This window comes from Streptomyces sp. SID13726 (assembly GCF_010548375.1).
GTDB lineage: Bacteria > Actinomycetota > Actinomycetes > Streptomycetales > Streptomycetaceae > Streptomyces.
Window position 1 is genome coordinate 1 of record NZ_JAAGLY010000022.1, and the last position, 57671, is coordinate 57671.

General features: G+C 70.7%; 49 protein-coding genes, 1 tRNA gene and 2 pseudogenes. 29 read left to right on the forward strand and 23 right to left on the reverse strand.

The genetic code is table 11. From position 1 onward, the window contains the following. Positions 1 to 325 (forward strand): helix-turn-helix domain-containing protein (locus G3I78_RS37330; RefSeq protein WP_164433112.1); only part of this gene is annotated, 325 nt, incomplete at its 5' end. A gap of 70 nt (positions 326 to 395) precedes the next feature. After that, positions 396 to 1184: a phosphatase gene (locus tag G3I78_RS37335; RefSeq protein WP_164433114.1), complete on the forward strand. Its 789-nt coding sequence runs from the start codon at positions 396 to 398 to the stop codon at positions 1182 to 1184. 229 nt (positions 1185 to 1413) lie between these two features. Here the strand turns inward: G3I78_RS37335 and G3I78_RS37340 are convergent, their stop codons facing one another. The 3 genes from G3I78_RS37340 to G3I78_RS37350 all read right to left on the reverse strand — a co-directional run bounded on the left by G3I78_RS37340 (position 1414) and on the right by G3I78_RS37350 (position 4197). Continuing rightward, complete coding sequence (locus G3I78_RS37340) at positions 1414 to 2286, reverse strand: acyl-CoA thioesterase II (protein WP_164433116.1); 873 nt, start codon at positions 2284 to 2286, stop codon at positions 1414 to 1416. Positions 2287 to 2320: 34 nt separating this feature from the next. Then, entirely contained in the window at positions 2321 to 3478 is a 1158-nt protein-coding gene (locus G3I78_RS37345) for an acyl-CoA dehydrogenase family protein (RefSeq protein ID WP_164433314.1), read from the reverse strand. A gap of 113 nt (positions 3479 to 3591) precedes the next feature. Further along, positions 3592 to 4197, reverse strand: a complete 606-nt coding sequence (locus tag G3I78_RS37350; RefSeq protein WP_164433118.1) for a TetR/AcrR family transcriptional regulator — start codon at positions 4195 to 4197, stop codon at positions 3592 to 3594. A gap of 97 nt (positions 4198 to 4294) precedes the next feature. Between G3I78_RS37350 and G3I78_RS37355 the strand changes: the two genes are divergently transcribed. From G3I78_RS37355 to G3I78_RS37410, 12 genes are all read left to right on the forward strand, one after another. Continuing rightward, positions 4295 to 5911 (forward strand): carboxyl transferase domain-containing protein, encoded by a 1617-nt coding sequence (locus G3I78_RS37355; RefSeq protein WP_164433119.1) that lies wholly within the window; start codon positions 4295 to 4297, stop codon positions 5909 to 5911. Between the two features lie 6 nt (positions 5912 to 5917). Beyond that, positions 5918 to 7840, forward strand: a complete 1923-nt coding sequence (locus G3I78_RS37360; protein ID WP_164433121.1) for a biotin carboxylase N-terminal domain-containing protein — start codon at positions 5918 to 5920, stop codon at positions 7838 to 7840. Continuing rightward, positions 7837 to 8757 (forward strand): hydroxymethylglutaryl-CoA lyase, encoded by a 921-nt coding sequence (locus G3I78_RS37365; RefSeq protein ID WP_164433123.1) that lies wholly within the window; start codon positions 7837 to 7839, stop codon positions 8755 to 8757. The genes G3I78_RS37360 and G3I78_RS37365 overlap by 4 nt, the downstream gene beginning before the upstream one ends. A gap of 6 nt (positions 8758 to 8763) precedes the next feature. Next, complete coding sequence (locus G3I78_RS37370; protein ID WP_164433125.1) at positions 8764 to 9924, forward strand: acyl-CoA dehydrogenase family protein; 1161 nt, start codon at positions 8764 to 8766, stop codon at positions 9922 to 9924. A gap of 132 nt (positions 9925 to 10056) precedes the next feature. Continuing rightward, the gene (locus G3I78_RS37375; protein ID WP_164433127.1) at positions 10057 to 11106 is read left to right on the forward strand and encodes an ABC transporter substrate-binding protein; all 1050 of its coding nucleotides are present in this window, start codon (positions 10057 to 10059) and stop codon (positions 11104 to 11106) included. Between the two features lie 4 nt (positions 11107 to 11110). Further along, positions 11111 to 11971: a siderophore-interacting protein gene (locus tag G3I78_RS37380; protein ID WP_164433129.1), complete on the forward strand. Its 861-nt coding sequence runs from the start codon at positions 11111 to 11113 to the stop codon at positions 11969 to 11971. A 457-nt stretch (positions 11972 to 12428) separates the two neighbouring features. Next, entirely contained in the window at positions 12429 to 13871 is a 1443-nt protein-coding gene (desA, locus tag G3I78_RS37385; protein WP_164433131.1) for a lysine decarboxylase DesA, read from the forward strand. After that, positions 13855 to 15132, forward strand: coding sequence for a lysine N(6)-hydroxylase/L-ornithine N(5)-oxygenase family protein (locus G3I78_RS37390; protein ID WP_164433133.1), 1278 nt, complete (start codon positions 13855 to 13857; stop codon positions 15130 to 15132). The genes desA and G3I78_RS37390 overlap by 17 nt, the downstream gene beginning before the upstream one ends. Next, a complete protein-coding gene (locus G3I78_RS37395; protein ID WP_164433135.1) occupies positions 15129 to 15662 on the forward strand; it encodes a GNAT family N-acetyltransferase in 534 nt (177 codons plus the stop codon). Before G3I78_RS37390 ends, G3I78_RS37395 begins: the two co-directional genes overlap by 4 nt. Beyond that, complete coding sequence (locus G3I78_RS37400; protein ID WP_164433137.1) at positions 15659 to 17431, forward strand: IucA/IucC family siderophore biosynthesis protein; 1773 nt, start codon at positions 15659 to 15661, stop codon at positions 17429 to 17431. Before G3I78_RS37395 ends, G3I78_RS37400 begins: the two co-directional genes overlap by 4 nt. A 172-nt stretch (positions 17432 to 17603) precedes the next feature. Next, positions 17604 to 19337 (forward strand): RICIN domain-containing protein, encoded by a 1734-nt coding sequence (locus G3I78_RS37405; protein WP_164433139.1) that lies wholly within the window; start codon positions 17604 to 17606, stop codon positions 19335 to 19337. 23 nt (positions 19338 to 19360) lie between these two features. After that, positions 19361 to 20266, forward strand: a complete 906-nt coding sequence (locus tag G3I78_RS37410) for a DUF4429 domain-containing protein (RefSeq protein WP_164433141.1) — start codon at positions 19361 to 19363, stop codon at positions 20264 to 20266. A 17-nt stretch (positions 20267 to 20283) separates the two neighbouring features. On the opposite strand, the gene G3I78_RS37415 is transcribed toward G3I78_RS37410, so the two are convergent. Next, on the reverse strand, positions 20284 to 21846 hold the full coding sequence (locus G3I78_RS37415; protein WP_164433143.1) for a metallophosphoesterase family protein: 1563 nt from the start codon (positions 21844 to 21846) through the stop codon (positions 20284 to 20286). A 186-nt stretch (positions 21847 to 22032) separates the two neighbouring features. On the opposite strand from G3I78_RS37415, the gene G3I78_RS37420 reads away from it, so the two are divergent. Both G3I78_RS37420 and glmS read left to right on the forward strand, forming a co-directional pair. Further along, positions 22033 to 22290: a hypothetical protein gene (locus G3I78_RS37420; RefSeq protein WP_164433316.1), complete on the forward strand. Its 258-nt coding sequence runs from the start codon at positions 22033 to 22035 to the stop codon at positions 22288 to 22290. Positions 22291 to 22302: 12 nt separating this feature from the next. Then, on the forward strand, positions 22303 to 24120 hold the full coding sequence (gene glmS, locus G3I78_RS37425) for a glutamine--fructose-6-phosphate transaminase (isomerizing) (protein WP_164433145.1): 1818 nt from the start codon (positions 22303 to 22305) through the stop codon (positions 24118 to 24120). Between the two features lie 109 nt (positions 24121 to 24229). Here the strand turns inward: glmS and G3I78_RS37430 are convergent, their stop codons facing one another. Together G3I78_RS37430 and G3I78_RS37435 are read right to left on the reverse strand one after the other, a co-directional pair. Next, positions 24230 to 24790 carry a GPR1/FUN34/YaaH family transporter gene (locus G3I78_RS37430; RefSeq protein ID WP_164433147.1) on the reverse strand — a complete coding sequence of 187 codons (561 nt, stop codon included), beginning with the start codon at positions 24788 to 24790 and terminating at the stop codon, positions 24230 to 24232. A 116-nt stretch (positions 24791 to 24906) separates the two neighbouring features. Further along, positions 24907 to 25434, reverse strand: a complete 528-nt coding sequence (locus tag G3I78_RS37435) for a universal stress protein (protein ID WP_164433149.1) — start codon at positions 25432 to 25434, stop codon at positions 24907 to 24909. 363 nt (positions 25435 to 25797) lie between these two features. Between G3I78_RS37435 and G3I78_RS37440 the strand changes: the two genes are divergently transcribed. From G3I78_RS37440 to G3I78_RS37455, 4 genes are all read left to right on the forward strand, one after another. Then, positions 25798 to 26103, forward strand: a complete 306-nt coding sequence (locus G3I78_RS37440) for a hypothetical protein (RefSeq protein ID WP_164433151.1) — start codon at positions 25798 to 25800, stop codon at positions 26101 to 26103. A gap of 387 nt (positions 26104 to 26490) precedes the next feature. Next, a complete protein-coding gene (locus G3I78_RS37445) occupies positions 26491 to 27717 on the forward strand; it encodes a helix-turn-helix domain-containing protein (protein ID WP_164433153.1) in 1227 nt (408 codons plus the stop codon). A 157-nt stretch (positions 27718 to 27874) separates the two neighbouring features. Continuing rightward, the gene (gene orn / locus G3I78_RS37450) at positions 27875 to 28477 is read left to right on the forward strand and encodes an oligoribonuclease (protein WP_164433155.1); all 603 of its coding nucleotides are present in this window, start codon (positions 27875 to 27877) and stop codon (positions 28475 to 28477) included. Positions 28478 to 28553: 76 nt separating this feature from the next. Beyond that, a tRNA-His gene (locus G3I78_RS37455) sits at positions 28554 to 28629 on the forward strand. Positions 28630 to 28678: 49 nt separating this feature from the next. On the opposite strand, the gene G3I78_RS37460 is transcribed toward G3I78_RS37455, so the two are convergent. Continuing rightward, positions 28679 to 29554 (reverse strand): LysR family transcriptional regulator, encoded by an 876-nt coding sequence (locus G3I78_RS37460; protein ID WP_164433158.1) that lies wholly within the window; start codon positions 29552 to 29554, stop codon positions 28679 to 28681. 168 nt (positions 29555 to 29722) lie between these two features. Here G3I78_RS37460 and G3I78_RS37465 point away from each other — a divergent pair, with 168 nt between their 5' ends. Beyond that, positions 29723 to 30619, forward strand: coding sequence for an SDR family oxidoreductase (locus G3I78_RS37465; RefSeq protein WP_164433160.1), 897 nt, complete (start codon positions 29723 to 29725; stop codon positions 30617 to 30619). Positions 30620 to 30628: 9 nt separating this feature from the next. On the opposite strand, the gene G3I78_RS37470 is transcribed toward G3I78_RS37465, so the two are convergent. Both G3I78_RS37470 and G3I78_RS37475 read right to left on the reverse strand, forming a co-directional pair. After that, a complete protein-coding gene (locus tag G3I78_RS37470; protein ID WP_164433162.1) occupies positions 30629 to 31408 on the reverse strand; it encodes a serine/threonine protein kinase in 780 nt (259 codons plus the stop codon). Between the two features lie 66 nt (positions 31409 to 31474). Further along, positions 31475 to 32530, reverse strand: coding sequence for a LacI family DNA-binding transcriptional regulator (locus G3I78_RS37475; RefSeq protein WP_164433164.1), 1056 nt, complete (start codon positions 32528 to 32530; stop codon positions 31475 to 31477). A 370-nt stretch (positions 32531 to 32900) separates the two neighbouring features. Between G3I78_RS37475 and G3I78_RS37480 the strand changes: the two genes are divergently transcribed. From G3I78_RS37480 to G3I78_RS37495, 4 genes are all read left to right on the forward strand, one after another. Then, positions 32901 to 34226 carry an ABC transporter substrate-binding protein gene (locus G3I78_RS37480; RefSeq protein WP_164433166.1) on the forward strand — a complete coding sequence of 442 codons (1326 nt, stop codon included), beginning with the start codon at positions 32901 to 32903 and terminating at the stop codon, positions 34224 to 34226. Continuing rightward, a complete protein-coding gene (locus G3I78_RS37485) occupies positions 34223 to 35251 on the forward strand; it encodes a sugar ABC transporter permease (protein ID WP_164433168.1) in 1029 nt (342 codons plus the stop codon). Before G3I78_RS37480 ends, G3I78_RS37485 begins: the two co-directional genes overlap by 4 nt. Continuing rightward, positions 35248 to 36132 carry a carbohydrate ABC transporter permease gene (locus G3I78_RS37490; RefSeq protein ID WP_164433170.1) on the forward strand — a complete coding sequence of 295 codons (885 nt, stop codon included), beginning with the start codon at positions 35248 to 35250 and terminating at the stop codon, positions 36130 to 36132. Before G3I78_RS37485 ends, G3I78_RS37490 begins: the two co-directional genes overlap by 4 nt. Before the next feature lie 152 nt (positions 36133 to 36284). Beyond that, positions 36285 to 37724, forward strand: coding sequence for a GH1 family beta-glucosidase (locus tag G3I78_RS37495; protein WP_164433171.1), 1440 nt, complete (start codon positions 36285 to 36287; stop codon positions 37722 to 37724). A 52-nt stretch (positions 37725 to 37776) separates the two neighbouring features. On the opposite strand, the pseudogene dnaK reads toward G3I78_RS37495, so the two are convergent. From dnaK to G3I78_RS37545, 11 genes and pseudogenes are all read right to left on the reverse strand, one after another. Beyond that, positions 37777 to 39186, reverse strand: a pseudogene (dnaK, locus tag G3I78_RS37500) (molecular chaperone DnaK); the annotation flags it as partial. Between the two features lie 348 nt (positions 39187 to 39534). Then, a pseudogene (locus G3I78_RS52380) lies at positions 39535 to 40176 on the reverse strand (caspase family protein); the annotation flags it as partial. Then, entirely contained in the window at positions 40163 to 40549 is a 387-nt protein-coding gene (locus G3I78_RS37505; protein ID WP_164433173.1) for a hypothetical protein, read from the reverse strand. The pseudogene G3I78_RS52380 and the gene G3I78_RS37505, both read right to left, overlap by 14 nt. A gap of 97 nt (positions 40550 to 40646) precedes the next feature. Continuing rightward, entirely contained in the window at positions 40647 to 42638 is a 1992-nt protein-coding gene (locus G3I78_RS37510; RefSeq protein WP_164433175.1) for a beta-galactosidase, read from the reverse strand. Beyond that, positions 42635 to 43984 carry a glycoside hydrolase family 36 protein gene (locus tag G3I78_RS37515; protein WP_164433177.1) on the reverse strand — a complete coding sequence of 450 codons (1350 nt, stop codon included), beginning with the start codon at positions 43982 to 43984 and terminating at the stop codon, positions 42635 to 42637. Before G3I78_RS37515 ends, G3I78_RS37510 begins: the two co-directional genes overlap by 4 nt. A gap of 27 nt (positions 43985 to 44011) precedes the next feature. Continuing rightward, positions 44012 to 44908, reverse strand: coding sequence for a carbohydrate ABC transporter permease (locus G3I78_RS37520; protein WP_164433179.1), 897 nt, complete (start codon positions 44906 to 44908; stop codon positions 44012 to 44014). Further along, complete coding sequence (locus G3I78_RS37525) at positions 44905 to 45882, reverse strand: sugar ABC transporter permease (protein ID WP_164433181.1); 978 nt, start codon at positions 45880 to 45882, stop codon at positions 44905 to 44907. Before G3I78_RS37525 ends, G3I78_RS37520 begins: the two co-directional genes overlap by 4 nt. A gap of 13 nt (positions 45883 to 45895) precedes the next feature. Continuing rightward, on the reverse strand, positions 45896 to 47200 hold the full coding sequence (locus G3I78_RS37530) for an extracellular solute-binding protein (RefSeq protein ID WP_164433183.1): 1305 nt from the start codon (positions 47198 to 47200) through the stop codon (positions 45896 to 45898). 212 nt (positions 47201 to 47412) lie between these two features. After that, a complete protein-coding gene (locus tag G3I78_RS37535) occupies positions 47413 to 48885 on the reverse strand; it encodes a cellulose binding domain-containing protein (protein ID WP_164433185.1) in 1473 nt (490 codons plus the stop codon). 74 nt (positions 48886 to 48959) lie between these two features. After that, the gene (locus G3I78_RS37540) at positions 48960 to 50357 is read right to left on the reverse strand and encodes a HAMP domain-containing sensor histidine kinase (protein WP_164433187.1); all 1398 of its coding nucleotides are present in this window, start codon (positions 50355 to 50357) and stop codon (positions 48960 to 48962) included. Next, positions 50354 to 51043, reverse strand: coding sequence for a response regulator transcription factor (locus tag G3I78_RS37545; RefSeq protein ID WP_164433189.1), 690 nt, complete (start codon positions 51041 to 51043; stop codon positions 50354 to 50356). Before G3I78_RS37545 ends, G3I78_RS37540 begins: the two co-directional genes overlap by 4 nt. 98 nt (positions 51044 to 51141) lie before the next feature. On the opposite strand from G3I78_RS37545, the gene G3I78_RS37550 reads away from it, so the two are divergent. Next, on the forward strand, positions 51142 to 51648 hold the full coding sequence (locus G3I78_RS37550; RefSeq protein ID WP_164433191.1) for a hypothetical protein: 507 nt from the start codon (positions 51142 to 51144) through the stop codon (positions 51646 to 51648). 6 nt (positions 51649 to 51654) lie between these two features. Here G3I78_RS37550 and G3I78_RS37555 read toward each other — a convergent pair whose 3' ends face one another. Both G3I78_RS37555 and G3I78_RS37560 read right to left on the reverse strand, forming a co-directional pair. After that, positions 51655 to 52506 (reverse strand): fused MFS/spermidine synthase, encoded by an 852-nt coding sequence (locus G3I78_RS37555; RefSeq protein WP_164433193.1) that lies wholly within the window; start codon positions 52504 to 52506, stop codon positions 51655 to 51657. A gap of 69 nt (positions 52507 to 52575) precedes the next feature. Further along, complete coding sequence (locus G3I78_RS37560; RefSeq protein ID WP_203616040.1) at positions 52576 to 52926, reverse strand: hypothetical protein; 351 nt, start codon at positions 52924 to 52926, stop codon at positions 52576 to 52578. Positions 52927 to 53191: 265 nt separating this feature from the next. On the opposite strand from G3I78_RS37560, the gene G3I78_RS37565 reads away from it, so the two are divergent. After that, positions 53192 to 54598: a tetratricopeptide repeat protein gene (locus G3I78_RS37565; RefSeq protein WP_164433197.1), complete on the forward strand. Its 1407-nt coding sequence runs from the start codon at positions 53192 to 53194 to the stop codon at positions 54596 to 54598. A gap of 35 nt (positions 54599 to 54633) precedes the next feature. On the opposite strand, the gene G3I78_RS37570 is transcribed toward G3I78_RS37565, so the two are convergent. Beyond that, on the reverse strand, positions 54634 to 55227 hold the full coding sequence (locus G3I78_RS37570) for a histidine phosphatase family protein (protein ID WP_164433199.1): 594 nt from the start codon (positions 55225 to 55227) through the stop codon (positions 54634 to 54636). A 208-nt stretch (positions 55228 to 55435) separates the two neighbouring features. Here G3I78_RS37570 and G3I78_RS37575 point away from each other — a divergent pair, with 208 nt between their 5' ends. Further along, on the forward strand, positions 55436 to 56389 hold the full coding sequence (locus G3I78_RS37575; protein ID WP_164433201.1) for a phosphatase PAP2 family protein: 954 nt from the start codon (positions 55436 to 55438) through the stop codon (positions 56387 to 56389). Then, on the forward strand, positions 56340 to 57494 hold the full coding sequence (locus G3I78_RS37580) for a hypothetical protein (RefSeq protein WP_164433320.1): 1155 nt from the start codon (positions 56340 to 56342) through the stop codon (positions 57492 to 57494). The genes G3I78_RS37575 and G3I78_RS37580 overlap by 50 nt, the downstream gene beginning before the upstream one ends. Positions 57495 to 57671: the final 177 nt, after the last annotated feature.

A 57671-nucleotide genomic window follows, 5' to 3' on the forward strand; every position in this document is an offset into this window, starting at 1 on the left:
GCGCGCCCTGGCCCGCGCCCGCGCCGCCGGCGCCGAACTGGTCCGGCACGGCGCCCGCCCGGCCCTCGCCGACCTGGTGCCGCGCGCGGACGCCGAGGCCCACGCACAGGCACTGCTGTCCCGTTTCGAGGACACCCCCGCCCTCACCGAGACCCTCCGCACCTGGCTCTCCCTGCACGGCAGCTGGGACCGCACGGCGGTCGCCCTCGACGTCCACCGCAACACCGTGCGCCAGCGGATCGCGAAGTGCGCGACCCTGCTCGACCTGGATCTGGACGACCCGGACGTACGGATGGAGCTGTGGTTCGCGCTGCGGTCGGCATGATCGCGTGACCCGTGTCCCAGCGTGCGGGATGCGCGGTGATCCCGTGAAGGCGTGCATCAGAATGGGAGGCATGCCGATACCCGGGACACCCAGCCGCGCCGAGCTCGTCGACCACCTTGTGAAGACCCGTATCGCGGGCGAGGTCGCCACCCCGCGTGAGAACAACCTCTCCCACTACCGCCAGCTGGCGAACGGCAACCGCCATTACTGGCTCGGCCTGGAGCTGGGTGACCGGTGGACCGACGAGCAGGACGTGCTCGCGGTGATGGCGGAGCGGGTGGGGGTCAACGACGATCCGGAGTACCGGTACGGACAGGACACCATCGACCCGGAGCTGACGGTGGACGCCCTGGAGCGGATGGCGGCGCGGCTGCGCAAGGCGGCGGACGGCACGCAGCGGGTGCTGTTCGCGACCGGTCACCCCGGCGGCATGCTGGACGTCCACCACGCCACGGCCGCCGCGCTGCGCTCGGCGGGCTGCGAGATCGTGGTGATCCCGGACGGGCTTCAGACGGACGAGGGGTACGTCATGCAGTTCGCGGACGTGGCGGTCCTGGAGCACGGCGCCACGCTCTGGCACACCCACTCCGGCGAGCCGATGAAGGCGATCCTGACCGCCCTGGAGCGCGAGGGACGCCCGCTGCCGGACCTGGTCGTCGCCGACCACGGCTGGGCGGGCTACGCGGGCCAGCACGGCGTGGACTCCGTCGGGTACGCCGACTGCAACGACCCGGCGCTCTTCGTGGGCGAGTCGGAGGGCACCGTCCAGGTGACGGTCCCACTGGACGACCACGTGGTCAGCCCGCGCTACTACGACCCGATGACGGCGTATCTGCTGGGCGAGGCGGGGCTGAAGTAGCCCGATCCCGGCGCAGCGGCCCGCCGCGGGGGCGGTGACCGGCCGGGGCACGGGCCGCGGGGCGGAGGCGGTGACCGACGGCGGCGCGCGCTTCGTCACGGCGAGCCGCGCGTCCGGGACGAGGGCACACGCCCCGGCGGCGCACCACGAGAACAGCTCCCCGGCTCCGCACACACGCGGACCCCCGCCCCGGAGGGCGTGCGGCGGAGCCCTGGTTCTCCCGGGCCGCTCAGGGGCGGCGCGGCGCCCGGACCACGCCTTCCTGGATCACCGAGATGGCCAGCCGCCCGTCCCGGGTGTAGATGCGGGCCTGGCCGAGGCCGCGGCCCGCTGAGGCGGACGGGGACTCCTGGTCGTACAGGAGCCATTCGTCGGCGCGGAAGGGGCGGTGGAACCACATCGCGTGGTCCAGCGAGGCCCCGACGACGTCGCCGACGGCCCAGCCGCCCCGGCCGTGGGCGAGGAGCACCGAGTCGAGGAGGGTCATGTCGGAGACGTAGGTGGCGAGGACGACGTGCAGCAGGGGGTCGTCGGCCAGCTTGCCGTTGGTGCGGAACCAGACCTGGGAGTGCGGTTCGCGCGGCTCGCCGAAGGTGCCGTACGGCGGGTCGTCGACGTAGCGCAGGTCGATCGCCTCGCGGGTCTCCAGGAACCGCTCGACGACGGCCGCGTCCAGGTGGTCGTAGCCGCGCAGCCGGTCCGCGGAGGTGGGGAGCGTGGCCGGGTCTGGGGCGGCCGGCATGGCGGCCTGGTGGTCGAAGCCGTCCTCGTACCGCTGGAAGGAGGCGGAGAGGGCGAAGATCGGCTGGCCGTGCTGGACCGCGATGACCCGGCGGGCGGTGAAGGAGCGGCCGTCGTTCATGCGGTCGACGGTGTAGACGATCGGCGCGCCGGGGTCGCCGGGGCGCAGGAAGTACGCGTGCAGGGAGTGGGCGAGCCGGTCCTCGGGGACCGTGCGCCCGGCGGCGACCAGCGCCTGGGCCGCGACCTGCCCGCCGAAGACCCGGGGGACGACGGCGGGGCGGGAGTGGCCGCGGAAGATGTCCTCCTCGATCTGCTCGAGGTCGAGCAGATCGAGGAGGTCCTGGAGTGCCTGGCTCATGGTGCTGTTGTACCGGCCGGTGGTTTCCCGGGGCCTACAGGCCCATGTCCTTCGCGATGATCGACTTCATGATCTCGTTGGTGCCGCCGTAGATGCGGTTGACGCGGTTGTCCGCGTACAGGCGGGCGATCGGGTACTCGTTCATGAAGCCGTAGCCGCCGTGCAGCTGGAGGCAGCGGTCGATGACGCGGTGGGCGACCTCGGTGGCGAACAGCTTGGCGCTGGCGGCCTCGGCGGGGGTCAGCTCACCGGCGTCGAGGGCCTCCAGGGCGCGGTCCACGACGGCCTCGGCGGCGTCGACCTCGGCCTGGCAGGCGGCCAGCTCGAACTTGGTGTTCTGGAAGGAGGCGACCGGCTTGCCGAAGACGGTGCGCTCCTGGACGTACTGCTTGGCGAACCGCACGGCGGCCTTGGCCTGCGCGTAGGCGCCGTAGGCGATGCCCCAGCGCTCGGAGGCGAGGTTGTGGCCGAGGTAGTAGAAGCCCTTGTTCTCCTCGCCGAGGAGGTCCTCGACGGGCACCTTGACGTCGACGAACGCCAGCTCGGCGGTGTCGGAGGTCTTCAGGCCGAGCTTGTCGAGCTTGCGGCCGACGGAGTAGCCCTCGGACTTGGTGTCCACGGCGAACAGGGAGATGCCGAAGCGGCGGTCCTCGGCGGAGGACGGGGAGGTGCGGGCGGCCACGATCACGCGGTCGGCGTGGACGCCGCCGGTGATGAAGGTCTTGGCGCCGTTGAGGACGTAGTGCGTGCCGTCCTCGGAGAGCTTGGCGGTGGTCTTCATGCCCGCGAGGTCGGAGCCGGTGCCCGGCTCGGTCATCGCGAGGGCCCACATCTCCTCGGCGGAGACGAACTTCGGCAGGAAGCGCTTCTTCTGCTCGTCGGTGGCGAGCATCTTGAGGTACGGCAGGCCCAGCAGGACGTGCACACCGGAGCCGCCGAACTGCACGCCCGCGCGCGCGGTCTCCTCGTACATGACGGCCTCGAACTTGTACGAGTCGATGCCGGCGCCGCCGAACTCCTCGTCCACGCGGATGCCGAAGATGCCGAGCTCGGCGAGCTTGTAGTAGAAGTCGCGCGGCGCCTGGCCGGCCGCGAACCACTCGTCGTAGACGGGGACGACCTCGGCCTCAATGAAGGCCCGCAGGGTCTCCCGGAACGCCTCGTGATCCTCGTTGAACACCGTACGGCGCACCGCGCCCACCTCCACCGGACTCACAGTTCTCTGTCTAAGCGCTTGCTCAGAACATCACCGTACCGGCGGGTAGGGAGAGCGTCCAGAGGAACCGGCCCGTAACGCTCGTCACGTCACCCCCGAGGGTCACCGGCCGCCGCCGCGAACGCCCCGCACGCCATCCGGTGCAGCAGCTCCGCCGTCCCGCCCCGCCCCGGCAGCGAGCCCGGGCGGCCGAGGTGCGGGGTGGAGTTCAGCAGCCCGAAGACCGAGTGGACGGCGGAGCGGGCCGTGGGTTCGGCCAGGCCCGGGTAGACCTCGCGCACGACCTCCACCCACAGCTCGACGTACTGCCGCTGGAGCTGGCGCACGAGCTTGCGGTCGCTGTCGCGCAGGCGGTCCAGCTCGCGGTCATGCAGGGTGATCAGCGGGCGGTCGTCCAGCGCGAAGTCGATGTGCCCCTCGATCAGCGAGTCCAGCAGCGCCTCCGGGTCCCCGCCGTCCGCCTCGGCGACCCGGCGCTTGCCGCCCGTCAGCAGCTGGCCGCTGATCCCGACCAGCAGCTCCGCGAGCATCGCGTCCTTGCCGGCGAAGTGGCGGTAGAGCCCGGGGCCGCTGATGCCGACCGCGGCGCCTATCTCGTCCACTCCCACGCCGTGGAACCCGCGCTCGGCGAACAGCCGCGCGGCCTCCTTGAGGATCTGCTCGCGCCGGGTGGGGGCGTCGGTTCTGGTGGCCATGGAAGCAATTCTAGACAGGGAGGTTAGCGGTCGTTAACCTGAAGGAAATGGTTAACGCTCATTAACAGCCGATCACTGGCCGAGGGGACCGCGGGACATGGATCAGGCACCCGAGCTGACGAGCGCGGCGGACCCCGCGTCGGAGGCCTGGAAGGCCAACGAAGAGGCCCACCGGGTACTGGTGGACGAGCTGCGGGACAAGCTCGCCGCGGCCCGCCTCGGCGGTGGGCAGCGGGCCCGCGAGCGGCACACCGCGCGCGGGAAGCTGCTGCCCCGGGACCGGGTGGACGGCCTGCTCGACCCCGGCTCGCCCTTCCTGGAGCTGGCCCCGCTCGCCGCCGACGGGCTGTACGACGGCCAGGCCCCGGCCGCCGGGGTCATCGCCGGGATCGGGCGGGTGAGCGGGCGCGAGTGCGTGGTCGTCGCCAACGACGCCACCGTCAAGGGCGGCACGTACTACCCGATGACGGTGAAGAAGCACCTGCGCGCGCAGGAGGTCGCCCTCGACAACCGGCTGCCCTGCATCTACCTCGTGGACTCCGGCGGCGCGTTCCTGCCGATGCAGGACGAGGTCTTCCCGGACCGCAAGCACTTCGGGCGGATCTTCTACAACCAGGCCCGGATGTCCGGCGCGGGCATCCCGCAGATCGCGGCCGTCCTGGGATCGTGCACGGCCGGTGGGGCGTACGTCCCGGCCATGAGCGACGAGGCCGTCATCGTGCGCGACCAGGGCACGATCTTCCTCGGCGGGCCCCCGCTGGTGAAGGCCGCCACCGGTGAGGTCGTCACCGCGGAGGAGCTCGGCGGCGGCGAGGTGCACTCCCGGGTCTCGGGCGTCACCGACCACCTCGCGGAGGACGACGCCCACGCACTGAGGATCGTGCGGAACATCGCCGCCACGCTTCCCGCGCGCGGGCCGCTGCCCTGGTCCGTCGAGCCCTCGGTGGAGCCCAAGGTGGACCCCTACGGCCTCTACGGCGCGGTGCCGGTGGACTCCCGCACCCCCTACGACGTCCGCGAGATCATCGCGCGCATCGCGGACGGCTCCCGGTTCGCCGAGTTCAAGGCCGAGTTCGGGCAGACCCTGGTCACCGGCTTCGCCCGGATCCACGGCCACCCGGTCGGGATCATCGGCAACAACGGCATCCTGTTCTCCGAATCCGCCCAGAAGGGCGCCCACTTCATCGAGCTGTGCGACCAGCGCGGCATCCCGCTGCTGTTCCTCCAGAACATCTCCGGGTTCATGGTCGGCCGGGACTACGAGGCGGGCGGCATCGCCAAGCACGGCGCCAAGATGGTGACCGCGGTCGCCTGCACGCGCGTGCCCAAGCTGACCGTGGTGGTGGGCGGTTCGTACGGCGCCGGGAACTACTCGATGTGCGGCCGGGCCTACTCCCCCCGCTTCCTGTGGATGTGGCCCAACGCCAAGATCTCCGTCATGGGCGGCGAGCAGGCCGCCTCCGTCCTCGCGACCGTCAAGCGGGACCAGCTGGAGTCCCGCGGGGAGACCTGGCCCGCCGAGGACGAGGAGTCCTTCAAGGACCCGATCCGCGCCCAGTACGAGCGCCAGGGCAACGCCTACTACGCCACCGCCCGCCTCTGGGACGACGGGGTCATCGACCCGCTGGACACCCGTCAGGTGCTCGGCCTGGCCCTGACCGCATGCGCCAACGCGCCGCTGGGAGAGCCCCGGTTCGGCGTCTTCCGGATGTGAGGACCCATGTTTGACACAGTGCTGGTCGCCAACCGCGGGGAGATCGCGGTCCGCGTCATCCGCACGCTCCGGGCGCTGGGCGTGCGTTCGGTCGCCGTCTTCTCCGACGCGGACGCCGACGCCCGGCACGTCCGGGAGGCCGACACGGCCGTACGACTGGGCCCGGCGCCGGCCTCGGAGAGCTATCTGTCCGCCGAGCGGCTCCTTGAGGCCGCCGCCCGCACCGGCGCCCAGGCCGTCCACCCCGGCTACGGCTTCCTCGCGGAGAACGCGGCCTTCGCGCGCGCGTGCGCCAACGCGGGGCTGGTCTTCATCGGGCCCCCGGCGGAGTCCATCGCGTTGATGGGCGACAAAATCCGCGCCAAGGAGACCGTGGAGGCGGCCGGAGTACCGGTCGTGCCCGGCGGCCGGGACCCCGAACTCGCCGAGGCCGCACACGCGTTGGGCGCACCGGTCCTGCTGAAGCCCAGCGCGGGCGGCGGCGGCAAGGGCATGCGGCTGGTCCGGGACCTCACCGTCCTGGAGGAGGAGATCGCCGCGGCCCGCCGTGAGGCCCGCACCTCCTTCGGCGACGACACGCTGCTCGTCGAGCGGTGGGTGGACCGGCCCCGGCACATCGAGATCCAGGTCCTCGCGGACGGCCACGGCAACGTGATCCATCTCGGCGAGCGCGAGTGCTCGCTCCAGCGGCGGCACCAGAAGGTCGTCGAGGAGGCGCCCAGCGTCCTGCTGGACGAGGCCACGCGCGCGTCCATGGGCGAGGCGGCGGTCGAGGCGGCCCGCTCCTGCGGCTACCGGGGCGCGGGCACGGTGGAGTTCATCGTGCCGGGCGACGATCCGTCGTCGTACTACTTCATGGAGATGAACACCCGCCTCCAGGTGGAGCACCCGGTCACCGAACTCGTCACCGGCCTCGACCTGGTGGAGTGGCAGCTGCGGGTCGCGGCGGGCGAGCGGCTGCCGTACGGGCAGGAGGACGTCCGGCTGACCGGGCACGCGATCGAGGCCCGCGTCTGCGCCGAGGACCCCGCGCGCGGGTTCCTCCCGTCCGGCGGCACCGTGTTGAGGCTGCGCGAGCCCCAGGGCGACGGCGTCCGCACCGACTCCGGGCTCAGCGAGGGCACGGAGGTCGGCAGCCTGTACGACCCGATGCTGTCCAAGGTCATCGCGTACGGCCCCGACCGCGCGACCGCGCTCAGGAAGCTGAGGGCGGCTCTCGCGGAGACGGTCACGCTGGGCGTGCAGACGAACGCGGGGTTCCTGCGGCGGCTCCTCGCCCATCCGGCGGTCGTCGCGGGCGAGTTGGACACCGGGCTCGTCGAGCGGGTGGTGGACGACCTGGTCTCCACGGACGTACCGGAGGAGGTGTACGAGGCGGCGGCGGCCGTACGGCTCGACGCGCTACGGCCGCGAGGGGAGGGCTGGACCGATCCGTTCTCGGTGCCGAGCGGCTGGCGGATGGGGGGCTCCGGGTTCACGAAGGCCGTCGGGTTCCCGCTGCGGGTGCAGGACCCCGTGGAGTACGTCCCGCGCGGCACGGCCACCGTCGCCGACGAACACGTCACCGTCACCCTCGACGGCGCCCGTCACACCTTCCACCGCGCAGGCGACTGGGTCGGCCGCGACGGCGATGCCTGGCAGGTGCGGGACCACGACCCGGTGGCCGCCGCGCTCACCGGCGCGGCCCGCTCCGGTGCCGGCTCGCTCACCGCGCCCATGCCGGGCACGGTGACCGTGGTGAAGGTCGCCGTGGGGGACGAAGTCACCGCGGGGCAGAGCCTGTTGGTGGTGGAGGCGATGAAGATGGAGCACGTCGTCTCCGCCCCGCACACCGGCACCGTCGCCGAGCTGGACGTCTCGCCGGGCACCACGGTCGCGATGGACCAGGTGCTGGCCGTGATCGCACCGCACGAGGAGGTGGCGCAGTGAGTCTGCCCATGACGGTCCCCGAAGCGGGCCTGCCCGCCCGTGTCCGCATCCACGAGGTCGGCGCCCGCGACGGCCTCCAGAACGAGAAGTCGACCGTGCCGACGGAGGTCAAGGCGGAGTTCGTGCGCCGCCTGGCCGACGCGGGGCTCACGACGATCGAGGCCACGAGCTTCGTCCACCCCAGGTGGGTGCCCCAACTCGCCGACGCGGAGCGGCTGTTCCCCCTGGTGAGCGAGTTGCCGGTGGACCTCCCGGTGCTCGTCCCGAACGACCGCGGCCTGGACCGTGCCCTCGCGCTGGGCGCGACCCGCGTGGCCGTCTTCGCCAGCGCCACCGAGTCCTTCGCCAAGGCCAACCTCAACCGCACGGTGGACGAGGCCCTGGCGATGTTCGAGCCGGTCGTCGGCCGGGCGAAGGCGGCGGGCGGGCACGTGCGCGGCTACCTCTCGATGTGCTTCGGCGACCCCTGGGAGGGCGCGGTCCCCGTCCCGCAGGTGGTGCGCGTGTGCCGCGCCCTGCTCGACATGGGCTGCGACGAACTGAGCCTCGGCGACACCATCGGGGTGGCGACCCCGGGCCACGTGCGCGCGCTGCTCACCGAACTCGACGTGCCCGTCGAGAAGTTGGGTGTGCACTTCCACGACACGTACGGCCAGGCGCTCGCCAACACCTACGCCGCCCTCCAGCACGGCGTCACCACCGTGGACGCCTCCGCGGGCGGCCTCGGCGGCTGCCCGTACGCCAAGTCCGCCACCGGCAACCTCGCCACCGAAGACCTCGTGTGGATGCTTCAGGGCCTCGGCATCGACACCGGTGTCGACCTCGGCCGTCTCGTCGCCACCAGCGTGTGGATGGCCGAACACCTGGGCCGACCCAGCCCGTCCCGCACCGTCCGTGCCCTCTCCCACCAGGAGTGATCCGAGATGGACCACCGCCTCTCCCCCGAGCTCGAAGAACTCCGCCGTACGGTCGAGCAGTTCGCCCACGACGTCGTGGCGCCGAAGATCGGCGAGTACTACGAGCACCACGAGTTCCCGTACGAGATCGTCCGCGAGATGGGCCGCATGGGCCTGTTCGGACTGCCGTTCCCCGAGGAGTACGGCGGTATGGGCGGCGACTACCTGGCCCTCGGCCTCGTGCTTGAGGAACTCGCGCGCGTGGACTCGTCGGTGGCGATCACCCTGGAGGCCGGCGTCTCCCTGGGCGCGATGCCGCTGCACCTCTTCGGCACCGAGGAGCAGAAGCGCGAGTGGCTGCCGCGGCTGTGCTCGGGCGAGATCCTGGGCGCCTTCGGCCTGACCGAGCCGGACGGCGGCAGCGACGCGGGGGCGACCCGGACGACGGCCCGCCTCGACCCCGACACGGACGAGTGGGTCATCAACGGCACCAAGTGCTTCATCACCAACTCCGGTACCGACATCACGGGGTTGGTGACCGTCACCGCCGTCACCGGGCGCAAGCCGGACGGCAGGCCGCTGATCTCCTCGATCATCGTCCCGTCCGGGACGCCGGGCTTCACGGTCGCGGCGCCGTACTCCAAGGTCGGCTGGAACGCCTCCGACACCCGTGAGCTGTCCTTCGCGGACGTCCGGGTCCCGGCGGCGAACCTGCTGGGCGAACAGGGGCGCGGCTACGCCCAGTTCCTGCGCATCCTCGACGAGGGCCGGGTCGCCATCGCCGCCCTCGCGACCGGGCTCGCGCAGGGGTGTGTGGACGAGTCGGTGAAGTACGCGAAGGAGCGCGAGGCGTTCGGCCGGCCCATCGGCGCCAACCAGGCGATCCAGTTCAAGATCGCCGACATGGAGATGAAGGCCCACACGGCCCGCCTCGCCTGGCGGGACGCGGCCTCGCGGCTGGTCTCCGGCGAGTCCTTCAAGAAGGAGGCGGCCCTCGCCAAGCTGTACTCCTCGACCATCGCGGTGGACAACGCCCGCGACGCCACCCAGGTCCACGGCGGCTACGGCTTCATGAACGAGTACCCGGTGGCCCGTATGTGGCGCGACTCCAAGATCCTGGAGATCGGCGAGGGCACGAGCGAGGTGCAGCGGATGCTGATCGCCCGGGAGTTGGGGCTGGCGGGTTAAACCGCAGATCACAGGGCACGCACAGCCTCGACGGGACGGCACCCCGCCCGCTGGACAATTGGTGAGGTTAGGCTAACCTACCTTCGAACTTTGTCCCGGCGGGCGCTCCGCCCCGTTCGAAAGCAGCCACACATGCCCAACGCCAGAGCCTCCCATCTCACCCGCCGTGGCATCCTCGCCGCGGGCGGCGCACTCGGCCTCGGCGGTGTGCTCGCGGCCTGCGGTGACGACGACTCCAGCGGCGGGAGCGCGGCCGAGGAGACGGCGGCTGCCGGCAAGTCCGGTTCCTGGACCTTCAAGGACGACCGCGGCACCACCGTGAAGCTCGACGAGGCCCCCACGAAGATCGTCGCGTTCGTCGGCGTCGCCGCCGCGCTCCACGACTACGGCATCGAGGTCAAGGGCGTCTTCGGCCCGACCAAGACCAAGGACGGCAAGGCCGACGTCCAGGCCGGCGACATGGACGTCAGCAAGCTGACGGTCTTCGGCAACGTCTGGGACCAGTTCAACGTCGAGCAGTACGCGGCGTTCGCCCCCCAGGTCCTCATCACCACGATGTTCGACTCCGCCGGCACCCTCTGGTACGTCCCCGAGGCGTCCAAGGACAAGATCGCCAAGCTGGCCCCGAGCGTCGGCATCTCCGTCTACGACCGTCAGATCACCGCGCCGCTCCAGCGGGTGTGGGAGCTGGCCGAGTCGCTCGGCGCGGACATGAAGGCCGACAAGGTCACCGACGCCAAGAAGCGCTTCGAGACGGCCTCGGAGCGACTGCGGACGGCCGCCAAGGCGCACCCCGACATCAAGGTGCTCGCCGGGTCCGCGGCGCAGGACGTCTTCTACGTCTCCGGCACCAACCTCTCCGTCGACCTCGAGTACTTCAAGGCGCTCGGCGTGAACTTCGTGGAGCCCTCGGCGTCCGTCCTCAAGGCGAGCGGCGGCTGGTACGAGTCGCTGAGCTGGGAGAACGTCGACAAGTACGCGGCGGACATCATCATGATGGACGACCGCACCGCGACCATCCAGCCGGCCGACATCACCGAGGCCACCTGGAAGAAGTTGCCCGCCGTGAAGGCCGGCCAGGTCATCTCCCGCTCCCCGGAGCCGATCCCGTCGTACGACAAGTGCGTGGCGATGGTGGAGAACCTGGCGAAGGCGATCGAGACCGCGAAGAAGGTCAGCTGATTCCATGAGTACGGCCGTAGCCGCCCCGTTCCGTTTCTTCTCCCTCCGGGTCGTACGGACGAGGCGGCTCGGGCCGTCTCTCGTCCGGATCGCCTTCGCCGGGGACGACCTCCGGCACTTCCTCTCCGACGGCCACGACCAGTCGCTGTCGCTGTTCGTCCCCGCCGCCGGGCGGAGCGAGCCCCATGTCCCCGTGGAACTCGGCGACGACTGGTGGCAGGCCTGGCGCGACCTCCCCGACGACGTCCGGGCGGTGATGCGGTCGTACACACTGCGGTCGCTGCGACGGAACCCCGACGAGATCGACATCGACTTCGTGCTGCACGAGCCCGCAGGACCCGCCTCCGCGTGGGCCGCCCAAGCGGACCCCGGCGACCCGGTGTTCCTGCTCGGACCCGCCGTCGCCGACAACCGGGCGATCCGGTTCCGGCCGCCCGAGGACACCGACCTGGTGCTGCTGTGGGGAGACGCGACGGCCCTGCCCGCCGTCGCCGCGATCCTCGAAGCCCTCCCCGCCGGGCAGCGCGCCCGGGTCTGGCTGGAGGTGGCGGACGCCGGGGACGTCCAGGACCTGGCCACCGAGGCGGACACCGAGATCACCTGGCTGGTCCGGGACGAGCACGGCACCGGCCCACTGGCGCCCGACGGCCTCCGCACCGGCCCACTGGCGCTCGACGCCCTCCGCACCGCCCAACTGCCGCCCGCCGAGCGGCCGTACGTCTGGATCGCCGGCGAGTCCGGGTGCGTGAAGGAGCTGCGACGGCACTTCGTGCGGGAGCGGGGGATCGACCGGCGCCGGGTGACGTTCGTGGGGTACTGGCGGCTCGGGCTGTCGGAGGAGCAGCTCAGGGAGTCCGGGGGCTAGGGGGTGCCGTTCGGATCGGGCCGGCGTCGCGGGGTCTGGCACGCACTCCCCCACAACCTCAAGGGCGCGGGGGACCCCCAGCGGCGTTGTCGTCACTCGCCGACTCCCACGCCCGAACAACCTCGCGCGGGAGGGGCCCCCATCGCGTCGCCCGCCGCGGCAGCGGCCGATCGACAAGGCCCCTCCGCCTCGCAGCCGCACGCACCAGACCCCGCCCAGGCCCGCCAGGGCACACCGCTCCTCACAGCGGGCCTGATCCAAACGACACCCGCCAGGGCCCGTTGCGAACGCCTCTCGCGCAACAGGCCCTGGTCCGGGGCGAGTGACGGCAGTCACGGATGGGGCGCGGTTTCGCTGTCGTTAATTAGGTTAGGCTTACCTAAGTTTAAGCCGGGGTTCCGCCCCCGCTCCTGCCCTGCCCGCCCCGCACGGACCGTCCCCACCGGAGGACCCCCACATGCGCTCGCACCTGCTCAATGACACGACCGCGGAGAGCTACCGCCGCTCCGTGACCGAAGGAGTCGAGCGGGTGGCAGCCAAACTCGCCACCGCCAAAAGCCCGTTCACCGGCATCACCGTCGACGCCCTCACCCCCCGCATCGACGAGATCGACCTCGACAAGCCCCTGCTGGACACGGCGGCGGTGCTCGACGAGCTGGAGGACGTCTACCTCCGCGACGCGATCTACTTCCACCACCCCCGCTACCTCGCCCACCTCAACTGCCCGGTCGTCATCCCGGCCGTGCTCGGCGAGGCGATCCTCTCCGCCGTCAACTCCTCCCTGGACACCTGGGACCAGTCGGCCGGCGGCACGCTCATCGAACGCAAGCTGATCGACTGGACGACCGCGCGCATCGGTCTCGGTCCCGCCGCCGACGGCGTGTTCACCTCGGGCGGCACCCAGTCCAACCTCCAGGCCCTGCTGCTCGCCCGCGAGGAGGCCAAGGCCGACAGCCTGGCCGAACTGCGGATCTTCGCCTCCGAGGTCAGCCACTTCAGCGTCAAGAAGTCGGCCAAACTCCTTGGTCTCAGCGCCGATTCGGTCGTGTCGATCCCCGTCGACCACGACAAGCGGATGCAGACCGTCGCCCTCGCCCGCGAGCTGGAGCGCTGCAAGCGGGACGGCCTGGTCCCCATGGCCGTCGTCGCCACCGGCGGCACCACCGACTTCGGCTCCATCGACCCGCTGCCCGAGATCGCCGAGCTGTGCGAGCAGTTCGGGGTGTGGATGCACGTCGACGCGGCCTACGGCTGCGGACTGCTCGCCTCGGTCAAGTACCGGCACCGCATCGACGGCATCGAGCGCGCCGACTCGGTCACCGTGGACTACCACAAGTCCTTCTTCCAGCCGGTGAGTTCGTCCGCCGTGCTGGTTCGCGACGCGGCCACCCTGCGACACGCCACCTACCACGCGGAGTACCTCAACCCGCGCCGGATGGTGCAGGAGCGCATCCCCAACCAGGTGGACAAGTCCCTCCAGACCACCCGCCGCTTCGACGCCCTCAAGCTGTGGATGACCCTGCGCGTGATGGGCGCCGACGGCATCGGCCGGCTCTTCGACGAGGTCTGCGACCTGGCCGTCGAGGGCTGGCGGTTGCTCGCCGCCGACCCGCGCTTCGACGTGGTCGTGGAGCCCTCGCTCTCCACCCTCGTCTTCCGCTACATCCCGGCCGCCGTCACCGACCCGGCCGAGATCGACCGCGCCAACCTCTACGCCCGCAAGGCCCTGTTCGCCTCCGGCGACGCGGTGGTCGCGGGCACCAAGGTGGGCGCCCGCCACTACCTGAAGTTCACCCTGCTCAACCCCGAGACCACGGCCGACGACATGGCCGCCGTCCTCGATCTGATCGCCGGCCACGCCGAGCAGTACCTGGGAGAGTCCCTTGACCGCGCGTCCTGAAGTCCCGAACAAAACCTACGATTTCGTGGGGATCGGGCTCGGCCCGTTCAACCTCGGCCTCGCCTGCCTCACCGAACCCATCGACGAACTCGACGGGATCTTCCTGGACTCGAAGCCCGACTTCGAGTGGCACGCCGGCATGTTCCTGGACGGCGCCCACCTCCAGACCCCGTTCATGTCGGACCTGGTCACCCTCGCCGACCCGACCTCGCCGTACTCCTTCCTCAACTACCTGAAGGAGAAGGGCAGGCTGTACCCGTTCTACATCCGCGAGAACTTCTATCCGCTGCGGGTGGAGTACGACGACTACTGCCGCTGGGCCGCGAACAGGCTGAGCAACGTCCGCTTCGGCACGACGGTCACCGAGGTGACGTACGAGGACGGCGTCTACTCCGTCGCGACCGCCGACGGTGTGGTGTTCCACGCCCGGCGACTCGTCCTCGGCACCGGCACCTCCCCGCACCACCCGGAGGCCGTCCGCGGTCTGGGCGGCGACTTCTTCCACAACTCCCGCTACGTGCAGCACAAGGCGGAGCTCCAGAAGAAGGAGTCGATCACGATCGTCGGCTCCGGTCAGTCCGCCGCGGAGATCTACTACGACCTCCTCAGCGAGATCGACGTGCACGGCTACCGGCTGAACTGGGTGACCCGCTCCCCGCGCTTCTTCCCCCTCGAATACACCAAGCTCACGCTGGAGATGACCTCCCCGGAGTACATCGACTACTACCGCGCGCTGCCCGAGGCCACCCGCTACCGGCTCACCGCCGAGCAGAAGGGCCTGTTCAAGGGGATCGACGGCGACCTCGTCAACGAGATCTTCGACCTGCTCTACCAGAAGAACCTCGGCGGTCCGGTCCCCACCCGGCTGCTCACCAACTCCGCGCTGAACAGCGCGCGTCACGAGAACGGCACGTACACGCTCGGCTTCCGCCAGGAGGAGCAGGAGAAGGACTTCGAGCTGGAGTCCCAGGGCCTGGTGCTGGCCACCGGCTACAAGTACACCGAGCCGGAGTTCCTCGCCCCGGTCAAGGACCGCCTGGTCTACGACTCCCACGGCAACTTCGACGTGTCCCGCGACTACGCGATCGACGTGACGGGCCGAGGCGTCTTCCTCCAGAACGCCGGCGTCCACACCCACAGCATCACCAGCCCCGACCTGGGCATGGGCGCCTACCGCAACAGCTGCATCATCCGAGAGCTGCTCGGCACCGAGTACTACCCGGTCGAGAAGACGATCGCGTTCCAGGAGTTTTCCGTATGACCTTCACCTTCCGCCCGCTGGACCCGCTCAGGGACGCCGAGCTGCTGCACGGTTGGCTCACGCACCCCAAGGCCGCGTTCTGGATGATGCAGGACGCGAAGCTGGAGGACGTCGAGCGCGCCTACATGGAGGTCGCGGCCGACGCACACCAGGAGGCTCTGCTGGGGCTCGACGAGGACGGCGTGCCGGTCTTCCTGATGGAGAGGTACGACCCGGCCCACCGCGAACTCGTCGGCCTGTACGAGCCGTTGGCGGGTGATGTCGGCATGCACTTCCTCACCCCGGCGACCGACAGGCTCGTGCACGGCTTCACCCGGGCCGTCATCACCGCCGTGATGGCCCACCTCTTCGAGGACCCGGCCGTCGAGCGAGTGGTCGTCGAGCCGGACGTCACCAACAAGGCCGTCCACGCCCTGAACGAGGCGGTCGGGTTCGTGCCCGAGCGCGAGATACAGAAGCCGGAGAAAATGGCCCTGTTGAGCTTCTGCACCCGGGAACAGTTCCTCCTCGCGACGGGGGTGTCCGCATGAGCCTCGCCGACGCCGTGGCCCATCTCTCCCCCGAGCGCTGGGAGACGGCCAACCGCCTGCTGATCCGCAAGGGGCTCGCCGAGTTCGCGCACGAGCGGCTGATCGAGCCCGAGGAGACGGACAAGGACCAGTACGTCGTCCGCAGCGACGACGGCAAGACCCGCTACGACTTCACGGCCGTCCGCCGCGCCCTCGACCACTGGCAGGTCGACGCCGACTCCATCACCCGCCACCGCGACGGCGCCGAACTCCCGCTCGCCGCCCTGGACTTCTTCATCGAGCTGAAGAACACCCTGGGCCTGACCGACGAGATCCTGCCGATCTACCTGGAGGAGATCTCCTCCACCCTCTCCGGCACCTGCTACAAGCTCACCAAGCCGCAGATCCCGGTCGCCGAGCTGATCCGCTCGGGCTTCCAGGAGATCGAGACCGGCATGACCGAGGGCCACCCCTGCTTCGTGGCCAACAACGGCCGGCTCGGCTTCGGCATCCACGAGTACCTCTCGTACGCCCCCGAGACCGCGAGCCCGGTCCGCCTGGTCTGGCTCGCCGCGCACCGCTCCCGCGCCGCGTTCACGGCCGGGGTCGGCATCGAGTACGAGTCCTTCGTACGCCAGGAGCTGGGCGAGGAGACCGTCGAGCGCTTCCACGGCGTCCTGCGCGACGGGGGTCACGACCCCGCCGAGTACCTCTTCATCCCGGTCCACCCCTGGCAGTGGTGGAACAAGCTCACCGTCACCTTCGCCGCCGAGGTCGCCCGCGGCCTGCTGGTCTGCCTCGGCGAGGGCGACGACGAGTACCTGGCCCAGCAGTCCATCCGGACCTTCTTCAACAGGTCGCACCCCGAGAAGCACTATGTGAAGACGGCCCTGTCCGTCCTCAACATGGGCTTCATGCGCGGACTCTCGGCCGCGTACATGGAGGCGACCCCGGCGATCAACGACTGGCTGGCCGGCCTCATCGAGGGCGACCCGGTCCTGAAGTCGACGGGCCTCACGATCATCCGCGAGCGGGCCGCCGTCGGCTACCGGCACCTGGAGTACGAGGCCGCCACCGACCGCTACTCGGCATACCGCAAGATGCTCGCCGCACTGTGGCGCGAGAGCCCGGTCGCGTCCCTCCAGGACGGAGAGTCGCTCGCCACGATGGCCTCCCTGGTCCATGTCGACCACGAGGGCCGGTCCTTCGCGGGTGCGCTGATCGAGCGGTCCGGGCTCACCCCGGCGGACTGGCTGCGCCGCTACCTCAAGGCGTACTACACCCCTCTGCTGCACAGCTTCTACGCCTACGACCTGGTGTTCATGCCGCACGGCGAGAACGTCATCCTGGCGCTCAAGGACGGCGTGGTGGAGCGGGCGATCTACAAGGACATCGCCGAGGAGATCGCCGTCATGGACCCGGACGCGGTGCTGCCGCCGACGGTCGAGCGGCTGCGCGTCGAGGTCCCCGACGACATGAAACTCCTGTCGATCTTCACGGACGTCTTCGACTGCTTCTTCCGCTTCCTCGCGGCCAACCTCGCCGCCGAAGGAGTCCTGGAGGAGGAGGACTTCTGGCGCACGGTCGCCGAGGTCACCCGCGACTACCAGCACTCGGTGCCCGAACTCGCCGACAAGTTCAAGCAGTACGACCTGTTCGCGCCCGAGTTCGCCCGCTCCTGCCTCAACCGCCTCCAGCTGCGCGACAACAAGCAGATGGTGGACCTGGCCGACCCGTCCGGCGCACTCCAGCTGGTCGGCACCCTGAACAACCCCATCGCGGGCCTGTAGGACGGCCCAACGACCAGGCGGGGCACGGGAGTACGGTCCTCCTGTGCCCCGTCTTTTTCTGGCTCTTCTTGCGTCTCTTGAGCACATGGTGAGCACAGCATCGTCATAGTGAGTGCCACTACGGTCCACATCTTGCCGTGACCGCGCTCCTTTGGGGGGAGACGAGACGATGATGTCCGAGCACACGCCACAGCAAGTCCTGCGCACCCCCGACGCCGGGTTCGCGGCGGAGGACGTCGCGGCCGTCCACGCCTACGCGAGCGCGTTCTGCGGCAGACCGGCCACGGCGGCGGACCTCGCCACGGCGGTGCTGACGGCCCAGCAGGGGCCCGCCACCCGTCCGGCCCTCCTCGCCGACGTCCGCCGGACCGCGTTCGGCTGGCTGCGGGACGGCCGCTCCGCCGTCCTGCGCCCCGGCTTCCGGGACTGGGCCCAGCGGGCCGGCGAGTCCTTCGGTACGACGGACACCCTGCGGCACGTGGAGCACGACTCCCTGCTGCTGCGGGCGTTCGGGGAGCTGGCCGAGCAGTCCCGGGCGGCGCTGTGGCTGTGCCAGGCGGAGGCCGAACCGGCTTTCGCAGCAAGGGTGTTGAACACCTCGGAGGAGTTCGCCGAGTCGATGGCCGAGGCGGCCCGCGCCCGGCTCGCCGACACCTTCCTGCGGCTGCGCGCCGAGCACACGACCGACGCCCGCTGCGTCCACTACGGCGGCATGCTCGGCGCCATCGCCCGCGGCACCCATCGCGAGACCCCGCCGGACCTCGAACGGCATCTGGAGTCCTGCGAGTTCTGCGCCCACGACATCGCGCTGCTGCGCACGCTGACCTCGGGAGACGCGGCGGAGCTACGGCCCCTGCTGGTCGACCGGCTCCTGGTGTGGGGCGGCCCGGCGTACCGCTCGGCACGGCCGCCGACGCCCACGCCGCTGACGGTGCCCGGGCTCGGACTCGGGCGGACCGACGGCGGCCACGCCAAGCCCGGGGGCCCGAGGATGGGCTCGTGGGCCAAGGCGGCCTTACGGGGCAGGGGCAAGGGCAAGGGCAGCGCGGGGTCGGCCTCGGGGGCGGAGCCCCGGCCGACGTCCGGCACGGCACAGCCCCCGCGGACCGAGCCCGAACAGCCCGTACCCGACACCACCGCCTCCCCCTCCCCCTCCCCCACCGCCCCCGAAACCCCCACAGCCCCCACCACCCCCGCTCCCCCCGCCTTCCTCACCACCCCCACCCCACCGGGCACCACCCCCACCCCGCCCCGCACCACCACCCCCGCCCCACGCCGTCCCGTCCTCCCCCTGGCCGCCGCCGTCGTCGTCACCGCCGTCGCCAGCGCCGTCACCCTGAACCTGCTGTCCGACACCGGGACCGGGACGGCCGTGGACTCCTACGGACCGCCGCCCTCCGCCTCCCGGCCCTCCTCGGCGGCGCCCTCGCCGACCACGGCACCCGGCACCGTGCTCGCGACCGTCGCCCTGAAGAGCGCGGCCGATCCCGGGAGTTGTGTCACCGCCACCCCGGGGAGCTCCCCGGACAACGCCCCCGTACCGGCCGCGTGCGCCGGCGGGGCCACCCAGCAGTGGCGGGTCGTCGCCGTCGGGCAGGGGGCCGTCGACCTCCAGCACGTGGCCTCGACGTTCTGTCTGGACATCGCGGGCTACCGGGCCCCGGGCGACCCCATGCAGATGCGGCCCTGCGCCTACCAGCAGGGCGACAGCGCCCCCTACCCGGAGGACCAGGCGTTCGTCGTCGAGACCCACCGGGACAAGACCTTCACGCTGGTCTGCCAGGACAACCCGGACATCGCCGTGGGGATCCGCGACGGCGAGATCCGGATGCTGTCGGCCGGGACCGGGAGCAAGGCGATCCGCTTCGCGCTCGACGACGCCCTGTCCGAGGCACTGGGCAACTGAGCCCCGGATGCCAGAATTTCCCCATGGCGGAAATCCTCCAGAAGGACGGCACATGGGTCTTCGACGGCGACGCGCTGCGCCTGACTCCGGGAAGGGACAAGAACGTCGGACTGCTCCGCAAGACGCTCGGTGAACTCGTCGTACCGCTCGGTGCGTTGGCGGGCGTCTCCTTCGAACAGGGCAAGAAGACCGGCCGGTTGAGGCTGCGGCTGCGCGACGGCGCCGACCCGCTGCTGCACGCGACCGGCGGCCGGCTGGCCGAGCCGCACGACCCCTACCAGCTGATCGTCGAGTCGGACCGCTACGGCGTCGCCGAGTACTTCGTGGACGAGGTGCGCAACGCGCTGCTCCTGGACCAGGTCCCCACCGACCCGGTGGACGGGTATCTGCTGCCCGGCCCCGCCGTGCCCCTGTCGGTGTCGGCCGGCGACGGCACCGCGGCCTTCGACGGGGAGCACATCCGGCTGGAGTGGAACTGGAAGACCGAGGACGCCAAGGCGTCCGCCGGCGCCCGCAGCCTGGCCATGGCCGACATCATCGCCGTGGAGTGGCAGCCCGCGGTCGGCCTGGAGAACGGCCATCTGCGCTTCACCGTGCGGCACGCGCCGACCAAGGCGCCGCCGAAGTACGACCCCAACGCGGTGGAGCTGTGGGGCTTCAAGAAGGACCCGCTGATGGCGTTGGTCGCGGCGGCGGTCCAGGCCAGGCTTCCGCACCCGGCCCGGGCCGCCGCCACGGACGTACAGAAAAGCGGTGTACTGACAAGCAAGGAGCCACGACCGGAAACGCCTTCTTCTCCGGTCGCCGCCGAGGACGGTCATGACGCGCTCCTGCGCCGGCTGCGCGAGCTCGGTGAGCTGCACCGCACGGGTGTCCTGACGGACGAGGAGTTCACCATGGCCAAGCAGGCGATCCTCAAGCGGATGTAACGGCCCCTTCGTGACCGCTACTTGGCCCTGCGCGCCACCGTGAAGTGGTCGATGCGGTCGCCGGTCTCGGCGATGCCCGACACCTTCAGCTTGGCGTAGCGGCCCTTCGACGCGGGCTCGACGTCCACGCGCAGGAAGGAGTAGTTGAGGTAGCGCACCCGGGACCAGGCGACGGTCTCGTTGACCTTGCCGTCCTTGGTGTTGATGAAGGAGGCGACGGACTCCTGCTCGTTGAGGTGGCCCTCGTAGGAGTCCGGCGCGGTGAACGCGTACAGGCTGCGGCCCGCGGCGCCCGCCGTGACGTAGACGACGCCCTCGGTCTCGGGGTACGCGGTCTCGCCGATCGGGAGCTTCTTGGTGACCTTGTTGCCCTTGATGACGTCGGTGCGCTCGTACTGGTGGTTGTGGCCGTTGATGACCAGGTCCACCGTGTACTTCTCGAACAGCGGCACCCACTCCTGGCGCACGCCCCCCTCCGAGGCGTGCGCGGTGGAGGTGCAGTACGCACAGTGGTGGAAGAACACGACGATGAAGTCGACGTCCTTCGCGGCGCGGTACTTCTTCAGCTGCGCCTCGAACCACTTGGTCTGGGTGCCGCCGGAGATGCCGAGGTTGGCCGGGATCTCGAAGGAGACGTCGTTCGGGTCGAGCGAGATGACCGCGGTGTTGCCGTAGACGAAGGAGTAGACGCCCGGCAGGTGCTTCTTGTCCGGCCCGTTGTCGGGGAGCGTGAAGCGGGCCTCCTCGCCGCCGTAGCCGTTGGGCGAGTACCAGGCCTCCATGTCGTGGTTGCCGTAACTGACCATCCACGGCACGGACTTGGCGACCGACTCGGTCTGGGCGAGGAACTGGTCCCAGACCCGGGAGTCGAAGCCGGTGTCGGCGGCCTGGCCCTGGCCGGTCGGGTCGGCGTAGGCGATGTCACCGGCGTGCAGGTGGAAGGCCGGGTTCTGGCCGAGCAGCAGGCTGTCGTTGGCCAGGCCGTGGTAGCTGACGCCCTGGTCGCCGAAGGCGGTGAAGGTGAACGCCTTCTTGTGGGCGGGCGCGGTGGTGAAGGTGCCCAGGGTGCCGGTCAGGTGCGGCTCGGCCGGGTCGAAGCCCTGGTGGCCGACGCCGTAGTAGTAGGTCTGGCCGGGGCGCAGGTGGCTCAGCTTGGCGTGCAGGTAGTACTGGGTGTGGTCGGCGCTCGCGCCGACGCCGGTCGGGGTGTACAGGGTGCGCACCTCGGCCTCGATCTTGCGCGAGAGGTCCCAGGGGCGGGCGCCGATGCGGATGAAGGGCTTCTTCACCGCGACCGGGACCTGCCAGGAGACGGTGACCTCGGTGCGCGGGTCGTTGCCCCACGCGAGGTGCCGGCCGAAGGGGGCGACGAGGGAGCCGTCGACGCTCGCGGCACTGGCGAAGGTCTGGGTGGGAACGGCGGCCTGGGCGGTGGCGCCCGGAACGAACGCGCCACCGGCGACGGCGCCGAGCGTGACGGCTCCGCCTCTGATCATCGTGCGCCGGGAGAATCTGGCGCGCAGGTACTCGTGCTGCTCGGCCATGCTCATGCGCTCGGCGAGCTTCTCGGGTACTCCCATGCGAGGAATGTCCATGGCGTCTGAAACTCGTCTCCCCGGGCGACGGACCGCAAGACGCAGGATGGACAGCTCGCGAACAGGGACTCATGAGAGATTCAATGTTCTTCCAAGGATTTCCAACAGCCGCTTGCCCGATATCGGGCAGGATTCTTGCGAAAGCCGTTCCGGTCCCCCAGGATCTACCGGGTGCACGACGAACTCGTTGATCATCTGACGCGGTCCACGCCCCTGAGCCGGGGCGAGGCGCTGCGGGTGGTCCAGGACGTGCTCGCCTACTTCGACGAGACGACCGTGGAGTACGTCCGTCGCCGCCACCGTGAGCTTCAGGCCCAGGGCCTGGTCAACGCGGAGATCTTCGGTCGGATCGAGGCGGACCTGAAATACCGGGCGGTCGCGCCGCCGGAGCTTACGCTCAGGCAGCTGCGCCGCATCGTCTACGGCTAGGAATACCCATATATGTGCGGAATCGTCGGTTACATCGGCAAGCGTGACGTCGCCCCCCTGCTGCTGGAGGGACTTCAGCGGCTGGAGTACCGCGGCTACGACTCGGCGGGCATCGTCGTCACCTCGCCGAGGACGGCGGGCCTGAAGATGGTCAAGGCCAAGGGCCGGGTGCGCGACCTGGAGGCGAAGGTCCCGGCCCGCTTCAAGGGCACGACCGGCATCGCGCACACCCGCTGGGCCACCCACGGCGCCCCCTCCGACGTGAACGCCCACCCGCACCTGGACGCCGAGGGCAAGGTCGCCGTCGTCCACAACGGCATCATCGACAACGCCTCCGACCTGCGCCGCAAGCTGGAGGCGGATGGTGTGGTGTTCCAGTCCGAGACGGACACCGAGGTCCTCGTCCACCTCATCGCGCGCTCCCAGGCGGAGGAACTGGAGGACAAGGTCCGCGACACCCTGCGGGTGATCGAGGGCACCTACGGCATCGCCGTGATGCACGCCGACTTCAACGACCGGATCGTGGTGGCCCGAAACGGCTCCCCGGTGGTCCTCGGCATCGGCGAGAAGGAGATGTTCGTCGCCTCGGACATCGCCGCGCTGGTCGCCCACACCCGGCAGATAGTGACGCTGGACGACGGCGAGATGGCCACCCTCAAGGCCGACGACTTCCGTACCTACACGACCGAGGGCACCCGTACGACGGCGGAGCCCACCACGGTCGAGTGGGAGGCCGCGTCCTACGACATGGGCGGCCACGACACCTACATGCACAAGGAGATCCACGAACAGGCCGACGCCGTGGACCGCGTGCTGCGCGGCCGCATCGACGACCGCTTCTCCACCGTGCACCTCGGCGGCCTCAACCTGGACGCCCGTGAGGCCCGCCAGATCCGCCGCGTGAAGATCCTCGGCTGCGGCACCTCGTACCACGCGGGCATGATCGGCGCCCAGATGATCGAGGAGCTGGCCCGCATCCCCGCGGACGCCGAGCCCGCCTCGGAGTTCCGCTACCGCAACGCGGTCGTGGACCCCGAGACGCTGTACGTGGCCGTCTCGCAGTCCGGTGAGACCTACGACGTCCTCGCCGCCGTCCAGGAGCTCAAGCGCAAGGGCGCCCGGGTCTTCGGCATCGTCAACGTCGTCGGCTCGGCGATCGCGCGGGAGTCGGACGCCGGGATCTACGTCCACGCGGGCCCCGAGGTCTGCGTGGTCTCCACGAAGTGCTTCACCAACACCACGGTGGCCTTCGCGCTGCTCGCCCTGCACCTGGGGCGCACCCGCGACCTCTCGGTGCGCGACGGCAAGCGGATCATCGAGGGGCTGCGCCGGCTGCCGGGCCAGATCTCCGAGATCCTGGAGCAGGAGGAGCAGATCAAGAAGCTGGCCGCGCAGTTCGCGGAGGCCCGCTCGATGCTCTTCATCGGCCGGGTCCGGGGCTACCCGGTGGCCCGCGAGGCCTCCCTGAAGCTCAAGGAGGTCTCCTACATCCACGCGGAGGCCTACCCCGCCTCCGAGCTCAAGCACGGCCCGCTGGCCCTCATCGAGCCGGCCCTGCCCACGGTCGCGATCGTCCCGGACGACGACCTGCTGGAGAAGAACCGCGCCGCCCTGGAGGAGATCAAGGCCCGCAGCGGCCGGATCCTGGCGGTGGCCCACCAGCACCAGGAGAAGGCCGACGAGACGATCGTCGTCCCGAAGAACGAGGACGAGCTGGACCCCATCCTGATGGGCATCCCCCTCCAACTCCTCGCCTATCACACGGCACTTGCCCTGGGCCGGGACATCGACAAGCCGCGGAACCTGGCGAAGTCGGTGACGGTGGAGTAGCCAACCGCCGTTCCCCGCCCCGGACATGAACGATCCCCTGTGTGCCACCAGCACAGGGGATCGCTCTTTCAGGGGCCGGGGTCGCCCAATACCCCGGCCCGTCGCTGCGTCAGCCGGTGGCCGTCACCTCTCGGCCCGCAGCGCGTCGGGGAAGTACCGTCGGCCAGTGGGCCAGTGCGGCCGTCGCCGCGTACCAGGCCAGCGCGCCCGAGCCGACGGCGAACCAGCCCCCCACCTTGGTGAGCGCGCCGCCGGCCCCGAACTGCGCGAGGGCGAGCAGCACGAGGCAGACGAGGAACAACCCGTAGGTGCCCTGGGTGAGTTGGTCCCCTCCCGCGAGGGTCAGGGACAGGACGACGAGGGCGAACAGCAGCAGGAACAGCCCCGCCGCGTCGGCCGAGCCGCGGTCCGCGACGGCCCAGGTGAACCAGAGCGCGCCGAGCGCCGAGAACGCCGTACCGTCGGCCGTGTCGCGGTCGCGGAGGGCGAGGAGTCCGGCGACGAACAGCGCGACGCCGCCTACGTAGTGGGCCAGTGATACGGCGTCGGATGCCGACACCCCGTCGATCACAGCGGTGTTCCCGAGTCCGAACGCCAACAGGGTGACGCCCAGGGCCAGTCGGCCGACCACGGTGGTGGTCGCAGTTCCCGCGGAGACGTCTTTGTCCACGGCGGGCTCCCTTCGTGCATGTGCAGTTGTGCGGTGACCGATATATGCCCTTCACAAGGGCACAAACACCTCTACGCACGAGTAGATTTGCACATCTCACCAGGGAGAACGGCGAGTTACGGAATGACGACGACCGGACGCTTGGCCCGCTTGGCGAGCCGCCCCGCGACGGAGCCGAAGATGCGTCCCACGATGCCGTGCGTGGAGCCGACGACGATCGCGTCCGCCTCGTACTCCCGCCCGACCTCCTCGAGTTCGTGGCAGATGTCCCCGCCGCGCTCGACGAGGATCCAGGGCACCTCGGCCAGGTAGTCCGCGCAGGCCAGTTCGAGGCCGAGCACCTCGGTGCGATGGTCCGGCACGTCCACGAAGACCGGTGGCTCGCAGCCGGCCCACACGGTGGTGGGCAGTCGGTTCGCGACATGCACGATGACCAGGCCCGAGCCGGAGCGATGGGCCATGCCGATCGCGTAGGCGAGGGCGCGCTCGCTGGATGTGGAGCCGTCGAAGCCCACGACGACGCCGTGCTTGAAGGCGGGGTCGCAGGAGTGGCGTGGCTCTTCCGCCGCCTGGGGCTCGGCCGCCGTGGGGTCGGCGACGGGCCGCTTGCGGTCCGCTGGTTCGAAGAATTCGTGACCGGCCATGGCTGTCTCGGCTTTTCGATCCTTTGTGGGAGGGCCGGCGAGCGGGGCTCGCTGACGGCGGCAGCTGTGTGCGGCGGAGCTGTGTCCGGGAATGGTCTTCCCACGCCCATACCCCCAAGGGTACGGCGGCACGCCTCCTTAGCCCAGATCCCGCCCACATGGTGTGGGGGTTCCAGGGAGCATGCACGAGGGGGCGCCCGTAACGCAATGGTTGCTGCGCTGTACAGGCGGTTTGCACAGGATTCACGTGGCCGGTCTTGCGCCGGGTCCCACCGAACGGCCCCTCGGCACAGTGACCGACCGGTCGAACACGCGTTGAACCCCCTGAGCCACGCCGCAGGGAGACGCCACAGGGAGCACGCGATGACCGGACACCGACCGCCCGCCGAGGAATCCAGCACGGACGTGGTCCGCTGGGCCGCCTTCAGCTGTGTCCTGGTCCCCGTGGTGCTCGTCTGGTACGGCACCTCGCTCGCCGGCGCCACCGGCACCGCCCTCGGACTCGCCGCCGTCACGGCCGTCTGCCGTATCCTCCTGCGCCAGTCGGAGCGGGTCGCGGCCCGCCTGCACGCCGAGGAACGGGCGCCCCACCGCGGCCACCGTCACAGGAGCGGCGGCGGGTCCCGTCGAGGCGGTCGTCACACCGGCGGAAGCACACCGGTCGGCTGACCGGTTTCCATGCACCGGACCGACTCTTTTCAGCCAACTTCCGCGTTGGCCGCATCCCTTGGCCCGACCACCCCTCAACCCCCGTTCCACCTGCACGGATAGGGTCTCCAGGGCCCCGCGCACCCTACGTGGATTAGCCACTGCCACAAGGCGCACTTCCCTGCACGGCCCACGAGTGCAACGCTTCGTGATCGAATGCTTTACGCCAAGTTGCCAAGTCGACAATGTGCCGGATGACGAACTGGTCACGCCGACACCACGGGACACAGTAGATTCGATCTTGACTGTCTTACGGCGGGGGACTCGTGCAGGACCGAGGGGAAACGTGTTGGAGCGACAAGCCCGACGAGCGAGGAGTGCCGCGACCACCGAGGGGGGCTTAGCAGTATGAGCCACGACTCCACTGCCGCGCCGGAAGCCGCGGCCCGGAAGCTTTCCGGGCGACGCCGCAAGGAGATCGTCGCGGTGCTGCTGTTCAGCGGCGGCCCCATCTTCGAGAGTTCCATACCACTGTCGGTGTTCGGGATCGACCGCCAGGACGCCGGCGTACCCCGTTACCGACTGCTGGTGTGCGGCGGCGAGGAAGGCCCACTGCGGACCACAGGGGGCCTGGAACTCACCGCACCGCATGGCCTGGAAGCGATCTCACGCGCGGGCACGGTCGTCGTGCCGGCCTGGCGCTCGATCACTTCACCGCCGCCGGAGGAGGCACTCGACGCACTGCGCCGGGCGCACGAAGAGGGCGCCCGCATCGTGGGCCTGTGCACCGGCGCGTTCGTGCTGGCCGCGGCGGGCCTGCTGGACGGCCGCCCCGCGACGACGCACTGGATGTACGCGCCGACGCTGGCCAAGCGCTACCCGTCGGTGCACGTGGATCCACGAGAGCTCTTCGTGGACGACGGCGACGTACTGACCTCGGCCGGTACCGCGGCCGGAATCGACCTCTGTCTCCACATCGTGCGGACGGACCACGGCAACGAGGCGGCCGGCGCGCTGGCCCGCCGCCTAGTGGTACCGCCGCGCCGCTCGGGCGGTCAGGAGCGCTACCTCGACAGGTCTTTACCAGAGGAGATCGGCGCCGACCCGCTCGCCGAGGTCGTCGCCTGGGCGCTGGAGCACCTCCACGAGCAGTTCGACGTGGAGACGCTGGCCGCGCGCGCGTACATGAGCCGCCGTACCTTCGACCGCCGGTTCCGTTCGCTCACGGGAAGCGCGCCGTTGCAGTGGCTGATCACACAGCGGGTGCTCCAGGCCCAGCGGCTGCTGGAGACGTCGGACTACTCGGTGGACGAGGTCGCCGGACGCTGCGGCTTCCGCTCGCCGGTGGCGCTGCGCGGGCACTTCCGGCGGCAGCTGGGCTCGTCCCCGGCCGCCTACCGGGCCGCGTACCGGGCACGCCGCCCGCAGGGTGACAAGCCGCTGGACGGCGACGGTCCGGTGCCCGGTGCGCCGGGGCCCGCCCCCAGCCCGCCCGTGCAGCTGCACCCGGAGAGCGGCCCGGTGCCGCTCCAGACCCGCCGCACCCCGGCCCCCGTGGGCCTGCCGTCCGACAACGGCCGCGAGCTGTACGTCGGCGGCCGGGTGGGTCTTCCGGGACAGCGCAGCGGAGCGTGATCTCTCGGCGCCGGACGGGCACTTCCAGCCCGTCCGGCGTCTGAGGCCCAGGCTCCTTCGGGGCCGACGCGGGGATACCGGGGGGCGGCAGCCCCCTGTTGCGCCGACCCCGGTACCGGGGCACCCCAAAGCCGGACGTCAGCCGTAGGGTGTTCGCATGAACGATCGCATGGTGTGGATCGACTGCGAGATGACCGGCCTCTCGCTGTCCGACGACGCGCTCATCGAGGTGGCCGCCCTCGTCACCGACTCCGAGCTCAATGTGCTCGGCGACGGTGTGGACATCGTCATCCGCCCGCCGGACCGGGCGCTGGAGACGATGCCGGAGGTGGTGCGTCAGATGCACACCGCGTCCGGACTGCTCACCGAGCTGTCCGGCGGCACCACCCTCGCCGACGCCGAGGAGCAGGTCCTCTCCTACATCCGCGAGCACGTCAAGGAACCCGGCAAGGCACCGCTGTGCGGCAACTCCGTGGGCACCGACCGCGGATTCCTCGCCCGGGACATGACGGACCTGGAGGGCTACCTCCACTACCGGATCGTGGACGTCAGCTCCGTCAAGGAACTGGCCCGCCGCTGGTACCCCCGGGCGTACTTCAACAGCCCGGAGAAGAACGGCAACCACCGCGCCCTCGCCGACATCCGCGAGTCGATCGCCGAACTCCGCTACTACCGCGAGGCGATCTTCGTACCCCAGCCGGGACCCGACTCGGACACCGCCAGGTCCATCGCCGCGAAGCACGTCCTGCCTGCACAGTAAAGGCGTGCGCGAGCACCCCTTCGGACCCTGTACACTTTTTCTCGGCCGGTCGGGGAAACCCGAACAGCCGAACATGGTGGGTGTAGCTCAGCTGGTAGAGCACCTGGTTGTGGTCCAGGATGCCGCGGGTTCGAGTCCCGTCACTCACCCCACTCACCTCAGCCGGTGACCTTGGAGACAAGGTCACCGGCTGAGGTCGTTTCATGGGCCGGGCGCCCTGAGGAACGTCCGCGCGACCTTGCGGAAGGCCGCGACCAGACGGCTCCGGTCCTCGGCGCGGGTCGCGAGGACGACATGCGCCGGCTCCACCCCGTGCAGCGGGACCGCGGTGACGTCGGGGCGCAGCGCGCCGGCCCGGGGCAGCGCCGTGATGGCGAGGGCCTGTCCGGAGGCCACGAGTTCGAACTTGTCCTCCAGGGCGTCGGCCAGCGGGCCGCCGGGTGCCGGGCGGCCGTCCGGGCGCGGGTCGATGCGCCAGTACGCGTTCCAGACCGGGTCGGCCACCCGCACCAGCGGCTCGTCGGCGATGTCGTCGAGCGTGACGGACTCCTTGCCCGCGAGGCGGTGGCCGACCGGCAGGACCAGCACCCGGGGCTCGCCGTACAGGACCGTCACCTGCGCCTCGTCGGCCGGGAAGGGCAGCCGGGTCACCAGGGCGTCGACCTTGAGCTCGGACAGGACGGTCGTCCGCTCGCCCCAGTCGATGTGCGCGGTCCTGACGTCGGCGTCCGGGAAGCGGGCCCGCAGTTCGCGCACCGCCGGGGTGACGATGAGGCCCGCCGTGTACCCGACGGTGATCCGGCTCGGCTCGGCGGCCGCCCGGGTGAGGGACGCCGCCTGGGCCGCCGAGCGCAGCAGCGCCTTCGCGCGGGGCAGGAAGACCTCCCCCGCCTCGGTGAGCCCGCTGCCCTGCGGGGTCCGCTCAAGGAGCCGCGCGCCCAGCTGCTGCTCCAGCCGCCGGATCTGCCGGCTCAGCGACGGCTGGGTGATGTGCAGGGCGTCGGCGGCCCGTCCGAAGTGCCGGTGCTCGGCGACGGCCGTGAAGTACCGGACCAGGCGGAGGTCGAGGTCGGTCATGCCCGAAGCGTACGCCCGCCGGTCCGCCGTGATCGCGAGGAAATGGCAGCTGACCTGGTGTGATGCCTGATTCGTATTGCGCGATGCGAAACAGGCTTTGGACCGGGACCGCCCTCCCTTCCCACGATGGAGGTCACTCACCGTCGTCGTGAAACGAAGGACTTCACCATGCGTGTATTCGTCACGGGCGCGACCGGCTTCATCGGTTCCGCCGTCACCCGGGAGCTGCTGGGCGCCGGGCACGAGGTCGTCGGGCTGGCCCGTTCGGACCGGTCGGCCGAGGCGCTGAGGAAGGCCGGGGCGGAGGTGCACCGCGGGGACCTGGACGATCTCGACAGTCTGCGCCGGGGTGCCGAGGGGGCCGACGGGGTCGCCCATCTGGCGTTCATCCACGACTTCACGAACCTGACCGCGTCCGGCGAGGCCGACCTCAGGGCGATCGAGGCCGTGGGCGAGGTGCTGGCGGGCACCGGGAAGCCGCTCGTGGTCAGCTCGGGACTGCTGACGGCGCCGGGGCAGGTCGCCACCGAGGACCAGCCGGCCGACCCGGCCTCCCCCGCCAGGCACCGGCACGCCTCGGAGACCGCCGCGCTCGCGCTGGCCGAGCACGGGGTGCGCGCCGCGGTGCTGCGGCTGCCGCCGAGCGTGCACGGCGAGGGCGACTACGGCTTCGTGCCGATGTTCGTCGCCGCCGCGCGCGAGAAGGGCGCCTCGGGCATGGTCGGCGACGGCTCCAACCGCTGGGCGGCCGTGCACCGGCTCGACGCGGCCCGGCTGTACCGGCTGGCCCTGGAGGCGGCGCCGGCGGGGGTGCGGCTGCACGCGATCGGGGACGAGGGGGTGCCGTTCCGGGAGATCGCCGGGACGATCGGGCGGGGGCTCGGCGTGCCCGTCGTGAGCGTGGCCCCCGAGGAGGCGACGGACCACTTCGGCTGGCTCGGCCGCTTCGCCTCCGTCGACATGCGGGCCTCCGCCGACCTCACCCGCAAGCTGCTGGACTGGTGGCCGGAACACCCCGCACTGATCCCCGACCTGGCGGCGGGCCACTACTTCAGGACGGCCTGACCCCCTCCGCTACGACACCGCCCGCCACGCCACCACCAACTCCCGTACACCGCCGTACCGTTCGGCCGGGTCCGACCGCGTGGCCCGCCCTACGACCGCTAGCTGCGCGGCCGTACCGCGAAAGGCGTCCTCGCCCGGGCCGGCGTCCAGCAGGAGGCGGATGGTGCGGCCGAGGGCGTGGACGGTGGTGCGGATGCCGATCTCGGCGCCGCGCCGCCACTCCTCGGGTGCCATGAAGCGGGTGGAGCCGGGCAGCCGGTCCTCGGCCAGGACGAACGGGCCGGGACGGTACTCGTCGAGGTCGATCAGATGGATCTCGTGGCCGTCGAAGTCGTAGAGGAACGCGCCGTCGTAGAGATCGACGGCGACCTGTCCCGCGGCCTCCACGGCGAGGTGGGCGTCGAGGATGCGGTCCAGGGCGTGGTGGACCCGGGGCAGCGGGAGGGCGCGGAAGCGGGCCCGGGCCGTGCGGTCGTAGAGGATCTCGCCCTCGTGCCACGGCATCACGACGGCCGTACGGCGTCCCCCGACGGCGATCCGGTGCAGCTGGGGCACGATCGCCGGGTGCCGGACCACCCGGTGGAAGTCCCAGGCCCGGTCGAGCGAGCGCTGCCCCCGGCCGGTCACCGCCTCCTTCACGAACCAGCGCTGTCCGTCCGGGAGTTGGATGCCGTGGGCGACACAGCCCGAGTCCTGGTCGCCGAAGGAACGGAACACCTCGCCGACGGTCCGCAGGTACGGCTCGGTCTCGGGGACGGTGTCAACTCCCAGCAGGGGGTGCGCAGTCATGGCCCTCACCGGGGTCGGGTGCGTGGACGCGGGTGATCCTTGTGTTCAACCTCTTGACGCAGCAGGTCAGGACGACGTCCGCCGCACCAGTTCCGTGGCCAGGACCACCTGTCGGCGTTCCAGTCCCCGTGAGACCGCCGGGCGGCGGTCGGCGATCTCCGAGAGGAGGAGGTCGATCATGCGGCGGCCCATCTCCTCGATGGGCTGGCGGACGCTGGTGAGGGGCGGGTCCATGTGGCGGGCTATGGCGGAGTCGTCGTAGCCGATGAGGGCCACGTCGGCGGGGATGGTGCGGCCCTCCTCGCGGAGCACCTGGCGGGCGCCGGCCGCCATGACGTCGGAGCCGGCGAAGACAGCGTCCAGGTCGGGGCGGCGGGCCAGGAGCTTGGTCATCGCGCGGCGCCCGCCCTCCTCGGTGAAGTCACCGGGCTCGATCAGGTGCTCGTCCACCTCGTGGCCCGCGTCGAGCAGGGCGTCGCGGTAGCCGTCGACGCGGCGCTGGGCGCCGTACACGTCGAGGCGGCCGGTGATGTGGGCGATCGTGCGCCGGCCGCCGGACAGCAGGTGCTCCACGGCCGAGCGGCCGCCGCCGTAGTTGTCGGAGTCCACCGACGGGAGCGTCTCCCCCGCCGAGCGCGGACCGCTGATCACCGCCGGGATCTCCAGCTGGGCCAGCAGGTCGGGCAGCGGGTCGTCCGCGTGGACCGAGACCAGGAGCACGCCGTCCACGCGGTGCGCGGCGAGGTACTGGGCCAGCCGACGGCGTTCGCGGTCGCTACCCGCGAAGATCAGCAGGAGCTGCATCTCGGTCTCCGAGAGCTCCGCGCCGACGCCCTTGAGCATGTCCGAGAAGTACGGCTCGGCGAAGAAGCGGGTCTCCGGCTCGGGGACGACCAGGGCGATCGCGTCCGTGCGGTTGGCGGCGAGCGCGCGGGCTGCCGTGTTGGGGACGTAGCCCAGCTCCGCCACCGCCGCCTCGACGGCCGCGCGGGTCGCGTCGCTGACCCGGGGCGATCCGTTGATCACCCGGGAAACGGTCCCTCGCCCGACGCCGGCGCGCGCGGCGACCTCTTCGAGGGTGGGCCGCCCACCGCTCCGGCTCCGCGCTCCGTGGCTTGCCATGGGGCTCCGCCTTCCACCGTTGTCTTGACGCTGGCCTGGAATTTAACAGTCCCGCCTGTTCCAGTGGCTGTCGCGGGGGCTGCCGCCCCCCAGACCCCCGCTTCGGCCCGCAGGGCCTCGTCCACAAAGGCCGGGCGGGCTGAAGTCGGTCCAGTTAACGGGCTGATAACTGAACGCATCTCTCCGCGTCGACTCCCTTGACACCCTCGCTCCGACCCGCGAACCTTCAACACATCACAAGTGGGAGCGCTCCCACGGTACCTGACACATAAACATCCCGCACGTTCCCCGCCCGAGCCGCAGCTTGCACGAACGGGCCCAACAACGCAGTTGGCCGGGGGGTCGGCACGTCAGGCAACAGGAGGACGCAATGCGCACGACCATCCGCCGGACCCACCGGCTGTTGGCCCTGGCGGCCGTCGCCGCACTGACCACGGGAGTGCTGGCCGGCTGCGCCGGTGACTCGGACGACGGCGACTCGTCGGGCTCGGGCAACAACGCAGGCAGCGGCAAGACCACACTCACCATCGGCACCTTCGGGGTCTTCGGTTACAAGCAGGCCGGACTCTACGACGAGTACACGAAGCTGCACCCCGACATCACCATCAAGGAGAACGTCACCACCCGGACCGACGTCTACTGGCCGAAGGTGCTCACCCGGTTGCAGGCGGGCTCCGGCACCGACGACATCCAGGCGATCGAGGTCGGCAACATCACGGAGGCCGTGCAGACGCAGGGCTCCAAGTTCGTCGACCTGGGCAAGGACGTCGACAAGTCGCAGTGGCTGGACTGGAAGAACGCCCAGGCCACCACCGCCGACGGCAAGCTCATCGGGCTCGGCACCGACATCGGCCCGATGGCGATCTGCTACCGCAAGGACCTCTTCAAGGCAGCCGGTCTGGAGACCGACCGGACCAAGCTCGCCGCGCAGTGGAAGGGCGACTGGAACAAGTACGTCGCCCTCGGCAAGGAGTACATGAAGAAGGCGCCCAGCGGCACCAAGTTCGTGGACTCGGCCTCCTCCGTCTACAACGCGGTCCTCAACGGCGAGAGCGAGCGCTACTACGACAAGAGCGGCAAGGTCGTCTGGGACAAGTCGGCCGGTGTGAAGAACGCCTGGGACGTCGCGATGTCGGTGGCGACCAGCAACATGTCGGCGAAGCTCAAGCAGTTCGACAAGCCGTGGGACCAGGGCTACGCGAACGCCTCCTTCGCCACCGTCGCCTGTCCCGCCTGGATGATCGGTTACATCCAGGAGAAGTCCGGTGACGCGGGCAAGGGCAAGTGGGACGTGGCCGCCGCGCCGACCGCGGGCAACTGGGGCGGTTCCTTCATCGGCGTGCCGACGGCCGGCAAGCACCAGAAGGAGGCCATCGAGCTCGCGAAGTGGCTGACCGCGCCCGAGCAGCAGGCGAAGGTCTTCGCCAAGCAGGCCAGCTTCCCGTCGACCCCGTCGGCGTACTCCTCCCTGAAGCCGGCCGCCGCCACCACGGAGTTCTTCAGCGACGCGCCGATCACCCAGATCTTCTCCGACTCCGCGAAGACCATCCCGGCGCAGGTCTTCGGCGTCAAGGACCAGCCGATCAACACCGCGCTGACCGACATCGGCATCCTCCAGGTCGAGCAGAAGGGCAAGACCCCGGCCCAGGGCTGGGACGCGGCCACGAACGAGATCAAGGACGTGCTCGGCCAGTGACAAGCCCCAAGCAGGCACTCGCGCATCCCGCGTCGAGCGCCGAGGCCGCGCCCGGCTCCCAGCCGGGCGCGGCCCGGGGCGCTCACGGTCGCGGTACGCCGCCGAAGGGCCCGAGCCCCTGGCGGAGCAAGCTGTACCGCTGGGACATGAAGGCGTCGCCGTACGTCTTCATCGCCCCCTTCTTCGTGATCTTCGGGGCGTTCTCGCTGGTCCCGCTGCTCTACACGGCCTGGTACTCGCTGCACGACGTGCAGCTGTCCTCGCTGGACACCCAGACCTGGGCGGGCCTGGACAACTACCAGAACCTGCTGTCCTCGGACTTCTTCTGGAACGCCCTGAAGAACACCTTCACCATCGGGGTGATCTCGACCGTCCCGCAGCTGATGGCCGCGATCGGCCTGGCGCATCTGCTCAACTACAAGCTGCGCGGCTCGACCGTGTGGCGGGTCGTGATGCTCACCCCGTACGCCACCTCGGTGGCGGCGGCGACCCTCGTCTTCACGCTGCTGTACTCGTGGGACGGCGGCATGGTCAACTGGCTGCTCGACTTCATCGGCATCGACCCGGTCAACTGGCGTGAGTCCGACTGGGGTTCGCAGTTCGCGGTCTCCTCCATCGTGATCTGGCGGTGGACCGGCTACAACGCGCTGATCTACCTCGCCGCGATGCAGGCCATCCCGGCCGACCTGTACGAGTCGGCGGCGATCGACGGCGCCAACCGCTGGCAGCAGTTCATCCACGTCACGGTCCCGCAGCTGCGGCCCACCATCCTGTTCACGGTCGTGGTCTCCACCATCGGCGCGACCCAGCTCTTCGGTGAGCCGCTGCTGTTCGGCGGGGTCAGCGGGTCCAAGGGCGGCTCCGAGCACCAGTACCAGACGCTCGGCCTGTACATGTACGACCAGGGCTGGATCATCGGCAACCTCGGCAAGGCGTCCGCGATCGCCTGGTCGATGTTCCTGATCCTGCTGATCATCGCCGCGATCAACCTGCTGGTCACCCGACGCCTGAGGAAGTCCCAATGACCACCAGCGAACTGACACTCCCTCAGACACGTAAGCGCTCCCGCCGGGTGACGGGCGCGGGCAAGCAGCTGCACGCCGGCCCGGTCACCTACCTCGTCCTGGCGGTCTTCGCGCTGGTCTCGCTCGCGCCCCTGGTATGGACGGCGATCGCGGCCTCCCGCACCGACCGCAGGCTCGCCCAGACCCCGCCGCCGCTGTGGTTCGGCGGGAACCTGTTCAAGAACATGCAGACCGCGTGGGACGAGGCCGGTCTGGGCACCGCGATGCTCAACAGCGTGATCGTGGCGGGCGCCATCACGATCAGCACGGTGCTGTTCTCCACCCTCGCCGGATTCGCCTTCGCCAAACTGCGGTTCAGGTTCTCCGGCTTCCTGCTGCTGCTCACCATCGGCACCATGATGATCCCGCCGCAGCTGGCGGTCGTCCCGCTGTATCTGTGGATGGCCGACCTCGGCTGGTCCAACCAGCTCCAGACCGTCATCCTGCCCACCCTGGTGACAGCCTTCGGCACCTTCTTCATGCGCCAGTACCTGCTCCAGGCACTGCCCAGCGAGCTGATCGAGGCCGCCCGCGTCGACGGCGCGAGCAGCATCCGGGTGGTGTGGCACGTGGTCTTCCCCGCCGCACGGCCCGCGATGGCCGTGCTCGGCCTGCTGACCTTCGTGTTCGCCTGGAACGACTTCCTGTGGCCGATCATCGCCCTCAACCAGCAGAACCCGACCGTGCAGGTCGCCCTGAACTCACTGGGCACCGGCTACGTCCCCGACCAGGCCGTGATCATGGCGGGCGCGCTCCTGGGCACGCTGCCGCTGCTGATCGCCTTCCTCCTGTTCGGCAAGCAGATCGTCGGCGGCATCATGCAGGGCGCGATCAAGGGCTGAGGTCCCGTCGTACGCCCTCCCTGTCCCGTCGCACGCCTTCCTGTCCCGCCGTCATCTCTCCTGGGGCCGGGCCGGTGCCACCCCGGCCCCCCTCAACTCCCCTCCCCCCTCTACCAGTCGGTCTTTCCACGACCTCCAATGGGAGCGCTTCCATGCCTGAGTCCGAATCGCCGGCGACCCCGGTGACCTTTCCCCCCGCTTTCCTCTGGGGTGCGGCGACCTCCGCGTACCAGATCGAGGGGGCGGTACGGGAGGACGGCCGTACGCCCTCCATCTGGGACACCTTCAGCCACACCCCGGGCAAGACCGCGGGCGGCGAGCACGGTGACATCGCTGTCGACCACTACCACCGCTACCGCGACGACGTGGCCCTCATGGCCGACCTGGGCCTGACCGCCTACCGCTTCTCCATCTCCTGGTCCCGCGTCCAGCCCACCGGCCGCGGCCCCGCCGTCCAACGCGGCCTGGACTTCTACCGGCGCCTGGTCGACGAACTGCTCGCACACGGCATCAAGCCCGCCGTCACCCTCTACCACTGGGACCTGCCGCAGGAGCTGGAGGACGCCGGCGGCTGGCCGGAGCGCGACACGGCCTACCGCTTCGCCGAGTACGCACAACTCGTCGGCGAGGCACTCGGCGACCGGGTGGAGCAGTGGATCACCCTCAACGAACCCTGGTGCGCGGCCTTCCTCGGCTACGCCTCCGGAGTCCACGCCCCCGGCCGCACCGACCCGGCAGCCGCCCTGAAAGCCGCCCATCACCTCAACCTCGCGCACGGCCTGAGCACTTCGGCCCTGCGCGCGGCGATGCCGGCCCGCAACTCGGTGGCACTCAGCCTCAACTCCTCAGTGGTACGGCCCTTCTCACAGGACGCGGCGGACCTCGCCGCGGCGCAGAAGATCGACGACCTCGCCAACGGCGTCTTCCACGGACCGATCCTGCACGGCGCGTATCCCCAGACGCTCCTCGCGGCGACCGAACTGATCACGGACTGGTCGTTCGTCCAGGACGGCGACCTCGCCCTGATCCACCAGCCCATCGACGCCCTGGGCCTCAACTACTACACGCCCACCCTGGTCTCGGCGGCGGACGCGGAAACCAGCGGCCCGCGCGCCGACGGCCACGGCAACAGCAGCCACTCCCCCTGGCCGGGCGCGGACGACGTCACATTCCACCAGACCCCGGGCGAGCGCACCGAGATGGGCTGGACGATCGACCCGACAGGCCTGCACGACCTGATCATGCGCTACAGCCGCGAAGCCCCCGGACTGCCCCTCTACATCACCGAGAACGGCGCGGCCTACGACGACAAGCCCGACCCCGAGGGCCACGTCCACGACCCCGAGCGCATCGCCTACCTCCACGGCCACCTCGCCGCCGTCCGCCGCGCGATCACCGACGGCGCGGACGTACGCGGCTACTACCTGTGGTCCCTCCTCGACAACTTCGAATGGGCCTACGGCTACGAAAAGCGATTCGGCGCGGTCTACGTCGACTACACGACGCTGGAGAGGACACCCAAGTCGAGCGCCCTCTGGTACGGGCGAGCGGCCCGCACCGGGACGCTTCCGGAGGTGCCGGGGGTGCAGTGACCACCGCGGGGCGCGGCAGCCGAGGGGGGTGCCGCGTCCCGGCGGTTCACTTGAGGGTGGCCTTCTGGACTTTCCCTGTGCCGAGGTCTTTGGCGGAGAGGTGGACCAGACCGCTGAGGTCGATCTCGAACGTGACCTCGATCTGCGGGACTCCGCGCGGGACCGCCGGCAGACCGCCCAGCTCCAGCGTCCCGAGCTTCTTGTTGTACGCCGCGATCTCGCGCTCGCCCTGGTAGAGCTGGATCTGCACGGACGGCTGGTTGTCCTCGGCCGTGGTGAAGATCTCCGAACGCTTGGTCGGGATCGTGGTGTTGCGTGCGATGATCTTGGTCATGATGCCGCCCTTGGTCTCGATGCCGAGGGACAGCGGGGTCACGTCGAGGATCAGAAGGTCCGGGACCTCACCCTTGATGATGCCGGCCTGGAGGGCGGCACCCGAGGTGACGATCTCGTCCGGGTTCACGGTCCTGATGGCTCCTCTGCCGGTCAGCTGCTTGACGAGGTCGACGACGGCAGGCATCCGGGTGGCACCGCCGACGAGAATCACCCGGTCGATGTCCGGGCTCCGGATGTCGGCGTCCTTGAGGGCGTTGAGCAGCGGTGCCTTGCAGCGCTCCAGGAGGTCATCGGTCAGCCGCTGGAACTGGGCCCGGGTGAGCTCCTCCTCCAGGTGCAGCGGGCCTTCGGCGGTGGCCACGATGTAGGGCAGGTTGACGCGGGTCTCGGTGGTGCTGGACAGCTCGATCCTGGCCTTCTCGGCAGCCTCGCGCAGGCGCACCTGAGCCAGCCGGTCCCGGTTCAGATCCACACCGTGGTCGGACTTGAACCGCTCGACGAGGTAGTCGACGACGCGCTGGTCCCAGTCGTCACCGCCGAGGTGGGCGTCCCCGCTGGTGGCCTTCATCTCGATGACCCCGTCACCGACTTCCAGCACGGACACGTCGCAGGCGCCGCCGCCGAGGTCGAAGACGAGGATCGTCTCGTCGTCCCGGTCACGACCGTACGCCAGGGCCGCGGCCGTCGGCTCGCTCACCAGCCGCAGGACGTTCAGGCCGGCGAGTTCACCGGCCTCCTTCATCGCCCGGCGCTGGAAGTCGTCGTAGTGGGCGGGAACGGTGAGGACGGCATCGGTGATCTCGTGTCCGAGGTAGACCTCGGCGTCATGCTTCAGCTTCCGGATGATGTGCGCGCAGACCCGCTCCGCGGTGAGGTCCACGCCGTCGATCTGGATCTTCCAGTCGGTGGCCAGGTGGCGCTTCACCGACCAGACGGTCCGGTCCGCCTCGGTGACCGCCGGGCGCCTGGCCGGCTCCCCAACGAGCACCTTGCCGTCCTTCGTGAACGAGACGACGGACGGCGTGGTCCTGGCCCCCTCCGCGTTCACGATCACGGTGGGCTCGCCGCCCTCCAGAACGCTGACGACCGAGTTGCTGACCCCGATGTCGAACCCGACCGCTCTGGCGGTCCGCGTGGCGGGGCGGGGCGTCCGCGCCCGGACCTTCGCCGCCTCTGTCGCCCAGTGGTCCCGGCTCGCCTCCGCCCGCAGGGCCTGTGAAGAGTCCGCGCCGAGCCAGCGGACGAGTTGCTGGCGGATCTCCGCGTAGCCGCGGGCCGCCGCCTTGGGGTCGCCGTCGGCGCCGAGTTGCTCCAGATCGGCGTCGATGAGCCGGCCGACGCTCTCCGCCGTCTCCTGCCGTGCGCCGCCCGGGGGCGGGCGGTAGCCGACGTTGTGGGCCAGCACCAGGTCCTCGACGGTGTCCGTGCCCTGTCTGCGCGGCTCCGGCAGCCCTCTGCTCTTCAGCCCCCGGTACAGGGACCGGTAGACGTGGTCGAGCGTCAGCTCCTCCGGCGCCCGGGGGTCGCCCTCCGACAGGAGCCTGAGCAGCTCGCCGGTGAAGGCGGTGTTCCGCTCCCCGCTCGGCGCCAGGGCGGTCACGCCGCTCGCGGTCGCGGTGAGGGTGAAGGTGCCGGTGATCTGCGTCTGGTCCAGCACCGCCTCGTCGGACGCCATGACGTCGATCGCGCGTCCCGAGAAACAGCAGTCGAGGATGACGACCCGGTTGTGCGCGGGAGAGTCCACGACGGCCTCGCGGACGCCGTCGTAGGGCATGGCGGTATAGCGCAGCAGATCCCGCTGGGTCCTGGCGAGGCCGAGGTAGAGGTTGCCGCGGCTGTCGAGGAGTCCGTGGCCTGCGTAGTAGATGAGCAGGAGGTCCTCGGCCTGCGGCGCGATGGTGCCGAGCCGGCGGCCGAGGTCCGAGGCGGTCTCCGGGTCGCTGATGACCTCCCAGGTCGCCGGGGCGAGCCAGCCGTGCTCGGGCCTGCTCAGCGCGCTCACGATGTCCGTGAGGTTGTTCCGCACGGCGGGCAGGTCGGGAAGGGACGGGTCGGCCGGGTAGTGCGCCGTGCCGATGAGTACGACGCGGGACCTCGGGCCGTCAGGCCGTCTCATCGGAGTCCGTGCCCTGGCGCTCGCCCTGCCGGAGGAAGTCGAGGAGTTCGGTGACCAGGGCGTCGGAGGCTCCGGCACGCTGGACGTCGACCTCGAAGGTCTCGCCGCTCGGCCGGGTCACCTTGAGGCTCACGTCACGGGTGCGGTGCCTGACCCACTCGACGACGGCCCGGGCCAGGACCGTGGCCGCGCCGCCGGTGGAGAGGGCGACGACCAGGGCCTCGGGCAGCCCTCCCATGTCGTCGCCGCGGATCTCCCCCTGCTCCAGCCGGAACCGGCCGCGCAACTCCCGTTCGTGCCGCAGCCATTCGGCAAGTTCCGCCGGCCCGTCCGGCGCCGCGCCGGAACCTTCGATCAGCAGTCTGTACTCCACCCTGCGCCCCCGTACGAAGAGTTGCCCGATCGCACTGTACGAGAGGATCGTCCGGCGGCACACGAAAAGCATCAAGAAGGACGTACGGCCCGGTAGTTCACCCGCGCACCTCCCGGGCGACCACCACGTCACCGGGCGGTACGACGACCGTGCCGCCCGCGGCGGCGACGCCGGTCAGCAGGTTCGTGGCACCCGGTGCGACCTCGACCTCGGCCGCACGGTCACCGTGGTTGACGAGGAAGAGGTAGTCGGCCTCCGCACCCCGCCGCAGCACCGCCTCCACGCCCTCCGGCGTCTTGCGCACCGGCTCCACCCCGGCCTCCGTGCGGATGCGGTCCAGCAGCCCCGCGAGCGTCGACGGGTCCGGGTGGGTGGCCACGTACCAGGCCGTGCCCTCGCCGTAGATGTGCCGGGTCACCGCCGGGGTCCCGGCCAGCGGGCCCGAGGTGTACGACGTGACGGCCTCGGCGCCTTCGAGGCGTACCCGTTCCGACCACAGGGAGGCCGTACCGCCGTCGCTCAGTGCGAGGGACTCACCGGGCAGCAGGGGGAACAGCTCGTCGGTGCGGACGCCGAGGGAGTCACGGAAGGCGCCCGGGTAACCGCCAAGCCGGACATGGCAGTTGGTGTCGACGGCGCCGCTGTGGAAGCCGACGACCAGGGAGCCGCCGGCGGCCGCGAAGCCGGTCAGGTTGGCCGCCGCCGAGTCGTCCACCAGGTACAGGGCGGGGGCCAGGACCAGGCGGTAGGAGGAGAGGTCCGCCGACGGGTGGACGAAGTCGACCGCGACGCCCGAGCGCCAGAGCGGCTCGTACCAGGACCGGACCAGGTCCAGGTAGCGGACCGACTCGCTGGGCTGGGAGGGGAGTTCCAGGGCCCAGCGGGCGTTCCAGTCCCAGACGACGGCGACCGAGGCCGGGTTGGTGGTGCCGCGTACCTCCGCCAGCGCCTTCAGGTCGGCGCCCAGCGCGACCACGTCCCGCCAGATCTGGCTGTCCGTGCCCGCGTGCGGCAGCATCGCCGAGTGCCACTGTTCGGCGCCCGCCTTCGCGGCCCGCCACTGGAAGTAGGCGATGCCGTCGGCGCCCCGGGCGACATGGGCGAGCGCGTTGCGGCGCAACTCCCCTGCCGTCTTGGCCCGGTTGACGGGCTGCCAGTTCACCGCGCCCGTCGAGTGCTCCATCAGCAGCCACGGACCACCGGCCAGCGAACGCACCAGGTCGCCGCTGAGCGCGATGTCGATCTCGGACTCGGGGTCCGTCGACCTCAGGTAGTGGTCGTTGGAGACGACGTCCAACTCCGGTGCCCAGCGCCAGTAGTCGAGCGCGTCGAAGTTGTACATCACCATGAAGTTGGTGGTGGCGGGGATCGAGGGGGCGGCTTCCCGGAGTACGTCCCGCTCGGCCTTGTACAGCGACAGCAGTTCGTCGGAGCAGAAGCGGCGCCAGTCCAGCCGGTGTGTGGGGTTGGGGACGGCTCCGGTGGCGCGGGGCGGGATGATCTCGTCCCAGTCGTGGTACCACTGGCTCCAGAAGGTCGTGCCCCAGGCGTCGTTGAGGGTCGCGAGGTCGCCGTAGCGCTCGCGCAGCCAGCGCCGGAAGGCCGCCGCGCTGACGTCGCAGTAGCACTCGGCGTTGTGGCAGCCGTACTCGTTGTGGATGTGCCACATCACGACGGCCGGGTGGTCGGCGTACCGCTCCCCGAGCACCCGCGCGATGCGGAGCGCTGCCTCGCGGTACTCGGGGCTGGAGGGGCAGAAGGTCTGGCGGCTGCCGTACGACAGTCCCCGGCCGTCCCTGTCGACGGGCAGGGCTTGCGGGTGTGCGCGGAAGAACCAGGCCGGCGGGGCGGCGGTCGGGGTCGCGAGGTCGGCGGCGATGCCGTTCTCGTGGAGCAGGGCGAGGATCTTGTCGAGGCGCGAGAAGTCGTAGGTGCCCTCGCTCGGTTCGAGGAGTGCCCACGCGAAGATGTTGACGCTGACCATGTTCACCCCGGCCTCGCGCATGAGGCGTACGTCCTCGGCCCAGACCTCCTCGGGCCACTGCTCGGGGTTGTAGTCACCGCCGTAGGCGAGGCCCTCGGGGATCATCGGTCGACTCCGCCCAGGAGGCGGCGCGTTGTCTCCACGCCCCACTGGTCGAGCGAGAGCAGGCGGTCGCTGGACGCCATCAGGCCGCCCGTCGCCTCCACATGCGCGGCCCAGCGCTCGCGGGTGTCCACGGCCGGGCGGGCCATCAGGCAGTCGGGGTCGTTGACCCAGAGGCGGCCGTGCTGCCACTGGCGGCCGACGCCGGTGAACTCGGCCGGGTCCTGGCCGGGTTGGCTGTAGTCGTCGGCCTCGGGGCGGCGGTGCGGGCCGGTGTCGGGGCTGACCCGCATCGCGTCGAACAGGCCGATGGACGCCAGCAGGGGCGCACCGCAGCCCAGGAGATACGGCTCCGCGCCGATCGCCTCGCGGATCAGCTCGATGCCGGAGCGGTACGCCGTGAGCGCGTCCGCCGCGGAGTGCCGTACGCCCTCCAGCGCGCCCGCGTAGAGGAAGTCGACCTTGAAGTAGTCGTAGCCCTCGGCCGCCAGCGTCCGGAAGACCGACGCGAGGTACTCCGCGGCCTCCGGGTGGGTGGTGTCCAGGACGCTCAGGTCGTGGCCCCAGTTGCGGCCGGCGTGCAGGAAGCCGCCGTCGAGGTCCTTGACCAGCCAGTCGGGGTGCTCGGCGGCCAGGTCGCTCGCCGGGTCGACCAGGAAGGGGGCCGTCCAGATCCCGGCGCGGCGGCCACGGGCGCGGATCGCGTCGGCGATGCCCGCGCGGGAGCGGAAGCGGCCGGAGAGGGTGAGCCAGTCGCCGAGGGCCTTCTGGTAGCCGTCGTCGATCTGGACCACGTCGATGGGCAGGTCGAGGGTGTCCATCGCACGGATGTTCTCATGGATGTCGTCCTCGGTGACGTTCGTGAAGTACTCGTACCAGGAGCACCAGACGGTGGGTGCCGGACGCGGGGCCTCCACCCCGAGCCCGGCGGCCCACTCGGCCAGCGCCGCCTGGATGTCCGTGCCCGTGAACTCCTTCACCGGGCCGTCGGCGGTGACCTCTGCGGTGCCGCCGAAGCCGGAACCGGAGCCGGAACCGGAGCCAGAGCCGGAAACGGTCAGGCGGATCGACGGAACCTCACGTGTCGGTTCCGGCGCCGCCCACAGCCGTACCGGCGAGCCGTCGCCCGGGTCGAGCGCCAGCAGCCCCTCACCCTGGAAGGTGCCTTCGGGGACGGTGACGCCCGGCCGGTAGCAGACCGTCGCCCAGTTGCCGTTCGTCGGGCGGTACGGCTTGTCGCCGAGGGCGTAGGCGCCGCTGGGGCTCCAGGACTGCCAGCCCTCCTCGTGGACACGGGCGGTGCGCGCGTCCACGGGCACGGAGGCGACCGGGGTGAAGGGGTGGGGCACGGTGGTTCTCTCTCAAGTGGTGGGCGATCAGCCCTTGTTGGCGCCGAGGGTCAGTCCGCTGACGAACTGGCGCTGGAGCACGAAGTACACGATCAGGGTGGGGATCGCGGTGAGCAGGGCGCCCGCGGCGACCAGGTTGGGGTCGGTGAAGTACTGGCCGGAGAGGTTGTTGAGCGCCGAGGTGATCGGCATGTTCTCGCCGGTGGAGATCAGCACGATGGCCCAGAAGAAGTCGTTGTAGATCCAGATCGACAGCAACGTTCCCAGGGCGGCCATGGCGGGTTTGCACAGCGGCAGGACGATCTGCCAGTACATCCGCCACACGGAGGCGCCGTCGACCAGGGCGGCCTCGGTCAGTTCGTGGGGCAGCATCCGCATGTAGTTGGACAGGACGAAGGCGCAGAACCCGGACTGGAACGCCACGTGGATCAGGACCAGGCCGAGTGCGGAGTCGTAGAGCTTGCCGCTCATGGTGATGCCGGGCAGGTCGATGAGCAGGTACAGCCGGTACAGGGGGGTGATGATGACCTGCTGGGGCAGCAGGTTGCCTGCGGTGAAGACGAGGAGCAGGGCGATGTTGAGGCGGAAGTCGAAGCGGCTGACGTAGAACGCGACCATCGAGGAGAGCAGCAGGGTGATCAGGACGGCCGGGACCGCGATGATCAGGGTGTTGACGAAGTAGTGGATCATGTCGGACTGGACGAAGGCGTTCTTGAAGTTGTCGAACGTCAGCTTGTCCGGCCAGGAGACATAGCCCTTGTTGCTGGTCTCGGAGTAGGGCCGCATGGCCGCGAAGATCGCCCACAGCAGCGGGGCGAGCCAGGCCAGCGCGGTGCCGGCGAGGAAGACGTGCAGCAGGACCCGGGCCGGGCGGACGGGCGTGCGCTGTTTGGCGGGTGCGCCGGTGGCGACGGTGGTGCTCACGCTTGCCGCTCCTTCCGGAAGGTCGCGATCAGGTACGGAATGATGACGACGAGGGAGATGACCAGCAGGACCACGGCGATCGCGGAGCCGTAACCGATCCGGCTGGACTCACCGATGATGTTGTTGGTGATCAGGATCGACAGCAGCTCCGTGCCCTGGGCGCCCTTGTTGAAGACGAACACCAGGTCGAAGGCGCGCAGGGCCTCGATGATCGTGACGACCAGGACGACCGTGTTGGTCGGGCGCAGGGTCGGGAAGATGACGTTCTTGAACGTCTGCCACTCGTTGGCGCCGTCCAGCGAGGAGGCCTCGCGCAGCGACGGGTCCACGCCCTTGAGGCCGGCCAGGTAGAGGATCATCATGTAGCCGGTGTGCCGCCAGGACGCGGCGATCAGCACGGCCCACAGGTTCAGGTCCGGGTCGCCGATCCAGTCGATGTAGTGGCCGGGCTTGTTGGCCCCGATGAGGCTGTTGATCAGGCCGGTGTCGGGGTTGTAGACCAGCTGCCACACGAACCCGGTCACCGCCAGGGAGACCACGACCGGCAGGAAGAACGCCGTCTGGTAGACCCGGGAGAAGCGGATGCTCTTGTCCAGCTGCACGGCCAGGAACAGGCCGAACGGCGTGGGGATCAGGATGAGCACGACGAACCAGATGACGTTGTGCTCGACGGCGGGCCAGAACTGCGGGTTGTCGGTGAACAGCTGACGGAAGTTGTCCAGTCCGACCCACTTGATGGAGTCGAAGCCGATGCCGTCCCAGCTGGTGAAGGCCAGCAGGATGGAAGCGAGGGCGGTGACCCAGACCAGGGCCACGTGCAGGACCGTGGGCACGCCGGCCATGAAGCCGAGCGTGATGCGGTCACGGCGGGTCAGCAGGCGCTTGTGGCCCTGCGGGACCCGCTTGGCAGGGGCAGGGCCCGAAGGCGGCTCAGCGGCCGCCTCCGGGCTCTTCGTGTTGGTGTCGGTAGTCATTCAGCCGCTCAGCTCAGGAGGACGCGAAGATCGTCTTCTTCTGGCGTTCGATCGAGGACAGCAGACTGTCGACGCCCTTGGGGTTCTGGAGGAACTTCTGCAGCGAGGGCTGCATCACCGTCGAGGTGAAGTCCGGACGCGAGTCACGGTCCATGAACTGCGTCAGACTCTTCGCACTGCCGATCATCTCGAACGCCTTCTTCTGCAGCGCCGAGTACGAGGCGGTGGAGGCCTTGTTGGAGGCGGCCACCACGCTCGGGTCGCCCTTGAGGTAGAGCTCCTCGGCCGCCGGGCTGCCCAGGTACTCCAGCAGCTTGACGACACCGTCGTGGTTCTTCGGGGACTTGGAGACCATGAAGCCGTCGGTGGGCGCCTCGACGGTGTCCTGCCCGTACGCCGAGTTGATCTCCGGGAAGGCGAAGAAGTCCAGGTCGTCCAGGTCGGCCTTGTTGGTGAACTGCTGCGCCACGAAGGTGCCCAGCAGGTACATGCCGGCCTTCTTCGACACCAGGGTCTGCGCCGCGTCCTGCCAGGTACGGCCCATGAAACCGTCCTGGTGGTAGGGCAGCAGCTCGGCCCAGTGGTCGAAGGCCGCCTTGACCTTGGCGTCGGTCCAGGACGCCTTGCCCGCCATCAGCTCGACATGGAAGTCGTAGCCGTTGAGGCGGAAGTTGATCTGGTCGAAGGTGCCCATCGCCGGCCACGCGTCCTTGTCACCGAACGCGATCGGCACCAGGCCGTCCTTCTTCATCTGCTTGCACAGCGCGACCAGCTGCTCCCACGTGGTGGGGACCTCGTAGCCCTTGGCCGCGAAGACGCTCTTACGGTAGAAGACCGCCCACGGGTACGTGGTCATCGGCACGAAGTAGTACTTGCCGTCCGCGCCCTTGGACAGCTTCTTCATCGCGTCCGGGAAGTTGCCGCCGATCTTCTCCCACACGTCGTCGATCGGCGAAGCGAGGTTCTTGGCCGCGAAGAACTGCATGCGGTAGCCGGCGAACCACTTGAACACGTCGTCCGGCGTGCCCTGGAGGTAGGAGTTGATCTGCTCCTGAAAGGTGTTGTGGTCCTTCGTGTTCACCTTGACGGTGAGGCCGGACTGCTTCTGGAAGGCCGCGTACACATCGGCGTACGCCTTCTTCGGCACGGCGTCCGAGTCGTTGGAGCCGACACTGACGGTCTTGGGGTCCGAGGAACTGCCGCTGCTGCCGCAGGCGCTCAGCAGAGGGATGCCGGCACCGAGCAGGGCGGCGCCGCCCACGCCCTTGAGAACGCCACGGCGGCTCGCGGAGGGGAGGGAGGACGAGAGATCACGCATGTACGGCTCCTGACGACAGGGTCCGGTCACGGAGGGATTTGAAGACCAGTCGTAATCAACCAGAAATCAACTTGACCGAACACGGTGGCGCAATGACAGCCGTATGTCAGGTCATGAGTCAATAGCTCTCGACCCCATTTGTCGAAACGTGACCGACGCCTTCGTGATCCCTCATCGCCGCTGCTCATGGATGAGCCGGACTGGGAACGGTCTCAGTTATAGACGCCGAACGCCTTCGAGAAGGCCGACTCGCTCTGGACGATCGAGCTGCATGTCGCGTCCGCCGAGTTCTTCGCCCCTCCGGCGCACTGCTTGTCCCGGGTGGCGGACCACATCGACAGCCAGCCGAGACCCTTCGCCTCGGCGAACGAGACCAGCTGGGCTGCGTCGTCGACCTTGAAGATCTCCGAGGCCACGTCGTTGACACCGATCATCGGCGTGACCGCGACCGTCTTCCAGGCCGCGCTGTCGGAGAGCCCGAGGACGCTCCTGACCTGTGCCTGGGTGGCGGTGGCGGCCTGCTCGGCGTACGTGCCCATGTCTCCGGCGTACGAGGGCCCGTAGTCCATCGCCATGATGTTGACGGTGTCGATCCGCACGCCGTTGGACTTCGCGTTCGCCAGGAGGTTCACCCCGTCCTGGGTGAGGCCCTCCGGCATCACCGGGAGGGTGTAGGACACATCCAGTCCGGGGTGGCCCGCCTGGAGCTTCGCTATCGCCTGCGCCCGCCGGGTGTTCGCGGCCGTGTTCGGCAGGGCGCCGCCCTCCACGTCGAAGTCGACCTTGGTGAGGCCGTACGCGTCCACGGCCTTCCCGTACGCCGCCGCCAGCGCGTCCGCCGAGGAGCAGGTCGTGGCGAGCTCGGAGCCGGAGGCACCGCCGAAGGAGACCCGGACGTCACCGCCCTTCGCCCGCAGCGCCCCGATCTGCGCGGCCACGGCGTCGCTCCCGAGATCGGTCACCCCGCCCCACTTGGGCGTGCAGCCGCCGCCGTCGGTGACGAAGGCGAGGTTGTAGTCCTTGACGCCGGTGGCCGCGGCGCTCGCGAGGAGGTCGAAGGCGGGGTAGAGGGAGGTGTCGACGTAGGGCGCGAAGCCGGCGGTGGCGGTGGTGCCCTTCGTGGGCGAGGAGGTGGGCGGGGCGGTGGGGGTGGGGGTCGACGTGGGCTTCCGCGTGGGCGTCGGTGGGGGCGTCGGCGTGGGTGTCGGTCCGGGCGTCGCGGACTGCGTCGGGCGGCCGCTCGGCTCCGGGGTCGCGGTGGCGTCGGCGGAGCACTTGGCGCCGTCGACGAGACAACCGACCGGATCGGCCGTGCCGTTGACCACGAAGCCGACGGTGACCGACTCCCCCGGCGCCAGTCCGTCGGTGTCCCACTTCGCCGAGGTCACGGTGACATGCTGTCCGCTCACCGCCGACTCGGCGTTCCACAGGGAGCCGAGCCGCGCGCCCGGGGGCAGGTCGAACTCCAGCTTCCAGCCCTTGTCCGCGGTGGTGCTGTTGTTGGTGACGACGTACTGGGCGGTGTAACCCGTCGACCAGTCACTGGTCCTGGTGTACGCGGCCCCGATCCCGGCCGCCTGTGCGGTGCCGCTCAGCAGGACCGCGCCGGTCCCCACCACGGCGGCGGCGACCACCCCGCCGATGACCTTGTTCCTGCCGTTGACTCTGCGCCGATGGATGCTCATGGCGTGGCACGCTAGCGAGCCGGAATCGGGCAAATAGCCTGATCAGGACGGGGGTTGAGGATCTTAGGGCGCGCTTAAGGATGGGATCGGGGTCGGTTAAAGGTCGAGACCAATCGGCCCGTCCGGCGCCGGCGCACCCGGTGTCCCCGGCGCTCCGGCTCCCGCCCGTCCAACTGGATCCAGATCCGCACCTCGGTGCCGCCGAGCACCGACGAGCCGATGCGTACGTCCCCGCCGGTCGACTCGGCGAGCCTGCGCACGATGTCGAGCCCGAGCCCGGTCGACCCGGCGCTCCCGGAACCCCGGCCGCGCGCCATCGCGGCCTCCGGGTCCCGGATACCGGACCCCGCGTCGGAGACGAGCACGATCACCGCGTCCTCGCCGTTGTGCACGTCGACCGCGAAGGCGGTGCCCTCCGGGGTGTGCCGGAAGACGTTGCCGAGCAGGGCGTCCAGGGCGACGGCGAGCTCGGCCCGGGCCACGGGTATCCGCACCGGCCGCTCGGTGCCGGCCACCCGCCACTTGCGGCCCTCGTCCTCCGCCAGCGCCGACCAGAACCCCATCCGCTCCCGCACCACCTCGGCCGCGTCGCACCCGGCACCGGGCCCGGCCGCCGCGGTCTGCGGCTTGGCCTCCCGGGCGGTACGGATGATGGTGTCGACCTCGCGCTCCAGCTGGGCGACCGCGGCCCGGGTCTGCTCGGCGGCCGGACCGTCCCCGAGCGAGGCCGCGTTGAGCCGCAGCACGGTCAGCGGGGTGCGCAGCCGGTGGGACAGGTCGGCGGCCAACTCTCTTTCGTTCGCCAGCAGTTGTACGACCTGGTCGGCCATGGAGTTGAACGCGACCGCCGCCAGCCGCAGTTCGGTCGGCCCCTCCTCCGGCACCCGGGCGCCGAGCTTGCCCTCCCCCAGCTCGTGGGCGCTCTCGACGAGTCGTTGCGCGGGCTGCACCATCCGGACGCCGAGCCGGTCGGCGACCGCGACCGAGCCGACGACGAGCGCGATGCCGACGCCCGCGAGGACCGCCCAGGCGGTCGCGACGCCGTTGCTCACCTCGGACTCGGGGACGTACACCTCGACGACGGCGATCTGGCCCGAGCTGAGCGCGACCGGCTGGAGCAGGGTGGAGCCGCCGGGCACCTCGGTGGTGGAGGCGCGGCCCAGCTTCCGCACGGTCGCGATGTCGGCGGCGGCGGCCCGCCGCACCCCGATGTCCAGGGCCTTCTCGGCAGCGCCTGCCGGTATGTGGACGGCCATCCCGGAGTCCGAGCCCGCCGAGGCGACGACCCGCTCCAGCTGGTCGCGGTCGGTGGTGATGGACAGCGCGGGGGCGACCGCGGCGGCCTCCCGCTCGGCGTTGGAGAACGCGCGGTCCCGGGCCATCTCCTTGATGACCAGGCCGAGCGGGATCGCGAAGGCGACCACGACCATGGTGGTGACCGCTAGGCAGACCTTGACCAGTGCCCATCTCACAGCGGCGGCTCCAGCTTGACCCCGACACCCCGCAGGGTGTGCAGATAGCGGGGCTGCGCGGCGGTCTCCCCCAACTTGCGCCGGAGCCACGACAGATGGACGTCGATCGTCTGGTCGTCGCCGTACGACTGCTGCCACACCTCGGCGAGCAGTTCCTTTCTCGGTACGACTACTCCGGGGCGGGCGGCCAGGAAGGCGAGGAGGTCGAACTCGCGGCGGGTGAGGTCGAGTCGGGTGCCGTCCAGCTCGGCCTGGCGGCGCAGCGGGTCGACGCTCAGGCCGCCGACGCGCAGCACGGTCTCCGGCGCCGCCTCGCCGCCGGCGGCCCGGGACCGCCGTAGGACCGCGGCCATGCGGGCGGAGAGGTGCTCGACGGAGAAGGGCTTGGTGAGGTAGTCGTCCGCCCCCGCGTTGAGCAGCCGGACGATCTCCGTCTCGTCGTCCCGCGCGGTCGCGATGATCACCGGGACGTCGGTGATCCCGCGCAGCATCTTCAGGGCCTCGGACCCGTCGAGATCGGGCAGACCGAGGTCCAGGATCACCACGTCGAAACGGAAATGGGCGACCTCGCGCAGCGCCTCCAGCGCCGTCCCGACACTGCGCACGGTGTGTGCCGCGTCGGTCAGGTGCCGGATGAGCGCCGAGCGGACGAACTGGTCGTCCTCGACCACGAGCACACTTGCCATGCGCCGCACCGTACGCGATTCGGGCGAGCCCGGTCGGGGCCTGTGGATAACTCAGTCCGTGTGCGGCCTGTGGGACGTGTGAGGCACTATGGCGGGCGATGCGCAGAGGACTCGTACATGTGATGGCCTGGCTGCTCGCCACGGGCGCGGCGGTCACGCTGTCGTGGTGGGGTGTCCACACGGTCATGGCGGGCACGGCCTACGACCCGCCGCGCGCCCTGCCCATCACGGCGGCCGACGCGACCACGCAGGAGTCGAAACCGCTGGCGTCGCCGAAGCCGACCCCGACGCAGCGGACGGCCCCGTCGAGGACCCCGTCACCCACGCCCAGCGCCACGACCGCTCGGCCGACCCCCTCGCAGAGCCCGTCCCCCACCGCCTCGGGCGAGGTCAAGAGCTACGACACCGACGGCGGCCGCGCGGTCTTCGACCTCGGCAAAACCTCGGCGACCCTCGTCTCCGCGACTCCGGGCACGGGCTGGTCGATGCAGGTGTGGAAGACCGAGTCGTGGATCCGGGTGGAGTTCTCCTCGGGCGCGGACCGGGTGTCGGTGTTCTGCACCTGGCACGACGGTCCGCCTCGGGTGGAGATCGGGACGTACTGACGGGCTCTAGCGGAAGACCGAGGCGGGCGGGGCCGGGGAGGCCACGGCTCGGGCGTCCGGCACGGGTGCGGCGCCGCCGGTGAAGTCGAGGAGGGGCTTGCCGTGTTCCACGCGGCCCGGGTGGGGGTCGGAGGCGGCCCGGCGGGTGAGTTCGGCGATCGGCAGCGGGGTGTCGGAGGCCACGAGGACGGCGTTTCCGAAGCGTTTGCCGCGCAGGACCGTGGGGTCGGCGACGAGGGCGAGTTCGGAGAAGCGGGCGGCGGCGGTGGCGATCTGGCCGCGGAGGTGGGCCAGCGGCGGACCGTCGGCGAGGTTCGCGGCGTAGACACCGCCCGGCTTCAGCGCCCTGCGGACCTCGTCGAGGAACTCGGTGGAGGTGAGGTGCGCGGGGGTCCTGGCGCCGCTGAACACGTCGGCGATCACGAGGTCCGCCCAGCCGTCGGGGACCTTGGCGAGCCCCTCGCGGGCGTCGACCGACCTCACGCGTATCCGGGCGTTCGGGTCCAACGGGAGCTTCTGCCGGACCAGTTGCACGAGCGCCGCGTCCCGTTCGACGACCTGCTGGGTGGAGCGGGGGCGGGTGGCGGCGAGATAGCGGGCCAGGGTGAGGGCGCCGCCGCCGAGGTGCACCGCGTGCAGGGGCTTGCCGGGGGCCGCGGTGAGGTCGATGACGTGGCCGAGGCGTCGCTGGTACTCGAAGGAGAGGTGCTGCGGGTCGTCCAGGTCCACGTGGGACTGGGGGGCGCCGTCGATGAGCAGCGTCCACGCGCGTGTGCGCTCCCGGTCGGGGATGAGCTCGGCGAGACCGCCGTCGACTGGCTCTACGACGGGCTCGGCGGACCTTCTGGACTTTCCCACTCCGCCATTATCGGGGGCGGTCGGTCACGGCGCGTCCGCGGGCGGACGGGGCTGGTCGCGCAGTCCCCGTCACTGGCAGTTGTCCGCCGCCTCGATCAGTCTCGCCGCCTCGTCCAGTGCCGCCCGTAGCACCGCGGGGTCCGTCGCCAGCTCGGCGTCGCCCGGGGGCAGCAGCCAGTCCGACCCCTCCACCGGAGGCTCCGGGGCCAGCCGTAGCCCGCGCCCGTTGGTCTCCGTACACGTGCTCCCGGGAACGTCCCACGCCGCCGCCGTGCCCGGTGGCACCAGGAACCCCAGCGTCTGGCCGCCGTCGTCGTGCAGTACCGGTCCGACCGTCTCCCCCACCCCCCGCCGCAGGATGTCGACGGCCTCCAGGCCGTGTCGCGTCGGTACCGTCACCACGTCACAGCTGATCTCCATCGCGGCCTCCACCAAGGAACCCTCGTCCGACTCCGAGAGGTTCAACGCGCGCCCGCGTCAACGGCTACGGCGGAATTCCGCCGCAAAGGATGGCAGTTCATGGCAGATCCCGGATGAGATATCCGGTTTGTAGCCAAACCCCGCGTGGCGGCCCGGACACAGCAGGTACGTTCTTGCCCGCCGGAAACAGGGCGCCACTCTGACAAACCAGTCAACTCGCCCCACCCCCGGCATGGTTCGACGGTTCGCACGAGAGGACCCGGCCATGGCGTCGTCAATGGTGACCTCGTCCCAGTCCCCCCTGCCACCGCGGCCGAACCTCGTGTTCCGGCGCCTGCGCGGCCAGCGCTCGCCGGCCGAGTTCGCCGCGGCGGTACGGCGGGCCGCGCGCGAGATCGGCGAGCGGGTCAGCTGCGACGCACGCTATGTGGGCCGCGTCGAGGCGGGCGAGATCCGCTGCCCCAACTACGCGTACGAACGGGTGTTCCTGCACATGTTCCCCGGCCGCACGCTCACCGACCTGGGCTTCGCGCCCCGCGCAACCGTACGCGGACGCCGGGCCCGTGGCGCGGCTGAGACGCCGGGGACGTGCGAGCCGTATGACACGCAGGACACGCAGGAACCAGAAGAGACGTACGACGACTACGAGGAGAGCGACGTGCTGCGTCGCGCATTCATGACCGGCGGTGGTGCCACGGTGGCCGCCGCCTCGCTGAGCCCCTTCGGGCTCGCCGTCGACGCCGTGGCCGCCGGACGGCCGGTCCACCGTGCCGGGGCGAGCGAGGCGGGCGCCCTGGAGGAGGCCGTACGCCGGATCCGGTTGCTCGACGACCGGCACGGCGCGGACGGCCTGTACCGGCGCGCGGCGGCTCCACTGCGCGCCGCCTACGCGCTCCTTGACGCCGGCGCGACCCGGCAGACGACCGCCGACCGACTGCACGCGGGCGCCGGTGAACTCGCCATCTCGGTGGGCTGGCTGGCCCACGACTCGGGGCGGTTCGACGACGCCCGCTCGCACTACGCGGAGGCGCTCGCGACGGCCCGGGTGACCGGTGACGACGCCCTGGAGGCGCACGCGTTCTGCAACACGGCCTTCCTCGCGCGGGACGCGGGCCGGCCGCGGGAGGCGGTACGCGCCGCGCAGGCCGCGCAGCGGGTCGCCAGACCGCTGGGCTCGGCCCGGCTGATGTCGCTGCTCGCGCTGCGCGAGGCGGGCGGCTGGGCGGGGCTCGCCGACCGCACGGGCTGCGAACAGGCCCTCGCCCGTGCGCAGGTCCTCTTCGAGAGAGGCCTCTCGGACGCCGACCCCGAGTGGATGAGCTTCTACGGCGAGGCCGAGCTGGAGGGTCTGGAGGCGCAGTGCTGGTCCATGCTGGGCGACTGGCCGCGCGCCGCCCGCCACGCACGCCGTGCGGCGGGGCTTCAGGACCCGCACTTCACCCGCAACATCGCGCTGTACACGGCCGAACTGACCGACGACCTCTCCCGCGGCGGCCGACCCGACGAGGGGGCGGCGGCGGGACTGCGGGTCCTGGAGCTGCTGGGCGAGGTCCAGTCGTCCCGCATCCAGACGATGCTGGCGGGGACGGCGAGGGTGCTGCTGCCGCATCGGAGGGCTTCGGGGGTGTCGGCGTTCCTGGAGCGCCACGCGGCCATGCCGCGGACGGCTTGAGGGGGTCACCCGGCTCGTCCCGGGCACTCGACCGGCTACCCCAGATGCCCGAGGTCGTTCCAGCTCTCGATCGCCGGTTCCCCGTACGCCCAGCCCAGCACGGACAACGACGTCGGATTCAGCCGTATCCGCGCGGCGAAGTCGATCGGCAGCCCCAGCCACCGCGCCCCGATGGACCGCAGAACATGCCCGTGGGCGAACACCAGCACGTCCCGGTCGGCGGACCTCGCCCACGCCACGACCTCGTCCGCGCGCGCGGTGACCTCGGCGAGGGACTCACCGCCGGGCACGCCGTCCCGCCAGATCAGCCACCCCGGTCGCACCGCCTGGATCTCGTCCGGGGTCATGCCCTCGTACGCGCCGTAGTCCCACTCCATGAGCGTGTCCCACGTGGTCGCCCGCTCCCCGAACCCGGCGAGTTCGCACGTCTCACGCGCGCGTGCCAGCGGGCTGGTGCGGATCTCCAGGCCGGGCAGACCGTCGTACGGTGCCCGGTGCAGGCGCTCGCCGAGCAGCTTGGCCCCGCGCCGGCCCTCTTCAAGAAGGGGCACGTCGGTTCTGCCGGTGTGCTTGCCGGACAGCGACCACTCGGTCTGTCCGTGCCGTGCCAGCAGGACGCGCGGTGCCATGAAGAGACCTTTCCGGGGGAAAGCGGAGGCGGGACCCCTCCATCATCCCGCACCCTGTCGGAGGGCAACCCGCCGGCCGATCTCTGCGTCTTTGAGGGCCGGGGACGCTCCGTGGGCCCGATCAGCGGGCGCTCGCACATACGCCGTAAAGTGGCATGACCGGACCAGGACCGCCGGAGCCGCGCAACACGAAGGGGGACAGGATCGGATGCCGCAGACCGAGACACCAGGCACCGAGGCAGCCCCAAGGGCGCGGCTGCGCTGGTGGACCGAGCTGCCCCTGATCCTGCTGGTGTACGCGTGCTACAGCGCGGGCCGGCTGCTCGCCCGGGGCGACGTCAACAGCGCCGTGGACCACGGCCTGGCGATCCTCAAGATCGAGAAGGCCCTGTACCTCAACGCCGAGCACCCGCTCAACCGGCTGTTCACGCGCGAGGCGTGGCTCGGCGTCCCGGCGGACTTCTGGTACGCCTCGCTGCACTACCTCGTCACGCCCGCCGTCCTGATCTGGCTGTTCCGGTCGCGTGCCGTGCAGTACCGGGCGGCCCGCACCTGGCTGATGACGTCGACCTTCATCGGTCTGATCGGCTTCACCCTGCTGCCCACCTGCCCGCCCCGCCTCCTCTCGGAGGGGCACGGCTTCGTGGACACGATGGCCCAGTACAGCTCGTACGGCTGGTGGGGCGGCGAGGCGAGCGCCCCGCGCGGCATGGGCGGCATGACGAACCAGTACGCGGCGATGCCGAGCCTGCACGTGGGCTGGGCGCTGTGGTGCGGGGTGATGCTGTGGCGGTACGGCGGGACGCGTACCACGAAGGCCGCCGCCGTCGCCTACCCGCTGATCACCACGATCGTCGTCATGGGCACCGCCAACCACTACTTCCTCGACGCGGTCGCGGGCGCGGTCGTGATGGGCGCCGGCTTCCTGCTCGCCCCGTACGTCACCCGGGCCGCTGAGCGGGCAACCGCGGGCATCCGGGCCCGGATAGCCCCCGTCACCGCTGTCGCTCGGGCCGCAGAGCCCTCAATTGTCAGTGGCGGATGCCAGACTTCCACGGGTGAGCACATTCCACGGCAGCGCGAGTCACGGTTCGCAGGCGGAGCCGAGCCGAGTGCCGCCCCCACGGACGCGGGGGACGGCGCTCCGGCAGCGGCTCGCTGAGCTGCGCGGCCCCGAGGTACCGGCCAAGGCACTGGACGCCCGCGCCCTCGCGGCCCTGGCCGCGAACCCGGGATGCAGGCGGCGCGCGCTGCTCGACGGCGCCGGGGTGAACAAGACGGCACTGGCGAGCGCGCTGGGCTCGCCGTCCGCCTTCGGACAGTCGCAGTTCGCTCTGACCCGGGGCAACGCCTTCGAGGCGAAGGTCAAGGCGGACGGCGGCGCGGAGCTGCTGCGGCTGGTGCACGAGCGGCTGGACCGGAGCGCCGAGCCGCCCACCGAGGCCGACGTTCCCGACCTGGCCGCGATCGGTCCCGAGGGCCGTACCGCGCGTACGGCCCTGGCCCTGCGGGAGGCGGCCCCGGGCACCTGGACGCTGCTCGACCACCCCATGCTGGCGCTCGACGTCGCCGGTTCCCCCGCGTTCCTGGAGCCGGACGCGGTGGTCGTGCACCCGGACGGCAGCTGGACCGTCGTGGAGATCAAGTCCTTCCCGATGCTGGACGGTTCGGCGGACCCGTCGAAGGTGGGCGCGGCCGCCCGTCAGGCCGCGGTGTACGTGCTGGCCCTGGAGGAGGTCGCGGCCCGTCTGGAGCCGGTCCCGAAGGTCCGTCACCGGGTCCTCCTGGTCTGCCCGAAGGACTTCTCCAACCTCCCCACCGCCTCGGCCGTCGACATCCGCAAGCAACGCGCGGTCACCGCCCGCCAGTTGGCCCGTCTCACCCGCATCCAGGACATCGCCGACACCCTCCCCGAGGGCACCTGCTTCGCCCCCGACCTGCCCGCCGACGAACTGACGGCCGCGGTGGAATCCGTCCCGGCGACCTACGCCCCCGAGTGCCTGTCCGCGTGCGAACTGGCCTTCCACTGCCGCACCCGCTCCCGCGAGGCGGGCGCGGTCACCTCCCTGGGCCGCTCGGTACGAGCCGAGCTGGGCGGCCTGACCACCGTCGAGGACGTCCTGGCGGCGGCCCGGGGAGAAGCCGGGGACCCCGACGACCCGGCGGTGGCGGCCCTGCGCAGGGCCGCGCGGCTGCGCACCGAGGCGCTGGAGGAGCGGGGGGCGACGGCCGCGGCGGGCACGGTCGCGGGAGGTACCGCGTGGTGACGCCGGTCCAGCCCGCGCCGGTCCCGCCCGCGTCGGCACCGGCCACGACCGCACGGCAGCGCGCCGAGACGCTGGAGAGCCGAGGGACTTCATACGCGGCAACGCCCGGCGACGGAAGGTACCGCGCGGTGCCGCCCGTCCCGCCCGCCACCGCGGCGAGACGTCTCCGCAGCCCTC

Bases quoted from the DNA above. Each gene is read 5' to 3' on its own strand.
- G3I78_RS37335 (WP_164433114.1), top strand. From the start codon at position 396: ATGCCGATACCCGGGACACCCAGCCGCGCCGAGCTCGTCGACCACCTT.
- G3I78_RS37340 (WP_164433116.1), bottom strand. From the start codon at position 2,286: ATGAGCCAGGCACTCCAGGACCTCCTCGATCTGCTCGACCTCGAGCAG.
- G3I78_RS37350 (WP_164433118.1), bottom strand. From the start codon at position 4,197: ATGGCCACCAGAACCGACGCCCCCACCCGGCGCGAGCAGATCCTCAAG.
- G3I78_RS37355 (WP_164433119.1), top strand. From the start codon at position 4,295: ATGGATCAGGCACCCGAGCTGACGAGCGCGGCGGACCCCGCGTCGGAG.
- G3I78_RS37360 (WP_164433121.1), top strand. From the start codon at position 5,918: ATGTTTGACACAGTGCTGGTCGCCAACCGCGGGGAGATCGCGGTCCGC.
- G3I78_RS37370 (WP_164433125.1), top strand. From the start codon at position 8,764: ATGGACCACCGCCTCTCCCCCGAGCTCGAAGAACTCCGCCGTACGGTC.
- G3I78_RS37375 (WP_164433127.1), top strand. From the start codon at position 10,057: ATGCCCAACGCCAGAGCCTCCCATCTCACCCGCCGTGGCATCCTCGCC.
- G3I78_RS37380 (WP_164433129.1), top strand. From the start codon at position 11,111: ATGAGTACGGCCGTAGCCGCCCCGTTCCGTTTCTTCTCCCTCCGGGTC.
- desA (WP_164433131.1), top strand. From the start codon at position 12,429: ATGCGCTCGCACCTGCTCAATGACACGACCGCGGAGAGCTACCGCCGC.
- G3I78_RS37395 (WP_164433135.1), top strand. From the start codon at position 15,129: ATGACCTTCACCTTCCGCCCGCTGGACCCGCTCAGGGACGCCGAGCTG.
- G3I78_RS37400 (WP_164433137.1), top strand. From the start codon at position 15,659: ATGAGCCTCGCCGACGCCGTGGCCCATCTCTCCCCCGAGCGCTGGGAG.
- G3I78_RS37405 (WP_164433139.1), top strand. From the start codon at position 17,604: ATGTCCGAGCACACGCCACAGCAAGTCCTGCGCACCCCCGACGCCGGG.
- G3I78_RS37410 (WP_164433141.1), top strand. From the start codon at position 19,361: ATGGCGGAAATCCTCCAGAAGGACGGCACATGGGTCTTCGACGGCGAC.
- G3I78_RS37415 (WP_164433143.1), bottom strand. From the start codon at position 21,846: ATGGGAGTACCCGAGAAGCTCGCCGAGCGCATGAGCATGGCCGAGCAG.
- glmS (WP_164433145.1), top strand. From the start codon at position 22,303: ATGTGCGGAATCGTCGGTTACATCGGCAAGCGTGACGTCGCCCCCCTG.
- G3I78_RS37435 (WP_164433149.1), bottom strand. From the start codon at position 25,434: ATGGCCGGTCACGAATTCTTCGAACCAGCGGACCGCAAGCGGCCCGTC.
- G3I78_RS37440 (WP_164433151.1), top strand. From the start codon at position 25,798: ATGACCGGACACCGACCGCCCGCCGAGGAATCCAGCACGGACGTGGTC.
- G3I78_RS37445 (WP_164433153.1), top strand. From the start codon at position 26,491: ATGAGCCACGACTCCACTGCCGCGCCGGAAGCCGCGGCCCGGAAGCTT.
- orn (WP_164433155.1), top strand. From the start codon at position 27,875: ATGAACGATCGCATGGTGTGGATCGACTGCGAGATGACCGGCCTCTCG.
- G3I78_RS37460 (WP_164433158.1), bottom strand. From the start codon at position 29,554: ATGACCGACCTCGACCTCCGCCTGGTCCGGTACTTCACGGCCGTCGCC.
- G3I78_RS37465 (WP_164433160.1), top strand. From the start codon at position 29,723: ATGCGTGTATTCGTCACGGGCGCGACCGGCTTCATCGGTTCCGCCGTC.
- G3I78_RS37470 (WP_164433162.1), bottom strand. From the start codon at position 31,408: ATGACTGCGCACCCCCTGCTGGGAGTTGACACCGTCCCCGAGACCGAG.
- G3I78_RS37475 (WP_164433164.1), bottom strand. From the start codon at position 32,530: ATGGCAAGCCACGGAGCGCGGAGCCGGAGCGGTGGGCGGCCCACCCTC.
- G3I78_RS37480 (WP_164433166.1), top strand. From the start codon at position 32,901: ATGCGCACGACCATCCGCCGGACCCACCGGCTGTTGGCCCTGGCGGCC.
- G3I78_RS37490 (WP_164433170.1), top strand. From the start codon at position 35,248: ATGACCACCAGCGAACTGACACTCCCTCAGACACGTAAGCGCTCCCGC.
- G3I78_RS37495 (WP_164433171.1), top strand. From the start codon at position 36,285: ATGCCTGAGTCCGAATCGCCGGCGACCCCGGTGACCTTTCCCCCCGCT.
- G3I78_RS37510 (WP_164433175.1), bottom strand. From the start codon at position 42,638: ATGATCCCCGAGGGCCTCGCCTACGGCGGTGACTACAACCCCGAGCAG.
- G3I78_RS37525 (WP_164433181.1), bottom strand. From the start codon at position 45,882: ATGACTACCGACACCAACACGAAGAGCCCGGAGGCGGCCGCTGAGCCG.
- G3I78_RS37530 (WP_164433183.1), bottom strand. From the start codon at position 47,200: ATGCGTGATCTCTCGTCCTCCCTCCCCTCCGCGAGCCGCCGTGGCGTT.
- G3I78_RS37535 (WP_164433185.1), bottom strand. From the start codon at position 48,885: ATGAGCATCCATCGGCGCAGAGTCAACGGCAGGAACAAGGTCATCGGC.
- G3I78_RS37545 (WP_164433189.1), bottom strand. From the start codon at position 51,043: ATGGCAAGTGTGCTCGTGGTCGAGGACGACCAGTTCGTCCGCTCGGCG.
- G3I78_RS37550 (WP_164433191.1), top strand. From the start codon at position 51,142: ATGCGCAGAGGACTCGTACATGTGATGGCCTGGCTGCTCGCCACGGGC.
- G3I78_RS37560 (WP_203616040.1), bottom strand. From the start codon at position 52,926: ATGGAGATCAGCTGTGACGTGGTGACGGTACCGACGCGACACGGCCTG.
- G3I78_RS37565 (WP_164433197.1), top strand. From the start codon at position 53,192: ATGGCGTCGTCAATGGTGACCTCGTCCCAGTCCCCCCTGCCACCGCGG.
- G3I78_RS37570 (WP_164433199.1), bottom strand. From the start codon at position 55,227: ATGGCACCGCGCGTCCTGCTGGCACGGCACGGACAGACCGAGTGGTCG.
- G3I78_RS37575 (WP_164433201.1), top strand. From the start codon at position 55,436: ATGCCGCAGACCGAGACACCAGGCACCGAGGCAGCCCCAAGGGCGCGG.